The 55,961-nt window shown below is 71.6% G+C and carries 51 protein-coding genes, 1 pseudogene and 1 CRISPR repeat array (1 of these 53 running past the window's edge); of the genes and pseudogenes, 22 read left to right on the top strand and 30 right to left on the bottom strand.

The genetic code is table 11. From position 1 onward, the window contains the following. The first annotated feature begins 48 nt into the window (after window positions 1–48). The 3 genes from xseA (at window position 49) to GTY67_RS22950 (ending at window position 2,433) form a co-directional block, all read left to right on the top strand. Window positions 49–1,260 (top strand): exodeoxyribonuclease VII large subunit, encoded by a 1,212-nt coding sequence (gene xseA / locus GTY67_RS22960; protein WP_093692917.1) that lies wholly within the window; start codon window positions 49–51, stop codon window positions 1,258–1,260. A 59-nt stretch (window positions 1,261–1,319) separates the two neighbouring features. Beyond that, window positions 1,320–1,583 carry an exodeoxyribonuclease VII small subunit gene (locus GTY67_RS22955; RefSeq protein WP_093692918.1) on the top strand — a complete coding sequence of 88 codons (264 nt, stop codon included), beginning with the start codon at window positions 1,320–1,322 and terminating at the stop codon, window positions 1,581–1,583. 259 nt (window positions 1,584–1,842) lie between these two features. Then, the gene (locus tag GTY67_RS22950; RefSeq protein ID WP_093692919.1) at window positions 1,843–2,433 is read left to right on the top strand and encodes a malonic semialdehyde reductase; all 591 of its coding nucleotides are present in this window, start codon (window positions 1,843–1,845) and stop codon (window positions 2,431–2,433) included. 85 nt (window positions 2,434–2,518) lie between these two features. On the opposite strand, the gene GTY67_RS22945 is transcribed toward GTY67_RS22950, so the two are convergent. Then, a complete protein-coding gene (locus tag GTY67_RS22945) occupies window positions 2,519–3,094 on the bottom strand; it encodes a DUF4245 domain-containing protein (RefSeq protein ID WP_161279829.1) in 576 nt (191 codons plus the stop codon). A 184-nt stretch (window positions 3,095–3,278) separates the two neighbouring features. Between GTY67_RS22945 and glpX the strand changes: the two genes are divergently transcribed. Further along, window positions 3,279–4,310 (top strand): class II fructose-bisphosphatase, encoded by a 1,032-nt coding sequence (gene glpX, locus GTY67_RS22940; RefSeq protein ID WP_030561311.1) that lies wholly within the window; start codon window positions 3,279–3,281, stop codon window positions 4,308–4,310. Between the two features lie 88 nt (window positions 4,311–4,398). Here the strand turns inward: glpX and GTY67_RS22935 are convergent, their stop codons facing one another. Together GTY67_RS22935 and GTY67_RS22930 are read right to left on the bottom strand one after the other, a co-directional pair. Beyond that, window positions 4,399–4,767: a WhiB family transcriptional regulator gene (locus tag GTY67_RS22935; protein ID WP_161279828.1), complete on the bottom strand. Its 369-nt coding sequence runs from the start codon at window positions 4,765–4,767 to the stop codon at window positions 4,399–4,401. Between the two features lie 175 nt (window positions 4,768–4,942). Next, on the bottom strand, window positions 4,943–5,653 hold the full coding sequence (locus GTY67_RS22930; RefSeq protein WP_093692921.1) for a DUF1707 domain-containing protein: 711 nt from the start codon (window positions 5,651–5,653) through the stop codon (window positions 4,943–4,945). 180 nt (window positions 5,654–5,833) lie between these two features. Between GTY67_RS22930 and GTY67_RS22925 the strand changes: the two genes are divergently transcribed. Continuing rightward, the gene (locus GTY67_RS22925; protein ID WP_161279827.1) at window positions 5,834–7,510 is read left to right on the top strand and encodes a fumarate hydratase; all 1,677 of its coding nucleotides are present in this window, start codon (window positions 5,834–5,836) and stop codon (window positions 7,508–7,510) included. 536 nt (window positions 7,511–8,046) lie between these two features. Continuing rightward, complete coding sequence (locus tag GTY67_RS22920) at window positions 8,047–9,351, top strand: M18 family aminopeptidase (protein WP_093692923.1); 1,305 nt, start codon at window positions 8,047–8,049, stop codon at window positions 9,349–9,351. A 48-nt stretch (window positions 9,352–9,399) separates the two neighbouring features. Here GTY67_RS22920 and GTY67_RS22915 read toward each other — a convergent pair whose 3' ends face one another. Beyond that, window positions 9,400–10,959 carry a ricin-type beta-trefoil lectin domain protein gene (locus tag GTY67_RS22915; RefSeq protein ID WP_161279826.1) on the bottom strand — a complete coding sequence of 520 codons (1,560 nt, stop codon included), beginning with the start codon at window positions 10,957–10,959 and terminating at the stop codon, window positions 9,400–9,402. A gap of 107 nt (window positions 10,960–11,066) precedes the next feature. Between GTY67_RS22915 and GTY67_RS22910 the strand changes: the two genes are divergently transcribed. From GTY67_RS22910 to GTY67_RS22900, 3 genes are all read left to right on the top strand, one after another. After that, window positions 11,067–12,482 carry a class II fumarate hydratase gene (locus GTY67_RS22910; protein ID WP_093692925.1) on the top strand — a complete coding sequence of 472 codons (1,416 nt, stop codon included), beginning with the start codon at window positions 11,067–11,069 and terminating at the stop codon, window positions 12,480–12,482. A 116-nt stretch (window positions 12,483–12,598) separates the two neighbouring features. Beyond that, the gene (locus GTY67_RS22905; protein WP_093692926.1) at window positions 12,599–13,285 is read left to right on the top strand and encodes a DUF402 domain-containing protein; all 687 of its coding nucleotides are present in this window, start codon (window positions 12,599–12,601) and stop codon (window positions 13,283–13,285) included. Between the two features lie 367 nt (window positions 13,286–13,652). Then, the gene (locus GTY67_RS22900; RefSeq protein ID WP_161279825.1) at window positions 13,653–15,548 is read left to right on the top strand and encodes a SpoIIE family protein phosphatase; all 1,896 of its coding nucleotides are present in this window, start codon (window positions 13,653–13,655) and stop codon (window positions 15,546–15,548) included. 78 nt (window positions 15,549–15,626) lie between these two features. On the opposite strand, the gene GTY67_RS22895 is transcribed toward GTY67_RS22900, so the two are convergent. Further along, entirely contained in the window at window positions 15,627–17,855 is a 2,229-nt protein-coding gene (locus tag GTY67_RS22895; protein WP_161279824.1) for a transglycosylase domain-containing protein, read from the bottom strand. A 239-nt stretch (window positions 17,856–18,094) separates the two neighbouring features. Here GTY67_RS22895 and GTY67_RS22890 point away from each other — a divergent pair, with 239 nt between their 5' ends. The 5 genes from GTY67_RS22890 to GTY67_RS22870 all read left to right on the top strand — a co-directional run bounded on the left by GTY67_RS22890 (window position 18,095) and on the right by GTY67_RS22870 (window position 23,035). Next, entirely contained in the window at window positions 18,095–19,066 is a 972-nt protein-coding gene (locus GTY67_RS22890; RefSeq protein ID WP_093690882.1) for an SPFH domain-containing protein, read from the top strand. Then, window positions 19,063–19,329 (top strand): hypothetical protein, encoded by a 267-nt coding sequence (locus tag GTY67_RS22885; protein WP_093690880.1) that lies wholly within the window; start codon window positions 19,063–19,065, stop codon window positions 19,327–19,329. Before GTY67_RS22890 ends, GTY67_RS22885 begins: the two co-directional genes overlap by 4 nt. A 99-nt stretch (window positions 19,330–19,428) precedes the next feature. Continuing rightward, window positions 19,429–19,953, top strand: coding sequence for a PadR family transcriptional regulator (locus GTY67_RS22880; RefSeq protein ID WP_093690878.1), 525 nt, complete (start codon window positions 19,429–19,431; stop codon window positions 19,951–19,953). Next, window positions 19,950–20,636, top strand: a complete 687-nt coding sequence (locus tag GTY67_RS22875) for an ABC transporter ATP-binding protein (protein ID WP_161279823.1) — start codon at window positions 19,950–19,952, stop codon at window positions 20,634–20,636. The genes GTY67_RS22880 and GTY67_RS22875 overlap by 4 nt, the downstream gene beginning before the upstream one ends. Next, entirely contained in the window at window positions 20,633–23,035 is a 2,403-nt protein-coding gene (locus tag GTY67_RS22870; RefSeq protein ID WP_161279822.1) for an FtsX-like permease family protein, read from the top strand. Before GTY67_RS22875 ends, GTY67_RS22870 begins: the two co-directional genes overlap by 4 nt. A gap of 48 nt (window positions 23,036–23,083) precedes the next feature. Here GTY67_RS22870 and GTY67_RS22865 read toward each other — a convergent pair whose 3' ends face one another. Further along, complete coding sequence (locus GTY67_RS22865) at window positions 23,084–24,073, bottom strand: hydrogen peroxide-inducible genes activator (RefSeq protein WP_093690872.1); 990 nt, start codon at window positions 24,071–24,073, stop codon at window positions 23,084–23,086. A gap of 132 nt (window positions 24,074–24,205) precedes the next feature. On the opposite strand from GTY67_RS22865, the gene GTY67_RS22860 reads away from it, so the two are divergent. Continuing rightward, a complete protein-coding gene (locus GTY67_RS22860; protein WP_007452441.1) occupies window positions 24,206–24,760 on the top strand; it encodes a peroxiredoxin in 555 nt (184 codons plus the stop codon). A 10-nt stretch (window positions 24,761–24,770) separates the two neighbouring features. Beyond that, a complete protein-coding gene (locus tag GTY67_RS22855) occupies window positions 24,771–25,304 on the top strand; it encodes an alkyl hydroperoxide reductase (protein WP_161279821.1) in 534 nt (177 codons plus the stop codon). Window positions 25,305–25,376: 72 nt separating this feature from the next. Here the strand turns inward: GTY67_RS22855 and GTY67_RS22850 are convergent, their stop codons facing one another. The 4 genes from GTY67_RS22850 to GTY67_RS22835 all read right to left on the bottom strand — a co-directional run bounded on the left by GTY67_RS22850 (window position 25,377) and on the right by GTY67_RS22835 (window position 30,470). Then, complete coding sequence (locus GTY67_RS22850) at window positions 25,377–26,780, bottom strand: AI-2E family transporter (protein WP_161279820.1); 1,404 nt, start codon at window positions 26,778–26,780, stop codon at window positions 25,377–25,379. Window positions 26,781–26,902: 122 nt separating this feature from the next. Then, window positions 26,903–27,625 (bottom strand): transglycosylase SLT domain-containing protein, encoded by a 723-nt coding sequence (locus GTY67_RS22845; RefSeq protein ID WP_093690866.1) that lies wholly within the window; start codon window positions 27,623–27,625, stop codon window positions 26,903–26,905. 392 nt (window positions 27,626–28,017) lie between these two features. Continuing rightward, complete coding sequence (locus tag GTY67_RS22840; RefSeq protein ID WP_030561348.1) at window positions 28,018–29,340, bottom strand: PhoH family protein; 1,323 nt, start codon at window positions 29,338–29,340, stop codon at window positions 28,018–28,020. 368 nt (window positions 29,341–29,708) lie between these two features. Continuing rightward, entirely contained in the window at window positions 29,709–30,470 is a 762-nt protein-coding gene (locus tag GTY67_RS22835; RefSeq protein ID WP_093690864.1) for an isoprenyl transferase, read from the bottom strand. Between the two features lie 219 nt (window positions 30,471–30,689). Between GTY67_RS22835 and mgrA the strand changes: the two genes are divergently transcribed. Continuing rightward, window positions 30,690–31,739, top strand: a complete 1,050-nt coding sequence (mgrA, locus tag GTY67_RS22830; RefSeq protein WP_161279819.1) for an L-glyceraldehyde 3-phosphate reductase — start codon at window positions 30,690–30,692, stop codon at window positions 31,737–31,739. A gap of 570 nt (window positions 31,740–32,309) precedes the next feature. Beyond that, window positions 32,310–33,488 carry a winged helix DNA-binding domain-containing protein gene (locus GTY67_RS22825; protein ID WP_161279818.1) on the top strand — a complete coding sequence of 393 codons (1,179 nt, stop codon included), beginning with the start codon at window positions 32,310–32,312 and terminating at the stop codon, window positions 33,486–33,488. A gap of 148 nt (window positions 33,489–33,636) precedes the next feature. Here GTY67_RS22825 and GTY67_RS22820 read toward each other — a convergent pair whose 3' ends face one another. From GTY67_RS22820 to GTY67_RS22810, 3 genes are all read right to left on the bottom strand, one after another. Then, window positions 33,637–34,080: a hypothetical protein gene (locus GTY67_RS22820; protein WP_161279817.1), complete on the bottom strand. Its 444-nt coding sequence runs from the start codon at window positions 34,078–34,080 to the stop codon at window positions 33,637–33,639. A 139-nt stretch (window positions 34,081–34,219) separates the two neighbouring features. After that, on the bottom strand, window positions 34,220–35,020 hold the full coding sequence (locus GTY67_RS22815) for a class I SAM-dependent methyltransferase (protein ID WP_161279816.1): 801 nt from the start codon (window positions 35,018–35,020) through the stop codon (window positions 34,220–34,222). Window positions 35,021–35,123: 103 nt separating this feature from the next. Continuing rightward, entirely contained in the window at window positions 35,124–35,996 is an 873-nt protein-coding gene (locus GTY67_RS22810) for an A24 family peptidase (protein ID WP_161279815.1), read from the bottom strand. A 114-nt stretch (window positions 35,997–36,110) separates the two neighbouring features. Here GTY67_RS22810 and GTY67_RS22805 point away from each other — a divergent pair, with 114 nt between their 5' ends. Beyond that, entirely contained in the window at window positions 36,111–36,509 is a 399-nt protein-coding gene (locus GTY67_RS22805) for a DUF192 domain-containing protein (protein WP_093690854.1), read from the top strand. Here GTY67_RS22805 and GTY67_RS22800 read toward each other — a convergent pair. The 3 genes from GTY67_RS22800 to GTY67_RS22790 form a co-directional block, all read right to left on the bottom strand. After that, the gene (locus tag GTY67_RS22800) at window positions 36,506–37,705 is read right to left on the bottom strand and encodes a hypothetical protein (RefSeq protein WP_161279814.1); all 1,200 of its coding nucleotides are present in this window, start codon (window positions 37,703–37,705) and stop codon (window positions 36,506–36,508) included. The genes GTY67_RS22805 and GTY67_RS22800 overlap by 4 nt on opposite strands. Window positions 37,706–37,792: 87 nt before the next feature. Next, window positions 37,793–38,200, bottom strand: a complete 408-nt coding sequence (locus tag GTY67_RS22795; protein WP_256062284.1) for a hypothetical protein — start codon at window positions 38,198–38,200, stop codon at window positions 37,793–37,795. A gap of 158 nt (window positions 38,201–38,358) precedes the next feature. Continuing rightward, window positions 38,359–38,952: a hypothetical protein gene (locus tag GTY67_RS22790; protein WP_161279813.1), complete on the bottom strand. Its 594-nt coding sequence runs from the start codon at window positions 38,950–38,952 to the stop codon at window positions 38,359–38,361. A gap of 329 nt (window positions 38,953–39,281) precedes the next feature. Here GTY67_RS22790 and GTY67_RS22785 point away from each other — a divergent pair, with 329 nt between their 5' ends. The 3 genes and pseudogenes from GTY67_RS22785 to GTY67_RS22775 all read left to right on the top strand — a co-directional run bounded on the left by GTY67_RS22785 (window position 39,282) and on the right by GTY67_RS22775 (window position 44,399). Beyond that, a complete protein-coding gene (locus GTY67_RS22785; RefSeq protein WP_161279812.1) occupies window positions 39,282–41,282 on the top strand; it encodes a hypothetical protein in 2,001 nt (666 codons plus the stop codon). Window positions 41,283–41,329: 47 nt separating this feature from the next. After that, the gene (locus GTY67_RS22780; protein ID WP_161279811.1) at window positions 41,330–41,923 is read left to right on the top strand and encodes a hypothetical protein; all 594 of its coding nucleotides are present in this window, start codon (window positions 41,330–41,332) and stop codon (window positions 41,921–41,923) included. Window positions 41,924–42,281: 358 nt separating this feature from the next. Beyond that, window positions 42,282–42,493: direct repeats of the CRISPR family, unit length 29 nt; unit sequence GTGGTCCCCGCGCAGGCGGGGGTGTTCCG. Window positions 42,494–42,745: 252 nt separating this feature from the next. Beyond that, a pseudogene (locus GTY67_RS22775) lies at window positions 42,746–44,399 on the top strand (ATP-binding cassette domain-containing protein). A 72-nt stretch (window positions 44,400–44,471) separates the two neighbouring features. Here the strand turns inward: GTY67_RS22775 and GTY67_RS22770 are convergent. The 14 genes from GTY67_RS22770 to GTY67_RS22705 all read right to left on the bottom strand — a co-directional run. After that, a complete protein-coding gene (locus GTY67_RS22770; protein ID WP_093690846.1) occupies window positions 44,472–45,119 on the bottom strand; it encodes an OmpA family protein in 648 nt (215 codons plus the stop codon). A gap of 8 nt (window positions 45,120–45,127) precedes the next feature. After that, on the bottom strand, window positions 45,128–45,748 hold the full coding sequence (locus GTY67_RS22765) for a hypothetical protein (RefSeq protein WP_093690844.1): 621 nt from the start codon (window positions 45,746–45,748) through the stop codon (window positions 45,128–45,130). Window positions 45,749–45,777: 29 nt separating this feature from the next. Further along, entirely contained in the window at window positions 45,778–46,386 is a 609-nt protein-coding gene (locus GTY67_RS22760) for a pilus assembly protein TadG-related protein (RefSeq protein ID WP_093690842.1), read from the bottom strand. Continuing rightward, a complete protein-coding gene (locus GTY67_RS22755; protein WP_093690840.1) occupies window positions 46,386–46,616 on the bottom strand; it encodes a hypothetical protein in 231 nt (76 codons plus the stop codon). Before GTY67_RS22755 ends, GTY67_RS22760 begins: the two co-directional genes overlap by 1 nt. Before the next feature lie 204 nt (window positions 46,617–46,820). Then, entirely contained in the window at window positions 46,821–47,699 is an 879-nt protein-coding gene (locus tag GTY67_RS22750) for a response regulator transcription factor (RefSeq protein WP_093690838.1), read from the bottom strand. Between the two features lie 44 nt (window positions 47,700–47,743). Beyond that, a complete protein-coding gene (locus GTY67_RS22745; RefSeq protein ID WP_161279810.1) occupies window positions 47,744–49,108 on the bottom strand; it encodes a histidine kinase in 1,365 nt (454 codons plus the stop codon). Between the two features lie 74 nt (window positions 49,109–49,182). Then, window positions 49,183–50,070, bottom strand: a complete 888-nt coding sequence (locus GTY67_RS22740; protein ID WP_093690834.1) for a DUF5936 domain-containing protein — start codon at window positions 50,068–50,070, stop codon at window positions 49,183–49,185. Window positions 50,071–50,093: 23 nt separating this feature from the next. Continuing rightward, window positions 50,094–51,038: a type II secretion system F family protein gene (locus GTY67_RS22735; RefSeq protein ID WP_093690832.1), complete on the bottom strand. Its 945-nt coding sequence runs from the start codon at window positions 51,036–51,038 to the stop codon at window positions 50,094–50,096. Between the two features lie 10 nt (window positions 51,039–51,048). Beyond that, complete coding sequence (locus tag GTY67_RS22730; protein ID WP_093690830.1) at window positions 51,049–52,386, bottom strand: CpaF family protein; 1,338 nt, start codon at window positions 52,384–52,386, stop codon at window positions 51,049–51,051. A 58-nt stretch (window positions 52,387–52,444) separates the two neighbouring features. Next, window positions 52,445–52,834, bottom strand: a complete 390-nt coding sequence (locus GTY67_RS22725) for a TadE/TadG family type IV pilus assembly protein (RefSeq protein ID WP_093690939.1) — start codon at window positions 52,832–52,834, stop codon at window positions 52,445–52,447. A 3-nt stretch (window positions 52,835–52,837) separates the two neighbouring features. Next, window positions 52,838–53,290: a TadE family protein gene (locus tag GTY67_RS22720; protein ID WP_161279809.1), complete on the bottom strand. Its 453-nt coding sequence runs from the start codon at window positions 53,288–53,290 to the stop codon at window positions 52,838–52,840. 3 nt (window positions 53,291–53,293) lie between these two features. After that, entirely contained in the window at window positions 53,294–54,592 is a 1,299-nt protein-coding gene (locus tag GTY67_RS22715; protein ID WP_161279808.1) for an AAA family ATPase, read from the bottom strand. A 7-nt stretch (window positions 54,593–54,599) separates the two neighbouring features. Beyond that, window positions 54,600–55,313: a Flp pilus assembly protein CpaB gene (gene cpaB, locus GTY67_RS22710; protein WP_093690824.1), complete on the bottom strand. Its 714-nt coding sequence runs from the start codon at window positions 55,311–55,313 to the stop codon at window positions 54,600–54,602. Window positions 55,314–55,417: 104 nt separating this feature from the next. Continuing rightward, window positions 55,418–55,961, bottom strand: the 3' portion of a protein-coding gene (locus GTY67_RS22705; RefSeq protein ID WP_343238729.1) for a hypothetical protein. The gene runs 323 nt beyond the window's last position; the window shows 544 of its 867 coding nt (coding positions 324–867); the start codon falls outside the window, past its right edge — the gene reads right to left on this strand; the stop codon is at window positions 55,418–55,420.

Here is a 55,961-nt window from a genome sequence, read left to right as displayed (position 1 = left end):
CTTCCCGGGCCGCCGTCGTTGTCGGTCCGTCCCGATACGCTCGGGCGCATGGCTCTCAACACGTCCGCGGAAGCGCCGCTGCCCGTCGGTGAGGTGTCGCGCCTGATCGGGGGGTGGATCGACCGGCTCGGTGCCATCTGGGTGGAGGGGCAGATCACCCAGCTCTCGCGGCGGCCGGGGGCCGGGGTCGTCTTCCTGACCCTGCGCGACCCGTCCCACGACATCTCGGTGAGCGTGACCTGCTTCCGGCAGGTGTTCGACCGGATCGCCGATGTGGTGAGCGAGGGCGCGCGCGTCGTCGTCCTCGCCAAGCCCGAGTGGTACGCGCCCCGGGGGCAGCTGTCGCTGCGGGCCACCGACATACGGCCGGTCGGCATCGGTGAGCTGCTGGTGCGGCTGGAGCAGCTGAAGAAGTCGCTCGCCGCCGAGGGGCTCTTCGCGCTGGACCGGAAGAAGCCGCTCCCCTTCCTGCCCCAGCTCATCGGGCTGGTCTGCGGGCGGGCCTCCGCCGCCGAGCGCGATGTCCTGGAGAACGCCCGCCGCCGCTGGCCCGCCGTGCGCTTCGAGGTCCGCAACACCGCCGTGCAGGGGGTGAACGCGGTCAGCCAGGTGGTCCAGGCGGTCGAGGAGCTGGACGCGCTGCCCGAGGTGGACGTGATCGTGGTGGCGCGGGGCGGCGGGAGCGTGGAGGACCTGCTGCCGTTCTCCGACGAGCAGCTGATCCGGGCCGTGGCCGCCTGCCGTACGCCGGTGGTCTCCGCGATCGGCCATGAGCCGGACTCCCCGCTGCTGGACCTGGTGGCCGACCTGCGCGCGTCCACGCCCACGGACGCGGCCAAGAAGGTCGTACCGGACGTGGGCGAGGAGCTGGACCGAGTCCAGCAGCTCCGGGACCGGGCGCTGCGGACCGTACGGGGCATCCTGGACCGCGAGGAGCGGGGGCTCGCGCACGCGCTGGGCCGGCCCGCCATGGAGCGGCCCCAGCGGCTGGTGGACGAGCGGGCGGCGGAGGTGGACGCGCTCGTCGGGCGGAGCCGCCGGGTGCTGGGCCATCTGCTGGACCGGGCCGATTCGGAGCTGGCCCATACCCGGGCCCGGGTCGTCTCGCTGTCTCCCGCCGCCACGCTGGAGCGGGGGTACGCGGTGCTCCAGCGGCCCGACGGCCATGTGGTGCGCTCCCCCGACGAGGCCGGGGCGCCCGGAGAGCCGCTGCGGGCGCGGGTGTCGGAGGGCGAGTTCACGGTGCGGGTGGACGGGTGAGCCGCAGTGAAGGGGCGGGGCGCGTTGGACCGGAAGACGACGGACCTAGGGTGGATCACATGACGGATGACGGTACGGCGGCGGCCGCGGGTGCCGCGACGAGCACGCTCGGGTACGAGCAGGCGCGGGACGAGCTGATCGAGGTCGTACGCCGGCTGGAGGCGGGCGGCACGACGCTGGAGGAGTCGCTGGCTCTGTGGGAGCGGGGCGAGGAGCTGGCGAAGATCTGCCGCCACTGGCTGGAGGGCGCCCGGGCCCGCCTGGACGCGGCGCTCGCCCGGCCCCAGGACGAGCCCCTCGGAGGCCCGGCCTCCGACGGCTGACCCCACCCGGAGGGGCAGAAGGCCCGGGGGCCCGAAGACCGCAGGGTCCGGACGACCGGAAGGCTGCCCCCCGGAGGACCCGAAGTCCGGGGGACCCGAAGACCGCGGGGGGCCGGAGACCGCAGGGACCGGAGACCGCAAGACCCTCTGAGCTGTGGAGTGGATCACTCCCCTCCAGTTTTAGTTGAAAGTTAACCTACCTCTCCGTTACGGTCGATGCATCACTTCCCCCACGCCCTTTCGGAAGGTTTGACCCCAGATGTCCCTCGTTCTTGACCCCGCCGCCCAGGACCTCCTCTTCCGCGAGGCCCGCACCGCCAACACCTTCACCGACGAGCCGGTGACCGACGAGCAGGTCCAGGCGATCTACGACCTGGTCAAGTTCGGCCCGACCGCCTTCAACCAGTCGCCGCTGCGCGTCGTCCTGGTCCGCTCCGCCGAGGGCCGCGAGCGCCTGGTGCAGCACATGGCCGAGGGCAACCGCCCGAAGACCGCCACCGCCCCGCTGGTCGCGATCCTCGCCGCCGACAACGAGTTCCACGAGGAGCTCCCGACCCTGCTGCCGCACTTCCCGCAGGCCAAGGACATGTTCTTCTCGGAGCGCCCGGCCCGTGAGTCGGCCGCCGGCCTCAACGCCGCGCTCCAGGCCGCGTACTTCATCATCGGCGTCCGCGCCGCCGGCCTGGCCGCCGGACCGATGACCGGATACGACGCCGCCGGCATCCAGAAGGAGTTCCTGGACGACGACCACACCCCGCTGATGGTCGTCAACATCGGCAAGCCTGGCGAGGACGCCTGGTTCCCGCGCAGCCCGCGCCTCTCCTACGACGAGGTCATCAAGACCGTCTGAGCGGCCACGCGCCTACGTGAAGGGGCCCCGGAACACCAACTGTTCCGGGGCCCCTTCACGTACGTACAGGCGGAGAGGGCCGGCCTCAGGAAGCCGGGGCGGAAGCAGAGGCGGACGGGGCCGCTCCCCCGACCGGCTCCGTCTTCAGCGCCTCCGCCATCTCGACCAGCCGCTCCCTGGGCGCCGAGCCCGTCACCACCGTGGTGTGCCCCTTCTCCGGCAGGACGAGCGCGTCGTACTTCTCGCCCTCCCAGACCTGCCACTCCCGGCCCGCCACCTTCGCGGTGGTCCCGGTGTCCTTGGCCTTCTGGCTGACCTGGGGGACGTACGTGCGCGCGGCGGCGGTGGACTGCTCCACCGCGACGTACTTGCCGTCCGGGTCGAGGAAGCCGATGTGCCAGGCCTTGCCGCCGGTGGCGTCGTACGAGACCGAGGTCGGCTTCCACTTCTCGGGCAGGCCCTCCGGCGCGGCGACCGGGTAGGGGGCGGCGACCCGCACCGTCGCCAGTTCCACGGAGAAGTCGACGGCCTTGACCGGGTCGAGGTTCTCGTCATGCGGAACGAAGATGTAGATGACGCCCGCACAGGCGGCGGTCACCAAGGTCGACAGGAACATGTTCCTGGCCGTCTGCTTGCCTCGCTTGCTTGCCACGGCATCCATGGTGGCACGCGGCCCGGCGCGCCCGGCCGCAGGGTGGGGCCGGACGTCGGCGCTGACGGTGGGTGGCGGCGGGAACACGGACCGGGGCGCTCATGCGTGACCCGCACTGCTCATTTTATCGACCTACCGATAGAGTCACAGCACCCTCATATCCGGTCGTCGCCGTACAGAAAGGTGCGCTCCGATGTCCGAGCATCATCTGCCGTCCCAATTGGAGGTCTCCCCGGAGGCCCCCGACCGCAACCTGGCCCTGGAGTTGGTCCGGGTCACCGAGGCCGCCGCGATGGCCGCCGGGCGCTGGGTGGGCCGCGGCGACAAGATCGGCGCCGACGGCGCCGCCGTGAAGGCCATGCGCACCCTCGTCTCGACCGTCTCGATGAACGGCGTCGTCGTCATCGGGGAGGGCGAGAAGGACGAAGCCCCCATGCTGTTCAACGGCGAGCGGGTCGGCGACGGCACCGGCGCCGAGGTCGACATCGCGGTCGACCCGATCGACGGCACCACGCTCAACGCCAAGGGCATGCCGAACGCGATCGCCGTGCTGGCGGCCGCCGACCGCGGGGCGATGTTCGACCCGTCGGCGGTCTTCTACATGGACAAGCTGGTCACGGGGCCCGAGGCGGCGGACTTCGTCGACATCAACGCGCCCGTGGCGGTGAACATCCGGCGCGTCGCGCGGGCGAAGAACTCCACGCCCGAGGACGTCACCGTCGTCATCCTCGACCGCCCCCGCCACGAGGGCATCGTCAAGGAGATCCGGGAGACGGGCGCCCGGATCAAGTTCATCTCCGACGGCGACGTGGCGGGCTCCATCATGGCCGCCCGTGAGGGCACCGGCGTCGACCTGCTGATGGGCATCGGCGGCACCCCCGAGGGCATCATCTCGGCGTGCGCCATAAAGTGCCTCGGCGGTGTCATCCAGGGCAAGCTCTGGCCCAAGGACGAGGCGGAGCGGCAGAAGGCGCTGGACGCGGGCCACGACCTGGACCGGGTGCTGTCGACCGACGACCTGGTCAGCGGCGACAACGTGTTCTTCGTGGCGACGGGGATCACCGACGGTGAGCTGATGCGCGGTGTGCGGTACCGCGCGGAGACGGCGACCACCGAGTCGATCGTGATGCGGTCCAAGTCCGGCACGATCCGGACGATCTCCTCGACCCACCGGCTGTCGAAGCTGCGCGCCTACAGCGCCATCGACTTCGACCGCGCGAAGTAACGGAGCCGCAGACAGAAGTAGCGGAGCGACAGACGGAAGGAGGGGGCGCGGGGGCCACGGTCCCCGCGCCCCCTCCCCCGTATGCGGCTCAGCCGGCCGCGGCTATGCGCTCCGCCGGTGCGGCGGCGGCCAGTTCGATGTCGCGCCGGCGACGGCGGGCCAGCGCGACACGGCGTTCGGCGGCGGTGAGCCCGCCCCACACCCCGTACGGCTCGGGCTGCATCAGCGCGTGCTCCCGGCACGCCACCATCACCGGGCAGCGGGCGCAGACGCGCTTGGCGGCCTCTTCACGGGCCAGTCGGGCGGCGGTCGGCTCCTTCGACGGGGCGAAGAACAGCCCGGCTTCGTCCCGGCGGCACACCGCCTCCGAGTGCCAGGGGCCCGCCTCGTCCTCCCGGACGGGGGTCCGCTGGGCAGGAACGTCGGCGACCTGAGGCTGATGCGGCGGTTGCAGCACGGTCTACTCCTGACGACGGCTACGGCTTCGCGAGCGAGAGACGATGCAGCAGTCCATACCCGCTGCGTGTACGCCTATGCACTGAGTGGCACCGGCGCACGGCGCGCGACAAGGGCTCCGAGAGGTGTTCTGGCTGATTCCCGAACGTGCGTCCGCCGAGCGGTTCGAGCCGTTCTCAGTGCCCCAGGTGCTTGCGCAGCCGCCGCTGGAGGTCCGCGACGAACTTGCCCCGCTTGGGCTTCGCCTCCACGCTGCCGAGGACCGCATAGCCGTTGACGACCACGACCGGCGCCTCCGGGTCGACCGACTCCAGCGTGCGGATGTCGAAGCTGCCGAGGACGCCCGTCCCGCTGCCGCGCAGCGTGATGTTCTCCGGCACCCGGATCTCGACGCTGCCGAAGATGGACGTGGCGCTGATGACCGTGAGTCGTTGGCCGAAAAGCGCCTCCGTCAGATCGATCTCCACGCTGCCGAAGAGCGAGAAGGCGTTCGTCCGGGGGCCGACGCGCCAACGGCCCTTGCGGGTGGCGCTGCTGAAGACCGCGACGAGGTTGTCCGCCGGGCCGTCGGGGGACTCGGGGCCGTAGGCGTACGGCTGCTGCGGCGCCGGGCGCGGGGCGGCGCCGGAGGAGGCGGCGGGGAGATCGCGGACCAGCGGCTGGAGTTCGCCGACGGTCTTGGCCCGGTAGACGAGATCGACCCGCTCCGCGTGCTCGTCCGCCGTCAGGCGCCCCTCGGCCATCGCCTCGCGCAGGATGTCCGCGATCCGGTCGCGGTCGGCGTCGGAGGCCCGGATCGAGTCGCCGGGCGCGGCCTCGGCGGGCGGCACCGGGGCGGGCGGGACGGCCGGCCGGGCGGGCTGCTGGGGCTGCTTCTCTAGGTCCACCGGCCCAGCGTACCCAAACGCGATAGATCGCGACTACCCCTCCGGGCGGCACGCCCGCCTCTTCGGGAAGCCCCGGCGGCCTCCAGGTGAGCCTTACCTCACAGGATCGGCCGGGAAGCGGCGTTCTACCCTGGTTGACGCGCTGCCCAAGGGAGGCCAGCCGCTGTCGCCGAGTGAGGAATGGCCGTAATGCCAGAGTTTGCGTACTCCGATCTGCTCCCCCTGGGAGAGGACACCACGCCGTACCGTCTGGTGACCGCCGAGGGTGTATCCACCTTCGAGGCCGACGGCCGTACGTTCCTCAAGGTCGCCCCGGAGGCGCTGCGCACGCTGGCCGCCGAGGCGATGCACGACATCTCGCACTATCTGCGCCCGGCCCACCTGGCGCAGCTGCGGCGGATCGTGGACGACCCGGAGGCCTCCTCCAACGACAAGTTCGTGGCGCTGGACCTCCTGAAGAACGCCAACATCGCCGCCGCGGGCGTCCTGCCGATGTGCCAGGACACCGGCACCGCGATCGTCATGGGCAAGCGCGGGCAGAACGTGCTGACCGAGGGCGGTGACGAGGAGGCCCTCTCGCACGGCATCTACGACGCGTACACCAAGCTCAACCTGCGCTACTCGCAGATGGCCCCGCTGACCATGTGGGACGAGAAGAACACCGGCTCCAACCTCCCGGCCCAGATCGAGCTGTACGCCACCGACGGCGGCGCGTACAAGTTCCTCTTCATGGCCAAGGGCGGCGGCTCGGCCAACAAGTCGTTCCTCTACCAGGAGACGAAGGCCGTCCTCAACGAGGCCTCCATGATGAAGTTCCTGGAGGAGAAGATCCGCTCGCTGGGCACCGCGGCCTGCCCGCCGTACCACCTGGCGATCGTGGTCGGCGGCACCTCGGCGGAGTTCGCGCTGAAGACCGCCAAGTACGCCTCCGCGCACTACCTGGACGAGCTGCCCGCCGAGGGCTCCCCCACCGGGCACGGCTTCCGGGACAAGGAGCTGGAGGAGAAGGTCTTCGAGCTGACCCAGAAGATCGGGATCGGCGCCCAGTTCGGTGGCAAATACTTCTGCCACGACGTGCGCGTGGTGCGCCTGCCCCGGCACGGCGCCTCGCTGCCCGTCGCCATCGCCGTCTCCTGCTCGGCCGACCGCCAGGCCACCGCGAAGATCACCGCCGAGGGCGTCTTCCTGGAGCAGCTGGAGAAGGACCCGGCCCGCTTCCTCCCGGACACCACGGACGAGCACCTCGACGAGGCCGGGGACGTCGTGAAGATCGACCTCAACCGGCCGATGGAGGACGTGCTGGCCGAGCTGACCAAGTACCCGGTCAAGACCCGGCTCTCGCTGACCGGCCCGCTGGTCGTGGCGCGCGACATCGCGCACGCCAAGATCAAGGAGCGGCTGGACGCGGGCGAGGAGATGCCGCAGTACCTGAAGGACCACCCGGTGTACTACGCGGGCCCGGCGAAGACGCCCGAGGGGTACGCCTCCGGCTCCTTCGGCCCTACGACGGCCGGCCGGATGGACTCGTACGTGGAGCAGTTCCAGGCGGCGGGCGGCTCGAAGGTGATGCTCGCCAAGGGCAACCGCAGCAAACAGGTCACCGACGCCTGCGGTGCGCACGGCGGGTTCTACCTCGGGTCGATCGGTGGCCCGGCGGCCCGCCTCGCGCAGGACTGCATCAAGAAGGTCGAGGTCGTCGAGTACGAGGAGCTCGGCATGGAGGCGGTCTGGCGGATCGAGGTCGAGGACTTCCCCGCGTTCATCGTGGTCGACGACAAGGGCAACGACTTCTTCACCGAGCCCGCCCCTGCGCCGACGTTCACCAGCATTCCGGTCCGGGGTCCCGGCCTGGGCTGACCGGCACCCGGCAGACGGTGGGGAGGGGGCGTCCGAACGGGCGCCCCCTCCGCCGCGTTCGGACCGCGTTCGGGCGGTGTTCCCGGCGCGTTCAGGCGGAAACACCACCCCTCGTACGTCGATATCAAGCCAATCTCGCGACAGCGGACACCTCCTGCCCGAACGGGCCCGGAACAGACCCGACGGGCGCCGTCGCACACCTGCCGACCGCCGCGAGGGTCATGCGCGCGTCACGGCCCGGGCCCTGTCAGCTCGCCCGAACGGACACCGCGCGAACAGGCGTTAGGGAACGCGCCCCGCCCGGACCCTGGAAGCCCCGGCCCCGGCGGCGGGCGGATGGCCGGTCCCGCACCGCCGCTTTCCCGCAGCCCGCCGCCCTGCGGGCTTGCGCCGCGCGGGGGCGGCCGCGAAGGGTTGTCGAACGTTCCTGACAATCTCCACCGGCCTGACACCGGCCTGATCCGCCGGGCACCCCACGGCGCCCTGCGGCCCTTCGCCGCGCAGCCACTGCCGAACTCCGGAAAGGCGGACGCCGAATGACTCCGGCCCCCCACCGCAGCCACACCGACGACCTGCTCGCCTTCATCGCCGCCAGCCCCTCGCCGTACCACGTGGTCGCGAGCGCCGCCCAGCGCCTGGAGAAGGCCGGATTCCGTGAGCTGCTCGGCACGGACGACTGGACGGGGGCGACCGGCGGCTGTTTCGTCAGCCGGGCCGGTGCGCTGATCGCCTGGTACGTACCCGAGGGCGCGCCCGCGCACACCCCGTTCCGGATCGTCGGCACCCACACCGACTCGCCGAACCTGCGGATCAAGCCCGCGCCCGACACCGGCTCCTCGGGGTGGCGGCAGATCGGGGTGGAGATCTACGGCGGGGTCCCGCTCAACACCTGGCTGGACCGGGACCTCGGCATCTCCGGCCGGCTCGCGCTGCGCGGCGGCCCGGACGGCACCCCGCGCAGCACCCTCGTACAGATCGACGAACCGCTCCTGCGCGTACCGCAGTTGGCCATCCACCTGGACCGCACGGTCAACGACGGGGTGGCGCTGGACCGGCAGCGCCACATCGCCCCGATCTGGGCGCTCGGCGACCCGCGCGAGGGCGAGCTGCTGCGGCTGGTCGCGGCGGCGGCCGGGGAGGACCCGGCGGACGTGCTGGGCTGGGACCTGATGCTGCACGACATCCAGCAGCCCGGATACCTGGGCGCCGAGCGGGAGTTCGTCGTGGCGTCCCGGCTGGACAACCAGGTCTCGGTGCACGCCGGGGTGACGGCCCTGGTGGACGCCGCCACCGGGGTCACCGAGCCGTCGTTCGTCCCGGTGCTGGCCGCCTTCGACCACGAGGAGGTCGGCAGCGGTTCCGAGACGGGGGCGCAGAGCCCGCTGCTGGAGCGGGTCCTCTCGCGCTCGGTCGCGGCCCGGGGCGGCAGCGACGAGGACTGGTCGCGGGCGCTGTCGGGGGCGTTCTGCGTCTCCGCCGACATGGCCCACGCGGTGCACCCCAACTACGCGGAGCGCCACGACCCCGACCACCGCCCGCTGCCCAACGGCGGCCCGACGGTCAAGGTGAACGTCAACCAGCGGTACGCCACCGACTCGACCGGCATCGCCCTGTTCACGGCCGCCTGCGAGCGGGCGGGCGCGCCCTGGCAGCCGTTCGTCTCCAACAACGCGATGCCCTGCGGCACGTCGATCGGCCCCCTCACGGCGGCCCGCCTCGGCGTCACCACGGTGGACGTGGGGGTGCCGGGCCTCTCGATGCACTCGGCGCGCGAGCTGTGCGGGGTGGCGGACCCGGCGTATCTGGCGGCCATCCTGGGCGCGGTGATGACGGGCAGCTGACGGCGGACGGTGGGTGGCGGAGGACCCGCCACCCACCTCGGGGTCCTCCTACACGAAGCGCTGCTTCGCGCTGCCGTCGCACGTCTGGAGCTTCAGCGGGTCCTTGGCCCCCGCCAGCGTCAGACAGAGCCCGGTCGCGGCCGCCGGGCGGATGGTGCCCGCCTGGCGGACGAACTTCTGGTTGGCCGCGCCCGCGCAGTCCCACACGATGAGCGTGGCGCCCGGGTTGTACTTGGCGCCCGACACGTCCAGGCACCGGTCGTGGCTGAGCGCGGTGCGCAGGGTCTGCGTACCGGTGTCGTACCACCAGTTCTGGTTGCGGCCGCCGTGGCAGTCCCAGCCGCCGATCGCGGTGCCGTTACGGGTCACCGAGGCGGGGACGTCCACACAGGTGCCGGTGGCCTCGTTCTTCACCGGGGTGAACAGGTCGTCCCAGGCCGCCCGTTGGAGGACCGGGTTCCCCGTGCTGGCCGGGTCGGCGCAGCTGGCCTCGCGGAGCCCGGAGTCGTACATCTGGGTCAGGCAGGAGGCGAAGGCCCGGTGGCCGGCCGCGTTGGGGTGGAAGGACTGGCGTACGGAGTTCTCGTCGGGCAGTCCGGGCTTGCTCAGGTCGATGTAGAGCCCGCGCGCCCAGGCGGCCTCGCTGCACACCTCGTGGCCGTGGAAGAGGCGGGAGTTGTCGAGGTAGGCGGCTCCGGTGGCGGCGGCCGCCTTGCGCATGCCGACCTGGAAGGCAGGCACGGCGGTGTTGCGGCCCCAGACGGTGTCGGAGTCGTAGCCGAGCCCGCCGCAGATCAGCTTGCCGGGGAACTTCGGGTTGTCGTAGAAGTCCGGGCCGATCGGGCTCGGGTAGCCCATCAGGACGAGCTTGTAGTCGCTGTCGGCGTACCCGGCGTCGGTCATCACGGTGCGCAGGTCGCGGACGGTCGCCTCGACCTTGGGGACCAGGGCGTCGACGCGGGCCTGCCAGCCGCCCGCGTACTTGGGCTCGCACGGGCCCTGGAGGGTGATGTAGCGGACCACGCAGTCGGTCATGACCGGGCCGAACTGGAGGTCGTCGTTGGCCCCGGCGACCAGGACGACCATCTTGATCCGGGTGTTGCGGGCCTTGATGGCGAGGCTGTCGCTCTGCACCAGCTCGTCGGCGTACTGCTTGTTTCCGCCGATTTTGATGTTCCCGGTATAGGCGCCGGAGCAGGAGACGTTGTACGTGACGTCCGCCGCGATGCCCGTGCGGTGGATGGCGGCCTCCGGGGAGCGGTGGCACCAGTTGTCCGGCCCGTTGGTGCCGGGGTCGTAGGTGCCGACGCCCTCGCCGGAGATCTCGCTGTCGCCCAGTGAGATCAGCCCGGTCTTGCGTTCGGCGAGCGGCCGTTCGGCGGGGCTGCCGTACAGCCGGGTGGCCTCGGCCGCCCGGATCGTTTCCAGCGCGGGCGGGAGAGGAGTCGATGCGATAGTGCTGGTGCCGGTACCCGACTCGGCCGCGCCGGCCGGTCCGGCGACCGCCATCGTGGTGGCGGCCACCGCGAGCGCGGCGGTGACAGCGGCCGTACAGCGGAGCCGGCGAAGGCTGCGGAGCCCTCGAAGTCTGAGCCTGGTGCGCCTCATTGCGCCTCCCGGGTGAGTGGTTACCCCGGGTATTTACTGGCCGGTAGGCGTCTTGGGAATACATAGAACAAGACACGTGCTCATCTTTTGCAGGAGGTTTAAACACGATGACCGACACGTCGGCAGATACGTCCGGCTCTGACCGGTTCCGGACCGAACACGACTCGATGGGTGAGGTGAAGGTCCCCGCCGATGCCAAGTGGCGGGCGCAGACCCAGCGGGCGGTGGAGAACTTCCCCATCTCCGGGCAGCGCCTGGAGCGGGCGCACATCGAGGCGCTGGCCCGGATCAAGGGCGCGGCCGCCAAGGTCAACGCCGAGCTGGAGGTGGTGGATCCGGACATCGCGGACGCGATCCAGGAGGCCGCCGCCGAGGTCGCGTCGGGCCGCTGGGACGAGCACTTCCCGGTCGACGTGTTCCAGACGGGGTCCGGCACCTCCTCCAACATGAACACCAACGAGGTCATCGCCACCCTCGCCACCGAGCGCCTGGGCCGCGAGGTCCACCCCAACGACCATGTGAACGCCTCGCAGTCGTCCAACGACGTCTTCCCCTCCTCCATCCACATCGCGGCGACCGCCGCCGTCACCGCCGACCTGATCCCCGCCCTGGACCACCTGGCGGAATCCCTGGGGCGGAAATCGGCCGAGTTCGCGGAGGTCGTGAAGTCGGGCCGTACGCATCTGATGGACGCCACCCCGGTCACCCTCGGCCAGGAGTTCGGCGGCTACGCGGCGCAGATCCGCTACGGCGTGGAGCGGCTGCAAGCCTCCCTCCCCCGGCTCGCCGAACTGCCCCTGGGCGGTACGGCGGTGGGCACCGGCATCAACACGCCGCCCGGCTTCTCCGCCGCCGTGATCGCCGAGGTCGCCGCGGCCACCGGGCTGCCACTGACCGAGGCCCGCGACCACTTCGAGGCGCAGGGGGCCCGGGACGGGCTGGTGGAGACCTCGGGCCAGCTCCGTACGATCGCGGTCTCGCTCACGAAGATCTCCAACGACCTGCGGTGGATGGCCTCCGGCCCGCGCACCGGCCTCGCCGAGATCGCCCTCCCCGACCTCCAGCCCGGCTCCTCGATCATGCCCGGCAAGGTCAACCCGGTCATCCCGGAGGCGGTCCTGATGGTCGCCGCCCAGGTGACGGGGAACGACGCCACGGTCGCCACGGCGGGCGCGGCCGGCAACTTCGAGCTGAACGTGATGCTCCCGGTCATCGCGAAGAACCTGCTGGAGTCCGTACGGCTGCTGGCCAACGCCTCCCGCCTGCTGGCCGACCGCACGGTGGACGGCATCACCGCCAACGTGGAGCGGGCCCGCGCCTACGCGGAGTCCTCCCCCTCGGTGGTCACCCCGCTCAACAAGTACATCGGGTACGAGGAGGCGGCGAAGGTCGCCAAGCAGTCCCTCAAGGACGGCACCACGATCCGCGAGACCGTCCTGGCCTCGGGGTACGTGGAGCGCGGCGACCTGACCGTGGAACAGCTGGACGAGGCGCTGGACGTGTTGCGGATGACACGGCCGTGACGTGTGGGTCACCCGGGGCCCGTGGGGGCGCCCGGGTGACCCTCGCGGGCCCGCCCGGGCACACCGGGTGACCCGAGTCGCAGCGGGCGGGCCCGGACGATCCGTAAGATCCATCCATGACAGGTACGGGAGAGTGCGCACGCTGGGCGCCGGGGGACCAGATCCTCTGGCGCTACCGCGACAACGGCCGGGCCCACCGGGCGCCCGGGGCCCCGCCCGTGCACATCTGCCGCCCGGTGACCGTCGTCCAGGACACCGACGACCTGCTCGCCGTCTGGATGGCGCCCGGCACCGAATGCGTACGCCCGGTCCTGGCGAACGGCACGCAGGTGCACGCCGAACCGCTCGCCACCCGCTACACCGCACCGCGCACCACGGCCCGCTCCACCTGGTTCGGAACCGGGGTGCTGAAGCTGGCCCGGCCCGGGGACCCGTGGTCGGTCTGGCTGTTCTGGGACCGGGGCTGGCTCTTCCGGAACTGGTACGTGAACCTGGAGGAGCCGCACCTCCGGTGGTCCGGGGGGGTGGATTCCGAGGATCACTTTCTCGACATCTCCGTGCACCCGGACCGCAGCTGGAAGTGGCTGGACGAGGACGAGTTCGCCCAGGCGCAGCACGTCGGCCTGATGGACCCTGCGACGGCCGCGGGGGTCCGGGAGGCGGGCCGGGCGGCCGTCGAGGTGATCTCGGCGTGGGGGTCGCCGTTCCGGGACGGCTGGGAGCACTGGCGGCCCGATCCGCGCTGGCAGGTTCCGCCGCTGCCGGATGACTGGGACCGCACCCCTGCCCATATGCCGTCATGAGACCCTGGACGCACCCCCCGGGGGCCCGGTCGGCAGGCCCGGCTCCCTGAGGGACACACCGGATCTGACCACAAGTCATCGCACCGGTCGTGCGGCACGGCGGGCCACGGACCCGGACGGACCGCCCGGTCGCAGGACCACCACGAGGGGGTGGAGACGTGTTCGCTGCCCGCTGCCGCCTCGCCGTGAGCAGACCGGCGCCCGTGCGGAACGTCGTCCTCCGGCCATCTCGCGGACGTTCGGTTTCGGCCCCGCGTGCGGGGGCATCCGCAGACAGCCGTTGTCCTCATCGCGGTCGCCGGGGCACAGTGGCGCCCCACGAGGCGACTGCCTCATACAACCGGCCCGGACGGACGGAATCCCACGCGTGACGGAGCACCCCACCTCCCACGAAGGCCGGCAGCCTCTCGCGGCGCGGCAGCAGGAGCGCACCCGGCCCCGGCAGCAGGACGCCGCGGCCGCGGGCGCCGCGGCCGCGATCCCGTCGCCGGCCGCCGCGCCGAACCCCGGACCCGCCGCCGTCGCCGAGGCGCAGGCCGCCACCCGCCGCGAGGGCGACCGGCTGCGCTTCGTCGGGGCCGCGACCCGGCGCATCGCCCGCGGCATAGACCTGGACGAGATCGTGCTGGGCCTGTGCCGGGCGAGCGTGCCGACGTTCTCCGACGCGATCCTGGTCTATCTGCGCGACCCGCTGCCGGTCGGCGACGAGCGGCCGGTGAGCCCGTTCGTGCTGCGGCTGCGCCGCTCCGACCGGCTCCGCCACACCGACGAGGAGGGCGGCGAGGCGGGCCCGGAGACGGAGCGGCTGCGGCCGCTGCTGAGCGACCCGACGGCCGACCTGATGCCCGCCGCCGAGCTGTGCGAGGTGCGGGCGGGCGGTGCGCTGGCCGAGGTGCTGCGCGGGGTGCGGCCGGTCTTCGGCGACTCGGCGGCGGCCCGCGCCGCGCTGCCCGAGCTGCTGGGGACCGGGCGTCCGGTCCCCACCGGCCACCGCGCGATCCTGGCCCCGCTGCGCGGCCGGCGCCGGGTGATCGGCGCGGCCGTCTTCGTACGGTCCACCGAGCGGCCCCCGTTCGAGGCCAGCGACCTGCTGGTCGCCGCCCAGCTGGCGACGCACACCGCGCTCGGCATCGACAAGGCCGTGCTGTACGGGCGCGAGGCCTACATCGCCGACGAGTTGCAGCGCACGATGCTCCCCGACTCGCTCCCCCAGCCCACCGGCGTACGCCTCGCCTCCCGCTATCTCCCGGCCGCCGAGACGGCCCGGGTCGGCGGCGACTGGTACGACGCGATCCCGCTGCCCGGCAGCCGGGTCGCCCTGGTCGTCGGGGATGTGATGGGCCACTCCATGACCTCCGCCGCGATCATGGGCCAGCTCCGCACGACGGCCCAGATCCTGGCCCAGCTCGATCTGCCGCCGCAGGAGGTGCTGCACCACCTGGACGAGCAGGCGCAGCGGCTCGGCAGCGACCGCATGGCGACCTGCCTGTACGCGGTGTACGACCCGGTCGCGCACCGGATCACCATCGCCAACGCCGGACACCCGCCGCCCGTGCTGCTCCACCTGGGTGGCCGGGCCGAGGTGCTGCGGGTGCCGCCGGGCGCCCCGATCGGGGTGGGCGGGGTCGACTTCGAGGCCGTGGAGCTGGACGCCCCGGCCGGTGCCACGCTGCTGCTGTACACCGACGGCCTGGTCGAGTCCCGGCTGCGGGACGTGTGGACGGGCATCGAACAGCTGCGGGAGCGCCTCGCGGCGACCGCCCAGCTCACCGGCCCGGACCACGCGCCGCCGCTGGAGGCCCTCTGCGACGACGTCCTCGACATGCTGGGCCCGGGCGACCGGGACGACGACATCGCGCTGCTCGCCGCCCGCTTCGACGGGATCGCGCCGAGCGACGTGGCGTACTGGTATCTGGAGCCGGAGGACGCGGCCCCGGGCCGGGCCCGCAGGCTGGCCCGGCGGGCGCTGAGCCGGTGGGACCTGGAGGAGATGTCCGACGAGGTGGAGCTGCTCATCAGCGAGGTCGTCACCAACGCCGTGCGCTATGCGGAGCGGCCGGTGACGCTGCGGCTGCTGCGGACGGACATCCTGCGCTGCGAGGTCGGCGACGACTCCCCGCAGCTGCCCCGGCAGCGCCGGGCGCGGGACACGGACGAGGGCGGCCGCGGGCTGTTCCTGGTGAACCGGCTGGCCCGGCGGTGGGGTGCGACGCGGCTGTCGACGGGCAAGGTCGTCTGGTTCGAGATGGCGACGCGCGGCTGACCTGACGTACGCGGGAGGGGGGGCGGTGCCGCCATCGGCACCGCCCCCCTCCGTCATACGCGGGTCATACGCGGGTGGTCACTCCCCGAGGAGTCCGCCACCGCCGGGCCGTTCGCCCGGCTGCCCGTCGCTCTCCCCCGGCTGGGGCGGCAGCTCGGGGGTGGTGGGCGGGGTCGTGGGCGGCGTGATGGTCGGCGGGGCCGAGGGGGTCGTCGGGGTCTCGCTGGGCGTCTCGCTCGGGGTCTTGGACGGCGTCTCGGACGGGGTGGGCTTCTCCGACGGGGTCGGCTCCTCCGACGGCGTCTTTGAGGGGGTCGGCGGGGGCGGGACCTCGCCGCGCTCCACGTCCTGGAGGTCGAACCTGGCGTCCGAGCCGCCGCCGAGGGCGCCGAGGGTGTAGTCCGCCCAGATGCGGGCCGGGAAACCACCGCCGTTGGCCCGGCCGGAGTTGGCCGTACCGGTGAGGGAGACCTGCCGTCCGCCCTTGGGCGACTCGCCGAAGAGGGCCACGACCGTGGTCAGCTCCGGGGTGTACCCGGCGAACCAGGCCGACTTGTTCTCCTCCGAGGTGCCCGTCTTGCCCGCCGCCTGGTAGGCGGAGGTGCTGGCCGCGCTGCCGGAGCCGGACTTGACGACGCCGGTGAGCGCGGAGGTCACGGTGTCGGCCGACGCGCGGCTGATCGCCTGCTCCTTCTTGGCCGCCTCCGGCTTCACCGTACGGTCGCGGTGCTCGGCGGACTGGAGGATGTGCGGGGTGACCTTGCGGCCGTGGTTGTCCAGGGTCGCGTAGACCCCCGCCATGTCCCAGGTGGAGGCGTTCATGGTGCCGAGGGTGACGGCGGGGCGCTCGGGGAAGTTCTTGTCCGGTACGCCGAGGGCGAGCGCGGTCCGCTTGGCGGCGGCGGGCGTCACGTCCACGATCATCTGCGCGAAGACGGAGTTGACCGAGCTGTTCATCGCCTTCTGGACGGAGATCGGGCCGTAGCTCCGGTTGTCCTCGTTCTGCGGGCTGAACGGGGTGTCGCTGCCGACGACGGGCCGCTTGCTGGTGCCGTCGTAGACGGTGTTGAGCCCGATCAGATTGCCGTCCTGGGTCTTCGACTCGTTCTCCAGGGCGGCGGCGAGCACCAGCGGCTTGAACGTGGAGGCGGGCTGGTAGTCCTGGCGGGTGGCGTTGTTGACGTAGTGCTTGACGTAGTCCTCGCCGCCGTACATCGCGACGACCTTGCCGGTCTTCGGGTCGACGGAGGTCGCGCCGGCCTGGACGGTGGCGTCGACCTTGTTGCCCTCCCGGTCCAGCTGCGACTCCAGCTCCTTGCCCACCGACTTCTCCAGCTGCTGCTGGCGCTTCTTGTCGATGGTGAGGGTGAACGTCCAGCCGCCGGCCTCACGGTCCTCGGCGGAGATGCCCTGCTTGTCGAGTTCCTTGTTGACCGCCTCGACGAGGTAGCCGGTCTGGCCCTCCATGCCCTTGGCGGGCTTGGGCTTCTGCGGCACGGGGAACTCCTGCTTCGCCCGCTCGGCCTCGGAGAGCCAGCCCATCTCGACCATGTTCTTCAGCGTGTAGGCCCAGCGGTCCTTGACCAGGCGCTTGCCGGTGGGAGTGGCGGTGGCCCAGTCGTACTGGCTGGGGGCCTGGAGGAGCGAGGCGAGGTAGGCGCCCTGGGAGACGTTCAGGTCCTTGGCGTCGACGCCGTAGTACGCCTGGGCGGCCGCCTGGATGCCGCTGGCGCCGCGTCCGTAGTAGGCGGTGTTGATGTACCCGGCGAGGATCTGCCCCTTGGACTGCTTCTGGTCCACCTTCAGCGAGATCACCAGCTCCTGGAGCTTGCGGCTGATGGTGGGGTCCTGCGTCAGGTAGTAGTTCTTCACGTACTGCTGGGTGATGGTCGAACCACCCTGCTTGCCCTTGCCGCTGAGCGTGTTGATCAGACCGCGGGTCGTGCCCTTGAGGTCGATGCCGTCGTCCTCGTAGAAGGTCTTGTTCTCCGCGGCGACGAAGGTGTGCTGGACCTCCTTGGGCACCTGGGCCAGGTCGACGATCTGCCGGTTGACATCGCTGTTGGACCGGGCCAGGAGCGTGCCGTCGCTGTACTGGTAGACGTTGCTCTGCCGCTCGGCCAGGGCGTTGGGCGCGGGCACGTCGACGTACAGGTAGAGCGCGCCGAAGGCGCCCATGCCCAGCAGGATGATCCCGAAGAACGTCCCCAGCAGCTTCTTCCACGTGAAGAGTCTGCGTATGCCGCCGCTCTTCGCAGCCCGGCGCGACTCCCGCACCCGAGCTCGTCGCGCATCCGCTCGACCCATTGCTCTGTTGCTCCCGCTTCTCTGTTCGACCGGCTCGCTCGGTTCACCCAATCCGTTCAGACCTGCCAGCTAACACCGTCGGCAGAGACGAAAGGCAAGCGATCCCGTCTTTTCCGGACGTGACAATCAGCACCCGTTCCCTAGGGAACCGACTCCCGGGGGGTGCACAAGGTTGCGAGAACCGTTAATGTGAAATCACATTGATAGCGCGGCAGCAGCCGCACGGAACGGGGGACCCCATGCCCGGACAGCACGACGGCCACCACCCGGACGCCCCGGCGGCCGAACTCGACATCGACGCCCCCGACATGCCCGCACCGCAGGTCACCGAGGTCACCGCGCATTCGATCCCGGGCGGCCTGGGGCTGCTGCTGACGGTGCTCGGGGTGTTCGCGGGGGTCGGCCTCGCCATCGTCGGCGGCGTGATCGGGGCGGGCGGCAACAACGCGGTCGGCGTCCCGCTCCTCATCCTCGGGGTGCTCCTGGTGATCACCTCGTTCTTCTGCATGAGCGGTGTGAAGATGGTCGCTCCGGGCGAGGCCCGGGTGATCCAGCTCTTCGGCCGGTACGTCGGCACCATCCGCGCCGACGGGCTGCGCTGGATCAACCCGCTGACCTCCAGCCGCAAGATCTCCACCCGGGTCCGCAACCACGAGACCGCCGTCCTCAAGGTCAACGACGCCTACGGCAACCCGATCGAACTGGCCGCGATCGTCGTCTGGAAGGTCGAGGACACCGCCCAGGCCCTCTTCGAGGTCGACGACTTCCTGGAGTTCGTCGCCACCCAGACGGAGGCGGCCGTGCGGCACATCGCCATCGAGTACCCGTACGACGCCCACGAGGAGGACGGCCTCTCGCTGCGCGGCAACGCGGAGGAGATCACCGAGAAGCTGGCCGTGGAGCTGACCGCCCGGGTGAAGGCGGCGGGCGTCCTGATCATCGAGTCCCGCTTCAGCCATCTCGCGTACGCCCCCGAGATCGCCTCCGCCATGCTCCAGCGCCAGCAGGCCGGCGCGGTCGTCGCGGCCCGCCAGCAGATCGTGGAGGGCGCGGTGGGCATGGTCGAGATGGCCCTGACCCGGATCGCCGAGCAGGACATCGTGGAGCTGGACTCCGAGCGGAAGGCGGCCATGGTCAGCAATCTGATGGTGGTGCTGTGCGGTGACCGCGCGGCCCAGCCGGTCCTCAACACGGGCAGCCTCTACCAGTGACCGACCAGACCCCGCCCCGGCGGACGCCGGCCTCCCGGCCGCAGCAGCGCAAGCAGATGCTGCTGCGGCTGGACCCCGCGGTGCACGACGCGCTGGCCCGCTGGGCCTCCGACGAGCTGCGCAGCGCCAACGCGCAGATCGAGTTCCTGCTGCGCCGGGCGCTGAAGGAGGCGGGGCGGCTACCGGGGTCGGCGGCGCCGATCGCCCGCCGGGGAAGGCCGCCGAACCGGCCGCCCGATGAGCCGTCCGGGCCCGACGCGTAGGGAGCCGGCCCGGTCCCGACGTAGGGAGACCTCCACACCCAGGGGCACCTTTCGGACGCGTATACACACCAGGTATACACCCCGTGTAGAGTGCTTGCCATGTCTATCGGTCACACCCTCCTAGGGCTCCTGGAATCCGGCCCCCGCCACGGCTACGACCTGAAGCGGACCTTCGACGAGAAGTTCGGCCAGGACCGCCCGCTCCACTACGGCCAGGTCTACTCGACGATGTCCCGCCTCCTGAAGAACGGGCTCGTCGAGGTCGACGGCATCGAGAGCGAAGGGGGACCCGAGCGCAAGCGGTACGCCATCACGGACGCCGGGATCACCGATGTCTCGCGCTGGCTCATGCAGCCCGAGAAGCCGGAGCCGTACCTCCAGTCGACGCTCTACACCAAGGTCGTCCTGGCGCTCCTGACCGACCGCAGCGCCTCGGGTCTGCTGGACTCCCAGCGCTCGGAGCACCTGCGGATGATGCGCGTCCTCACCGATCGCAAGCGCAAGGGCGACCTCGCCGACCAGCTGATCTGCGACCACGCCCTGTTCCATCTGGAAGCCGATCTGCGCTGGCTGGAACTGACCGCCGCCCGCCTCGACCAGCTCGCCGAGGTGGTGGCCCCGTGATCCCCGAAGGCTCCCTGCTCGCCGCGCACGATCTGCGCAAGACCTACGGCTCCACGCCCGCCCTGGACGGTGCCTCGTTCTCCGTGCACCCGGGCGAGGTCGTCGCCGTGATGGGCCCCTCCGGCTCCGGCAAGTCGACCCTGCTGCACTGTCTGGCCGGGATCGTCACCCCGGACTCCGGCACCATCACCTACGCCGGCCGCGAGCTCTCCGCGATGTCGGACGCCGAGCGCAGCGCCCTGCGCCGCAGCGACTTCGGGTTCGTCTTCCAGTTCGGCCAGCTCGTGCCGGAGCTGACCTGTGTGGAGAACGTGGCCCTGCCGCTGCGGCTGAACGGGGTGAGGCGCAAGGCCGCCGAGCGCACCGCCCGGGAGTGGATGGAGCGCCTGGAGGTCGACGGCCTCGGCGCCAAGCGCCCCGGCGAGGTCTCCGGCGGCCAGGGCCAGCGGGTCGCCGTGGCCCGCGCCCTGGCGGCCTCCCCGAAGGTGATCTTCGCCGACGAGCCGACCGGCGCCCTGGACTCCCTGAACGGCGAGCGGGTGATGGAGCTGTTCACCGAGGCCGCCCGCTCCTCCAACGTGGCGGTGGTCCTGGTGACCCACGAGGCCCGGGTCGCCGCCTACTCCGACCGTGATGTCACCGTGCGCGACGGCCGGGCGCGCGACCTGGAGCACGCCGTATGACGCTGCTCGGCTCCCGTGAGTCCCCCGCCGCCGAACAGGACCGCCCGAAGCCGCCCCCACGCGGTGCGGCCACCCTCCGGGACCTCGGCCTCGGCATCCGGTTCGCCGCCGCCGGGGGCCGCGAGGGCTGGATCCGTACGCTGCTGACGGCAGTCGGCGTCGGCCTCGGGGTCGCGTTGCTGCTGCTCGCCTCCTCCGTACCGCACATGCTGGACGAACGCTCCGCGCGCGACCAGGCCCGCAAGGAGGCGCCCGCCTCCGGCGCGTCCGACGGGCGGGCCGCGAAGTCGGACTCCTCGGTGGTGCGGATCAACACGACCACCGAGTACCACGACCGGACGGTCGAGGGTTACCTGATGCGCGCCGACGGTTCGGCGCCCGTCCTGCCGCCCGGTGTCGAACGCTTCCCCGCGGCGGACGAGATGGTGGTCTCCCCCGCCCTGAAGGAGCTGCTCGCCGACCCCGGCAACGAGCTGCTGCGCGAGCGGCTGCCGTACGGGATCACCGGCACGATCGGTGACGCCGGGCTGCGCTCGCCCAACGAACTCCTCTACTACGCGGGCAGCGAGACCCTGACCCCCGCCGCGGGCGGCCACCGGATCGCCGGGTACGGGGACCCCCGCGAGGCCGATCCGCTGCCGCCGCTGCTGGTCGTGCTGACCGTCATGGTCTGTGTCGTGCTGCTGGTGCCGGTCGCGATCTTCATCGCCACCGCCGTGCGGTTCGGCGGCGACCGGCGCGACCGCAGGCTCGCCGCGCTCCGCCTGGTCGGCGCCGACATCCGTACCACCCGGCGGATCGCCGCCGGGGAGGCGCTGTTCGGCGCGGTCCTCGGGCTGCTGATCGGGCTGGTCCTCTTCCTCGTGGGGCGGCGGTTCGCCGGTGCGGTGGAGATCTGGGACGTCAGCGCGTTCCCGGCGGACCTGGTGCCCGATCCGCTGCTCGCCGCGCTGATCACCGTCGCGGTGCCGCTGACCGCCGTGCTCGTCACGCTGGTCGCGATGCGTTCCGTGGTGATCGAACCGCTCGGTGTCGTACGCCGGGGCCGCGACCGGGGCCGCCGGCTCTGGTGGCGGCTGCTGGTGCCGGTCGCGGGTCTTGCGGTGCTCGGATCCACGGGCCGGATCAGCGCGTACGAGTACGCGCCCCTGAACCCGTACTTCATCGCGACCGGTGCCGTGCTCGTGCTGGTCGGGCTCGCCCTGCTGCTGCCCTGGCTGGTCGAGGCGTGCGTGAACCGGCTGCGCGGCGGCCCGGTCCCCTGGCAGCTGGCCACCCGCAGGCTCCAGTTGAGCAGCGGGGCCGCGGCCCGCGCGGTCAGCGGGGTCACCGTGGCGGTGGCGGGGGCGGTCGCCCTCCAGATGCTGTTCGCCTCGATGAACGCCGACTTCAACCGGATGACCGGCCAGGACCCCACGCGGGCCCAGTTCGCCGCGTATTCCGAGAACGTCACGGGTGAGGCGGCCACCTCCGCCATCGAACAGTTCCGGGCCACCAAGGGCGTGGAGGTGGTCATCGGCTCGGTGGAGGCGTACGCGTCCAAGCCGGGTGTCTACGCCGAGGACGACATCCCGCCCACCACCTCGCTGACCGTCGGCACCTGTGCCACCCTGCGCGAGCTGGCCCGGATCGGCGCCTGCCGGGACGGCGACACGTTCGTCGTCCACCCGGAGAACGACAAGGACATGTCCGCCTGGGTCGACCGGACCGCTCGGAAGGGCGAGGTGGTGGAGGTCGGGTCCGGGACGGGGAAGCCGCTGCGGTGGACGCTGCCCGCCGACTCCCCGACCGTGACGGGGCGCACCGACCCGATGGGCACCCCGCACTGGGGGATCATGGCCACCACCGGGGCGGTCGACGCGGGCAAGCTGCCCGGGGCGACGATCACCGCCCAGATCCGGGTCGACCGGAGCCTGCCGGACGTCGCCGAGTACGTACGGAACACGGCGGCCCGGATCGATCCCGGCATGCGCTTCGCCACCCTCGACTCGGTGGAGCGCGACCGGCAGTACGCCAGCATCCAGACCGGCCTCCAGGTCGGGGCGAGTGTGGTGCTGCTGCTGATCGCCGCCTCGATGCTGGTCTCCCAGCTGGAGCAGTTGCGCGAGCGCAGGCGGCTGCTGTCGGTGCTGGTCGCCTTCGGCACCCGGCGTACGACGCTGGGCTGGTCGGTCCTGTGGCAGACCGCCGTCCCCGTGGTCCTGGGCCTCGCGGTGGCGGTCGCGGGCGGGCTGGGGCTCGGCGCGGTGCTCGCCTGGATGGTCGGGACGAGCGTCTCCGACTGGTGGCTGTTCCTGCCGCTGACGGGGGCCGGGGCAGGGCTGATCCTGCTGGTGACGGCGTTGTCGATGCCGTCGCTGTGGCGGCTGATGCGGCCGGACGGGCTGCGGACGGAGTAGGGGTACGGGGGTGGGGCCGGGCGGAAGTCCGGCCCCACCCCCGTCCGTTCACCCCTCGGAGGGGGCCACCACCCGGACCGGGAGCGGCTGCATCGCCCCGCGCAGCGCGGCGCCGAACTCCTCGAACTCGCCGCCCCGCGCCGACCCGGCCCGCATCGCCAGCGCCACCCGCCGGGTGGGGGCGGGGTGGGCGAAGTACCCGGTGGCCAGGGCGTCGTTGCGGGCGGTCTCCACCGTCACGGCGGTGCGCGGCAGCAGCGTCACCCCGAGCCCGCCCGCGACCAGTTGGACGAGGGTGGAGAGCCCGGCGGCGGTCGTGGTGACCGGCGCCCCTTCCGTACGCCCGGCCTCCCGGCAGATGTCCAGGGCCTGGTCGCGCAGGCAGTGGCCCTCGTCGAGGAGGAGCAGCGGCAGTTCCCGCAGCGCGTCGCGCGGGATGTCGGCGCGGCCGCCGAGCCAGTGGTCCTGCTCCATGACCAGCACGAAGTCCTCGTCGAAGAGCGGGATCTCGCTGACCCCGGGGACCCCGAGCGGCACGGCGAGGAGGAGCAGGTCCAGGCGTCCGGCGGCGAGCCCCTCCAGCAGGGAGGAGGTCTGCTCCTCGTGGACCTGGAGGTCGAGGTCGGGGTAGCGGTCGTGGACCAGCCGGAGGACGGTGGGCAGCAGATACGGGGCGACGGTCGGGATCACGCCGAGCCGGAGCACCCCGGTGAACGGCGCGCGGGCGGCCTCGGCCTCCTCCATCAGCGCCGCGACGGCCTCCAGCACGACACCGGCCCGCACCGCGAGCCGCTCCCCGGCGGGCGAGAGCAGCACCTTGCGCGTCGTACGCTCGATGAGCTGGACACCCAGTGCCTCCTCCAGGGTGGAGACGGCTCCGGAGAGTGCCGGCTGACTCATCCCGATTGCTGCCGCCGCGTCCCGGAAGTGCAGATGTTCCGCCACCGCCGCGAAGGCCCGCAGCTGGGAGAGACTGGGCTGCTTGGCGGCCGACTTACCGGACTGCTTCGGGCGTATGCCCTGTTTTCCCTGCGCCACTGATAGGCACCTCCGATCATCACGACCGAGTGTAGCTATTTCCCTGATCAATGCACTCTGTGCCAAGGTGGATCTCGTCCAACCCTCAGGAAATCTCCCGAAAAGGGATTTCCTATGCTGCAAGGAGAGCGCGTGCTCACTGTCGGTGACAAGTTCCCCGAGTTCGACCTGACCGCTTGTGTTTCGCTGGAGAGCGGCAAGGAGTTCGAGCAGATCAACCACAAGACCTACGAGGGCAAGTGGAAGATCGTCTTCGCGTGGCCGAAGGACTTCACCTTCGTCTGCCCCACGGAGATCGCCGCCTTCGGCAAGCTGAACGAGGAGTTCGCCGACCGCGACGCCCAGGTCCTCGGCTTCTCCGGTGACTCCGAGTTCGTGCACCACGCCTGGCGCAAGGACCACCCGGACCTGACCGACCTGCCCTTCCCGATGCTGGCCGACTCGAAGCACGAGCTCATGCGTGACCTCGGCATCGAGGGCGAGGACGGCTTCGCGCAGCGCGCCGTCTTCATCGTCGACCAGAACAACGAGATCCAGTTCACGATGGTGACCGCCGGTTCCGTGGGCCGTAACCCCAAGGAGGTCCTGCGGGTCCTCGACGCCCTGCAGACCGACGAGCTGTGCCCGTGCAACTGGACCAAGGGCGAGAACACCCTCGACCCGGTCGCGCTCCTCTCGGGCGAGTGAGCTGATACCCATGGCTCTCGACGAACTCAAGTCCGCCGTACCGGACTTCGCCAAGGACCTGAAGCTGAACCTCGGCTCGGTCATCGGCAACAGCGACCTCCCGCAGCAGCAGCTGTGGGGCACCGTGCTGGCCTGCGCGATCGCCTCGCGCTCGCCGCGGGTGCTGCGTGAGCTGGAGCCCGAGGCGAAGGCCAACCTGTCGCCCGAGGCGTACGCCGCGGCGAAGTCGGCGGCCGCCATCATGGCGATGAACAACGTCTTCTACCGGACCCGGCACCTGCTGTCGGACCCGGAGTACGGCACGCTCCGCGCGGGCCTGCGGATGAACGTCATCGGCAACCCGGGCGTGGGGAAGGTCGACTTCGAGCTGTGGTCGCTCGCCGTCTCCGCCATCAACGGCTGCGGCCAGTGCCTGGACTCCCACGAGCAGGTGCTCCGCAAGGCCGGCGTGGACCGCGAGACCATCCAGGAGGCCGTCAAGGTCGCCTCGGTGATCCAGGCGGTCGGTGTGACCCTCGACGCCGAGGCCGTACTCGCCGAGTAGTCACCCGCACCTGATACGAGGAAGAGCCCCGAGGACGACCGACCGTCCCCGGGGCTCTTTCCGTATGTACGCCTACTTCTCCGGCGGTTCGCTCCCGGGCGGCTCCGTGGGCTCGGCCGGGGCGACGGGCTCCGGGTCCGGTCCGTCGTCCGCGGCCGGCTGCGGTGCGGCGGGCGGTGGTGTCGGGGCGACGCCCAGCGCGGTGGCCCCGTGCTGTCCGCCGACCGGGGCGGGGGTCGCGTACGACCGCAGATAGCCGACCACCGTGTTGACGACGGCGACCAGCGGTACGGCGACCACCGCACCGCCGATGCCCGCGACCAGGCCGCCCGTGGCGACCGCGAGTACCACGGCCAGCGGGTGGACCCGCACCGCCCGGCCCAGGATGAACGGCTGGAGGATGTGGCCCTCGATCTGCTGCACCGCCAGCACCACCACCAGCACCATCAGCGCGGTGAACACGCCCTCGGTGACCAGCGCGACGACCACCGCCAGCGCCCCGGAGAGCACGGCACCCAGCAGCGGGATGAAGGCGAACAGGAAGATGAACACGGCCAGCGGCACCGCGAGCGGCACATTGAGGAAGTAGAGGCCCAGGCCGATGAAGATGGCGTCGATCAGGGCGACGAGCACCGTGCCGCGTACGTAGGCGGTCAGCGTGCGCCAGGCGCGCGGCCCGGCCCCGGCGACCCCGGGGCGGGCGGCGGCGGGCACGAGCTTCAGAGACCACTCCCAGATGCGCCTGCCGTCGTAGAGCAGGAAGAGCGTGGAGAACATCGCCAGCAGCAGGCCGGTGAGGAACTCCACCATGAAGGTGACGCCCTGGAGTCCGGCGGAGGTGATCTCCTCCGTGTTGGTGCCGATGGTGTCGTTGAGGTTCTTGGCGATGTCGTTGATCTGCGACTCGGTGACGTGGAAGGGGCTGTCCAGCAGCCAGCGCTTCAACTCGTCGATGCCGTCGCGGACCCGGTCGGAGAGCGTGTCGAGGTTCTCCATCACCTGCCACACCACGAACCAGCCGACCAGGCCGATGACGACGAACCCGAGCACCGCCGTCACGGCGGTGGCGAGCCCGTGCGGCAGCCCGTACCGCTTGAGCCGTACGACGGTCGGCTGGAGCATCGCCGTGATGAGCAGGGCGGCGGAGAAGGCCAGGACGACGAGCTGTACGGCGGTGATGATCTGCATCAGCACCCAGAGGGTCCCCGCGAGGACGAGCAGCCGCCACCCCGCCTCGGCCGCGACCCGCATCCCCCACGGGATCGCCGCGACCGGATCGGGCTTGGCGGCGACGGAGGGGGCGTACGTGGGCGGCGCGGGCACCTGACCGGGCTCGTCGGGGGCGGTGGCGGAGGTCCCGGTCGCCCCGAGGGGCTCGTCGTCCTCCACAGCGCGTGCCCGGCGCTCTTCCAGGCGTGCGCCCAGCTCCGTCAGTTCGGACCCGAAGCGGTCCAGCCAGCCCGGTAGTTTCGACATGTCTCTTTCCCTTCCCCCAACTTCGCTCCCCAGCGCTGCCCGGGATCGCCGGATGCGACCGTACACGCGCGAAGCCCCCCACCGCGCTCGCGGTGGGGGGCTTCGCAGGAGCGTTTCGGCTCCTAGTACCAGTTGTTGGCCTGCCAGAAGGACCAGGCGCCGCACGGGGAGCCGTAGCGGCTGTCCATGTAGCTGAGGCCCCACTTGATCTGGGTGGCCGGGTTGGTCTGCCAGTCGGCGCCGGCGGAAGCCATCTTGTGGCCCGGGAGGGCCTGCATCAGGCCGTACGCCCCGGAGGACGGGTTGGTCGCGCGGTAGTTCCAGGTCGACTCGTGGTTCACGATGTTGCTGAAGCACTGGAACTGGTCCGCGGGGACCATCTGGCGGGCCATCGCCTGCACCTGGGCCACGGTGTACGAGCCCTGCGCGGAGAACGAGGAGGCGTCGCGGACGGAGGACCGGCTGGCACGCTCGGCGGCTTCCTTCTCCTTCTTCGCCTTCTCCGCGGCCCGGCGCTCGGCTTCGGCCTTCGCCTCGGCCTCCGCCTTCTTGGACTTGGCGTCCTTGGCGGCCTGGAGGCGGGCGGACTCCTCGGCGGACTTCTTCGCGGCGGCGTCGGCGGCGGATGCCTGGGCATCGGCCTGCTGCGTCAGCGAAGCGGTCTGGACCTGGGCCTGCTGGCCCGCGGGAATGTCTGCGAGCAGCGTGGTGTCGGCTGCGGCAGCCTCGAAGTTGTTGTCGTCGGCGGCAGGTGCGCCGCCCGCAGCAACGCCTACGACGGCGCCAACGGTGGTGACCGCGGTGGCAGATGCCACGGCGAACCCCCGGACCGAGATCCGGCTCACATGGTGTCCTTCCAGCATCGTCCGCTTAGGTGACCTCGCGGGCGCGTTCGTGCCCCTGGCACTGGCCTCCCTACTGCGTGGGTCACGGGAGGCACGGGCCCGTTGGGCGACCCCTGTTGAGGAGGTCGCCGCGTGGTGCTCGCGGGCGGCATACGGGCGGTCTTGTGTGGAGTTGTGTGGTGCGTGGCACCTCTGGAGGTGCCCAAGTGCCGTATGCGGGGCCTGACGGAAGCAAGACTCTGCCGGACGGGGACGCCACAGGGCAATTCTGTGTTGCGTGGGAAAGGTCACACCCCGTTTGGGCCATCGGTTTCGCGGAAATGACGGCGCAACACGATGCCGCCCGGCTAAGCTCCTTGGCTCACCCGGGCGGCATCAACAGGACATGCAGGTCAGATGTGCCCTTCCTCCAGCATTTCGGTCACCAGTGCGGCGATCTGCGAACGCTCCGAACGCGTGAGCGTCACATGGGCGAAGAGCGGATGACCCTTCAGCTTCTCGACCACGGCGACGACTCCGTCGTACCGGCCGACCCGGAGGTTGTCCCGCTGGGCCACGTCATGGGTGAGCACCACCCGTGAATTCGCCCCGATCCGGGACAACACGGTCAGCAGCACGTTCCGTTCGAGCGACTGCGCCTCGTCCACGATCACGAACGCGTCGTGGAGCGAGCGGCCCCGGATGTGGGTGAGCGGCAGGACCTCCAGCATCCCGCGCCCCAGCACCTCCTCGATGACCTCGCGCCCGGCGACCGCCGAGAGCGTGTCGAAGACCGCCTGCGCCCAGGGGCTCATCTTCTCGGCCTCGCTGCCGGGGAGATAGCCGAGCTCCTGGCCGCCCACCGCGTACAGCGGACGGAAGACCATCACCTTCTTGTGCTGCTGGCGCTCCAGCACCGCCTCCAGCCCCGCGCACAGGGCGAGCGCCGACTTGCCGGTGCCGGCCCGGCCGCCCAGCGAGACGATGCCGACGTCCGGGTCGAGGAGCAGGTCGAGGGCGATCCGCTGCTCGGCGCTGCGGCCGTGGATCCCGAAGGCCTCCCGGTCGCCCCGCACGAGCCGCACATTGCCCTCGGCCGTCACCCGGCCCAGCGCCTTGCCGCGCTCGGACTGGAGGACCAGGCCGGTGTGGACGGGCAGCTCGGCGGCCTCGGGGACGTACAGCGTCTCCTCGGTGAAGAGCAGGTCGACCTGCTCCCCCGAGAGGGACAGCTCGGTCATCCCGGTCCAGCCGGAGTCGGTGATGGCCAGCTCGGCGCGGTACTCCTCGGCCAGCAGGCCGACCGAGGAGGCCTTGATCCGCAGGGGCAGGTCCTTGGAGACGACCGTGACGTCGTACCCCTCCGCCTGGAGGTTGCGGGCGACCGCGAGAATCCGGGAGTCGTTGTCCCCCAGCCGGTAGCCGGCGGGCAGGACGCCGGGGTCGGAGTGGTTGAGTTCGACGCGGAGCGTCCCGCCCAGATCCCCGAGGGGGATCGGGGCGTCCAGCCGGCCGTACCGGATCCGGAAGTCGTCCAGCAGGCGCAGGGCCTGCCGGGCGAAGTATCCGAGCTCCGGATGGTGCCGTTTGGCCTCCAGCTCCGTGACCACGACGATCGGCAGCACGACTTCGTGCTCGTCGAAGCGGGCCATGGCTCCGGGATCGGCCAGCAGGACGCTGGTGTCGAGAACGTATGTGCGCCTGTCGGGCATGCGGCGCTTGCTACTGGTCACCACGGAAGGACGTACCCCCTCGGACGAGGTCGGGGAGTGCGACGAACGGTCGCGGAGCTTCCCGAAGGGAGAGGACGGACCGGGATCGGGCCCTTGTGCTCGGGCCGGACCACGGCCTCCGCGTCGGCCGCAGGCTGACTGCGTCTACGGTCCTTCGTGTGCAAAGGGCCTCCCGGGCGAGCGGACTGGGTGCCGCTCACTTGGATGCGACATCCGCCTGGTTGGTGACCGGATGTCGACCTGTCAGGGGTATTCCCTGTTCGGCCCGAAGCCATGCCGCTGCATATGACACGGTGTGGAGAAGTCCCGGTGGACGCGCGATGACTCACCTATATAGAGGAGTCATCGGCCGGTGCGGGCGGAGGGCCTGTTCAGGCCCCGTAGCGCCGGTGGCGGGCGGCGTAGTCGCGCAGCGCCCGCAGGAAGTCGACCTTGCGGAAGGCCGGCCAGAAGACCTCGCAGAAGTAGTACTCCGAATGGGCGCTCTGCCAGAGCATGAAGCCCGAGAGACGCTGCTCGCCGCTGGTCCGGATCACCAGGTCGGGGTCGGGCTGGCCCCGGGTGTAGAGGTGCTCGGAGATCAGGTCGGTGGAGACGATCTCGGCCAGTTCCTCGAAGGTCGTGCCGCGCTCCGAGTGGTCCAGGAGCAGCGAGCGCACGGCGTCCGCGATCTCCTGGCGGCCGCCGTAGCCCACGGCGACATTGACGATTATCCCCTCGACATGGGACGTCGACTGCTCGGCCTCCTTGAGCACCAGCTGCGTCTCGGCGGGCAGCAGGTCGAGGGTGCCCACGTGGTGGACGCGCCAGCGGCCGTCGGCGGCGAGATTGCGTACGGTGTTCTCGATGATCCGCAGGAGCGGTTTCAGCTCGTGCTCGGGCCGGTCGAAGTTGTCCGTGGAGAGCATCCACAGGGTGACGACCTCGACATCGGTCTCGCTGCACCAGCCGAGCAGCTCGGAGATCTTGTCCGCGCCCGCCTGGTGGCCCTGCACCGCCGAGCCGCCGGACGCCTTCGCCCACCGGCGGTTCCCGTCGAGGATGACCCCGATGTGCTTCGGCACCTGGTCGTGGTCCAGGCGGCCTTCCACCCGGCGCGCGTAGAGCCTGTACACCAGGTCGCGGAAGTTCACTGAGTTCACCCTCTCGGTTCCGTACGGGCCCGGGGCCCGCCCTCCCCGTCGCCGGGGGTCCGGGGTCCACCCCCGCGGGGGGAGCGCTGCGCGGTCCGCACGGACCCGCGCGGGCATGAGCCGCGCCGCACATCGGCATTCCCCGAAGCCGCCACATTACTGCGACCGGGTCACGGGGGCCCAACCCGGTCTGTCACAACTCCGTGATAAGGAGGGAAAGTGACTGATTACCTCTCCCCCGACCTCTCCTACCGCGCTGCCGACACGCGCTACGACTCCATGGAGTACCGCCGCACCGGGCGCAGCGGCCTCAAGCTGCCCGCCCTGTCGCTGGGCCTGTGGCACAACTTCGGCGACGACCGGACGCTGGACTCCCAGCGGGCGATCCTGCGCCGTGCCTTCGATCTCGGGGTGACGCACTTCGACCTGGCCAACAACTACGGGCCGCCGCCCGGCTCGGCCGAGCTGAACTTCGGCAAGCTGTTCGCCCAGGACTTCGCCCCGTACCGGGACGAGCTGGTCATCTCCACCAAGGCCGGATATCTCATGCACCCCGGCCCGTACGGCGAGTGGGGCTCCCGCAAGTATCTGCTGTCCTCGCTCGACGCCTCGCTGAAGCGGATGGGCCTGGAGTACGTCGACATCTTCTACTCGCACCGCTTCGACCCGCACACCCCGCTGGAGGAGACGATGGGCGCCCTGGCGTCCGCCGTGCGGCAGGGCAAGGCGCTGTACGCGGGCGTCTCCTCGTACAACGCGGAGCAGACGGCACAGGCGGCCGGGCTGCTGCGGGAGATGGGCGTCCCGGCCCTGATCCACCAGCCGTCCTACTCCATGATCAACCGCTGGATCGAGGACGACGGCCTCCTCGACACCCTGGAGGCGGCCGGAATGGGCTGCATCTCCTTCGTACCGCTCGCCCAGGGCCTGCTCACGAACAAGTACCTGAAGGGCATCCCGGAGGGCTCGCGCGCCACCCAGGGCAAGTCGCTGGACCCGGGGCTGCTCTCGGACGAGGTCCTGCGCCGGCTGCGCGGCCTGAACGACATCGCGCAGGGGCGCGGCCAGTCGCTCGCCCAGCTGGCCATCGCGTGGGTGCTGCGCGACAGCCGGATGACGTCGGCGCTGATCGGCGCGTCGAGTGTGAAGCAGCTGGAGGAGAACGTGGCGGCGCTGGCCGGACCGGCGCTGACGGCCGCGGAGCTGAAGGAGATCGACGCCTTCGCCGTGGACACCGAGGGCACCAATATCTGGGCGGGACGCGGCTGACGTTCGGTCACAAGGGCTGCGCGACGGTCCTGGAGGGGCCCGGTCCCGGAAGCGCTTGCGTGGCGGTCCCGGAGGTGAGTGCGTGACGGTCCTGGATGGGCTTCGCGGCGGTCCCGGAGGCGCTTGCGTGACGGGTCCCGGGTGGGCTTCGCGGCGGTCCCGGAGGGGTTTGCGTGAGGTCCTCGATGGGCTCCGCGGCGGCCTCGCGACGGGGCAGGCGGCGGTCGCGACGGCCTCGGCGGGGCGGGGACCGTACCGGCCCAGAAAAAACGGGCCGGTCCGTGGGGGGGGGATACGGACCGGCCCGAGGGGGGGGTTTCCACCATAACCCTTCGTAAGTCCCGCCGGGTGCCGCGCCACTCCACAACTACTCTCCGAGTTCGCCGGACTCCGAAACGGGCTCGGCCGGAGTCGGAAACGGGCAGGAAGAGCGCCCTACGGGCCGCGCTCGCGGGCCCGGATTCGCCCCCGGTATCGAGGGGGCGTCACCGGGCGCGGGCTTGACGCCACAGGGCACGGTGCGTGCCGTTGCGGACAGAGGCTGACCTGAAGGCGCTCCAGGTTCGTTCCATGACCCCACGCGCCCGTGCGAACGAGACAGTGACCTGGCCGGAGGCGAACGCCCGGAGGCTGGCCCGCCAGCATCTGTCGGCCCCGGCCTCCGGCCTCTCCCCCGCCGAAGCCGCCGGCGCGATGCTCGGCACACACGCCCAGGTGCTGTCGGCGGCCGAGCTGTCGGTGGGGCTGCGCGGCGAGGGCCTGACGCGCACGGACGTGCGTACGGCGCTGTGGGCCGAGGACCCGGCCCGGCGGACCCTGGTCAAGACGTTCGGGCCGCGCGGCACGGTCCACCTGCTGCCCGCGGCGGAGCTGCCGCTGTGGACCGGCGCGCTCTCCGCCGTACCGACCGGCCCGAATCCGTTCCCCCAGGACACCCGGATGACCCCGGAGCAGGTGGAGGAGGTCGTAGCGGCGATCGGGGCGGCGCTGACCGGGGCGGAGCTGACGGTCGACGAGCTCTCGGACGAGGTCGTCGCCCGGACCGGGCCGTGGGCCGGGGACCTGGTGATGCCCGGCTTCCAGACGATGTGGCCGCGCTGGCGGCAGGTCCTGCACCTGGCGGGACACCGGGGCGCGCTGGCGTACGCCCCGAACCGGGGCCGCCGGGCGGCCTACACCAACCCCGGGTACACCCCGCTGCCCGGCCCAGAGGCGCAGGCGGCCCTGGTGGAGCGGTACCTGTCCGCGTACGGTCCGGCCACCCCGGCCCACTTCGCCCGCTGGCCCGCCGCGCCGAAGCGGTGGGCGGAGGAGCTGTTCGCGTCACTGGCTGCCGCCGGGTCGATCGAGGAGGTGGCGTTCGAGGACGCCGGGCCCGCCTGGGTGGTGGCGGGCGACACGGACTTCCCGGCCGATCCGGTACGGGGAGTGCGCCTGCTCCCCTACTTCGACGCGTTCGCCATCGCCTCCCAGCCCCGCGAGCGGCTCTTCCCCGGTCGGGCGTACGAGCGTGCGCTCGCGGGCGGGCAGGCGGGGAACTACCCGGTGCTGCTGGTGGACGGCACGGTGGCGGGCGTCTGGCACCAGCGCCGCTCGGGGAAGCGGATCGCGGTGACGGTGGAGCCGCTGGAGCCGCTGCCGGCGCGGCGGCTGCGGGCGCTGGAGGACGAGGTGGAGCGGGTGGGGGCGGTCATGGAGGAGCGGGCGGAGCTGACGGTGGGGGTGGTGTCGGTGGGGGCGCATGCGTAGGGGTGGTGGGCGCGGGCGGGGGCCTGCGGAGGGGTGTCCGGCGCGGGGGGGGCTCTGCGGAGGGCGCCGATGCTCGGTGGGGCATCGGTGGGGCGTGGTCAGCGGCGGCTCGGTGGAGTGCACTCGGTGCGGCCCCGGCCGGGCGCGGTCAGTGCGGGTGGAAGCGGACCGCCAGTGTGTCGCCCGCCGCGACCACGAAGTCACCTTCCTCGCACCGGATGACCGCCTCATGGACCTCGCCGCGCCCGTCCCGGCGCTCCAGCGTGCCGACGACCGTCCAGGCCCCCTCGTACGGCACCGGCGGCAGCTGGGTCAGCGGGGCGTGCTGCCACTGGTTCGCCGGTACGCACCAGTCGGGCAGCAGCGGCCAGGTGCCCGGGGTGACGCGTAACGTCCAGTCGGAGGTGCAGGTCAGCAGGACGGACTGGCCCCGGTCGAACACGAACTCCACGGCCTCCGGCTCGCCCGCGCGCCCCTCCGGCCGGTAGAAGACGCCGTGCACGGCGGTGATCCGGGAGCCCGTGAGCCAGTCGGAGTTGCCGCTCCGCGCTCGTCCGGCCGGAGCTCCGTACTCTTCACTCTCCACCGTCATGGCCGCTCCCCGTCCTTCTCGCTGGGCCTGCTCCCGATGAGTAGGACGGCGGCTCGCACGATCGCGTTGCCTGGGAGGCAAGGCTGAACTGGCGTCCGGGGTAAGCAGGTTGACCTTTCCTGGCACGCCCCTAGATACGTCACAGGGGCTTGCGGGCCTCAATCAGGAAGCGTGTGGTGTGGGCGAGGAACGGCCCCTCCTCCTCGATCTTCCGGTGGAGTTCGGCCAGTTGGGGGCGGTACTTCTCGACGGTGAAGCCGGGCACCATCCAGATCACCTTGCGGAGGAAGTAGACGACCGCGCCGATGTCGAAGAACTCGGTGCGCAGCCGCTCGGGCCGCAGGTCGACGACCTCCAGCCCCGCCGCCTCGGCGGCGGCGCGCGCGTCCTCGGGGTGACGGCCTCGGCGCACCTCGGGCGGCTGCGGGCCGAGGAAGAACTCGACGAGCTCGAAGACGCTCGCCGGGCCGACCTGCTGCGAGAAGTACGTACCGCCGGGGGTGAGCACCCGGGCGATCTCCTCCCACCAGGTGGTCACCGGGTGCCGGCTCACCACCAGGTCGAAGGCCGCGTCGCCGAAGGGCAGCGGCGGCTCGTCCGCGTCCGCCACGACGACGGCACCGAGGGGGTGCAGGAGGGCGGTGGCGCGGGCGATGTTCGGCGGCCAGGACTCGGTGGCCACGGTGACCGGCGGGAGCTTGGGCGCGGCGGCCAGCACCTCGCCGCCGCCGGTCTGGATGTCGAGTGCGGCCCGCGCCTCGCCGAGCCGGCCGGCCATGGCGCGGGCGTACCCCCAGGAGGGGCGCTGCTCGGTGGCCCGCCCCTCCAGCCAGGAGAAGTCCCACCCGTCCACGGAGACGGAGGCGGCCTCGGCGACGAGGACCTCGAACCGGTCGCGGGAGGCGGCGGAGGTGAAGGGCACGGGGAACTGTTCGGACATACGGGGATCGTGCCAGGCCAGGGGCGGGTGGCGCGAATGGATTCCGGGGCGGTACGTCCCCATGGGCGTACGGGCTGCCGCTCACGGACCGGACTGCGGGGGCTCAGGCCGCCAGGGCCCCCAGGAGCACCCCGGTCAGCGCCCCGGCGATCATGAACGGGCCGAACGGGATGCCCGTCCTGCGCCCCGCCCGGCGCAGGAGGACGAGCCCGAGTCCGTACGCCGCCCCGAACAGGAACCCGGCGAACCCGCCCAGGAAGAGCACCGCCCAGCCGTACCAGCCGAGGGCGACACCCAGGGCGAGGGCGAGCTTCACATCGCCGAAGCCCATGCCGTTCGGGTTGATGAGGAAGAGCAGAAGGTAGAACCCGCCGAGCACCAGCCCGCCGAGCAGCCCGGAGGTCCAGGACCCGGCGTGCCCGGGGAGCAGGGCCGCCCCGCCGAGGAGGAGCACGGCGGCACCGGCCAAGGGCAGGGTGAGCGGGTCCGGCAGCCGGTGGACGCGGCGGTCGACGGTGGCCAGGAGAACGGCGGGCGGGGCGAGAAGCAGCCAGACGCCGAGCTCGGGCCGGGCCCCCGTGGCGGCGGCGAGCGCGATGCAGACGAGAACGGTGACCAGGGGGGCGAGGGTGTTGGGGGCGTAGGGGGCGGGGGCGGGCCGGTCGTCCCCGTACGGGACCGGCGCGTCGGCCTCCTCCCCGTACGGGACAGAGGCTTCGGCTTGCTCCCCGCGCGGGACCGGGTCGTCGGCCTCGCCCCCGTACCGTACGGACGTCCGCGCGCGAGGCCCGCAGGACCGGCAGCGGGCCGGGCCCAGCCAGCTCGCGCCGAACCGGCCGGTGAACGCGTGGCCGGCGGGGCAGGCCGTGCGCCAGGGGTCCTCTGGTTCCACGGCGAACCGGTACGCGGCGCGCGGGAGCAGCAGTCCGGTGGCTCCGCCCCAGACGGCGGCGGCAACAAGCAGCGCGAGGTCCACACCACGACCCTAATCGGCCGCGCTGACAAGGGGCTTGGGCCCTGGGGCCCACTCCGGCCCGCTCCGGGCCGTTCGGGTCCCGGGGGCGGGCGCCGGGCGCTACGGTCGGTGCCCATGAGGACTTGGCGTGATGGCGAGGGGACGCTGACGGTCGGCGGGGACGCGGGGGCCCGGAAGGTGCCGCTGCGGATAGCGGCCTCGTACCGGGCACGGACCCGGGGGTTGCTCGGGCAGGACGGGATCGAGGGGGCGTTGCTGCTCACTCCGGCCGGGAGCGTGCACACCTTCCGGATGCGGTTCGCCATCGATGTGGCGTACCTGGACCGGAAGTTCACCGTGCTGGCGGTCCGCACCATGAAGCCCGGCCGGCTCGGCCTGCCCCGGCTGCGGTCCCGCCATGTGGTGGAGGCGGAGGCGGGGGCGATGGAGCGGTGGGGGCTGCGGCCGGGCGTGCGGGTGGAGCTGCGGGCGGCGGGCACGTCCTGGGGAAGGCCCGCGCCCGGCACCCCCTAGGGCGGGCCCGCGCCGAGCAGGGTCCAGGCGCCGTAGGCCGCCGACGCGCAGGCCAGTACGGCGATGACGGCTGCCGTGCGTCCCGCGCTCCGCAGCCGTACCAGCGCGGCGGCGGGCGGCAGGAGCAGCGGGAACGCGGGCATCATCAGGCGGGGCCGGGAGCCGAAGTACCCGGCGCCGATCAGCGAGATGACGACGACCGCGATCCCGTAGACGAGGAGGGGCAGCGGCTGCCGCTGCCGTACGCAGAGCACCACCAGCCAGCCGAGCAGCCCGAGCGCCGCGCAGAGCCCGAGGGCGGCGGGCAGCGGCAGCCCGGCGATGAAGGCGGCGAGCGCGCGGCCGCCGTCGATGCTGTTGCCCCACTGCGCCTGGACCTCGAAGTACGCGACCGGGCTGCCTTCGCGGACGGCGACGAACACCACGTACGCCAGCCAGCCCAGCGGTGCGAGCGCCACCCCGGCGATCATGCGGGCGTTGCGGCGGAGTACGGGGCCGAGGCCGTTCCCGGCTCGGTACTCCCGTACGAGGGTGACCGCGGCCGTGATAGCCAGGGCCGCGATGAGGGCGGCCGCCGAGGGCCGGGTGAGCCCTGCCAGCACGCAGAGGGCGCCCGCCACCAGCCAGCGGCCTTTGAGGACCGCGTACACCGCCCAGGCGGCCAGGGCGGTGAAGAGCGTCTCCGTGTACGCCATCGACTGGACGAACGCCGTCGGGTACACGCCCCACAGCGCGGCCAGCACCACCCCCGTACGCCGCCCGTACAGCGCCGCCCCGACGGCGTAGATGCCCCAGGCGGCGAGCAGCCCGGCCGTCCAGGCGACCAGGAGCCCCGCGCTGCCGAGGGTGAGCGGGGCCACCTCGGAGATCCCGCGCTCCAAGGCGGGGAGGAGGGGGAAGAAGGCCAGGTCGGAGTGGGCGGCGCCGTCGGGGAAGGTGACGGTGTAGCCGTAGCCGTTCTCGGCGATGCGCTGGTACCAGACGGAGTCCCAGCGCCCGGCGAGCCGCGCCAGGGGGTCCTTGCCGGAGGCGTGACCCGCCGCCCAGAGGACCAGGAGCCCCAAGGCCCGGACGGCGGCGTAGACCGCGAGCGCGGGCGCGGCGGCCCGGAGCGCGGTGGCCGCCCGGGGGCCGGGGCCCCGGGGGTGGGGGGCCGGGGCGCGGGGCATCCGGGTACGGAGCTGGTGGTCGGACATATTGCCGATTATGTCCTCCGGGGCGGGGTGCCCCGACCTCGGTACCGCAGCGGTCCCGTGCCCGGTGGTGCCGGGCCCGGCGGCCCCTCAGCCGGTCGCCGGGCGGAGGGCCGGGCGGGTGCCGAGGTCGCGGCCGACGAGCGGGGCGACCGTGCGGATCAGCTTCAGCTGGGTGGAGCGCAGGACGCGCACGGTCGCCTCGTCGGACCAGCCGGTCGTCGTGGACCACTCGTAACCGGAACCGACCACGTCGCTGGCGAACGCCACCTCGGTGGCGAGGAGCGCCCGCGCCCAGTCCATCGGCTCCAGCGCCTCCCGGGCGATCAGTGCCGCCCTGATCCGCAGCGAGCGGTAGTGGAGGTCCTCCGTGCCGTCGAAGCCCATGGCCACGGCGAACTCCTCCGTGGAGCGGGCCGGGCCGCACCACTCGATCAGGCCGAGCTGTAGGAGCCGGGACTCCTCGTCGGTCAGCGTCAGTTCCTCCGCCGTCTGCACGTCTGTCGTCACCTTCTGGTCGCCTGCCCGCCCGCGGAAGCCCTGACAGGACACCGGGACGAACCTTGATCGGTTACGACGGCAGACGCTAACTCCCTTCCCCGGCAGGCGTCTTGGGCCCGAGGACCCATGCCCAGGGCACATGCGGCCCGCCCCGCTCACAGGCTGGGCACGGCGCTACCGAACACCCGCCACGGCGAGATCGCGACGGAGTCCACCGCCGTCAACTGCGGGTGCCCGGCGGCGATCTCCTCCCGTACGGCGACGGCGTCCGGCCAGGAATCCAGCGGCGCGGAGCCCTCGATGACGACGCCGTCCCAGTCGGTGCCGGCCGTCGCACCGCTCCGGTCGACGACGAAGCCGATGCAGAGCACGGAGGCCCGGCCGACGGTCCGCCGGATGGCGCTCACCGCGCGTTCCCGCTCCACCGGCGGCAGCTCGCCCACGGAGAACTCGACGGCGACGACACCGGCGCGCGCCCGCCGTATGCGCACCAGAAGATCGGGGCCTTCATCCACCCACAGCCGGAAGCCGACCTCCTGGAGCCTTTGCAGACCGGAAAGGGAGAGAAGCTGCTCCCGCGTCACCGGCGAACGGGCCCCGGACGAGGGGTGGTCCAGGCTGACGAGCACGGTGCGCCCGGTCACGGGATGGGCCGGGCGGAGCCCCTCCGCCTCCAGGTCACCCAGGAGCGTCGCGGCGTCCAGCCGGGTCCAGCCCAGGTGGTACGAGTGGAAGAACCCGGCACTCATCGACGCCCCCGCCCCATCACGTCATGAACCCAATAATTCGCGTGCGCACATGCAAGAGTAGGCGGCCACCGGCACGTCCGAGCGTACCGAGGGGCGGGCACGCGCGGCGTGGGCCCACGGACCCACGGGCGGCCCAAAGAGCGGCACGGGAGGGCGCAACCGGCCTGCTTGGGCCCGACTTTGGGACCGGGGGCCCGCGCGGAGGACGTGATCCCGGCCGTACGCTCACTGCCTGCCGGCAGGCAGTCGGCGCCCGCGCGCCCCACGCGCGTTCCGGGTGCCGGGTCACGGGTTCGGAGAGAGGGTGCACCGTGAACGGTGGCGGGGGCATGGGGGACGGGAGCGCGGGCCACATACCGCCAGGACGCCGGGGTGCAGGGGGCTCCGGCGCCCTGGCAGGCACCGAACCGGGCGGCCGCTTCTTCGCGTTGACCCGCAGCTGGGCGACGGGCGCGCTGGTCTACCTCGGCGCCGGGTTCCTGACGAGCCGGGTCCTGCTCGAACTGCTGGGCAGCGAGGCGCGGTTGGAGTCGTTCGGCTGGCGGCTCTCCCTGCTGCACATCCCCGCGCTCGTCGTCACCCTGCTCACCGTCCTGGCCGCCGCCCGCATGCTGCCCGAGGAGCACCGCGAGTCCCGCCTCTTCTACCTGCTCGCCGCGCTGGCCGTGCCCGTGGCCGGTCTGGCGTACGGCTTCGCCGTCTCGTGGGAGGCGGTCGGGATGGAGGGCCTCCTGATGCCGGTGGCGGCGCTGGCCACGGGCGCGGCGTCGGGGGTGGCCGTCGACCGGCTCCTGGAGGAGCGCGCCTCCCGGCCCGCTCCCCCGCCGACGTACTCGTACAACTGGCGTGACAGCGGCGCCACCGCGATGGAGTACCTGGGGGTCGTGGTCCTCGTCGTGACGCTCATCGGCGCGATGGCGATGGCGGGGGTCGGCGGGCAGATCGGGGAGCGGATCCGCTGTGCGATCACCGCGCTGGCCGGGGGCGGCGGGTCGTGCACCACGGGCGGCGGGGAGCCCGAGGCGCAGCCGAAGACGGACGCCGACTACGAGCCGAAGATGTGCCAGATCTCGTCGCTCTCGGACAAGGCGGGCGGCAAGGTCAAGATCGGCTGGTTCGAGTGGGGCGAGGAGTACGGCTTCCAGCAGAAGGTGTCCCAGGCCAACACCGACGTCAACGGGGACGGGAAGGTCGACGCCAACGACAAGGTCGTCTCCATGACGTTCACCGACGCGGCCTCCGCCGGGGTCACGGCCAGTACGCCGGGGGTGAAGCTGGGGAAGCTCGGCAAGGCGGATGTCGACATCGGCGGCGGCATCAAGATCACCAACGGTGACACCTGGATCTTCGCGAGCGAGGAAGAGGCGCAGAAGATGCGGGACGACATCGAGGAGATGAAGATGTGGGAGACCGCCACCAAGCACGGTGGCGGGTACGGGGGCAACTGGTACTCCGCCATGAAGTGGGCGGAGAAGAAGGAAGACATCGAGCGGAAGATCGGCGACAAGAAGATCTCGTACTCGACGGTCGGCCTCAACGCCTACGCCGACGGCGGCCTCTCCGTGAAGGGCGGTGACGAGGACGAACTCGGCGCCAAGCTGGGCGGCAAGGCCACGTTCTCGCCCGAGGTGACGATCACCAAGGACGACGTGAACGGCAACGAGTCGTACACGTACACCGCCAAGCTGGAACTGGAAGGCAAGCTCAGCGGGAACACGGGCCCGCTCAAGGGCACGCTGAGCGCCAAGCAGAACCGCACCGGCGCCATCACCGTCACCCGCGACCAGAGGACCGGGAAGATCGTCCGCATCGACATGACGCAGACGGTGGAGACCGGCTCGCCCTCCGGCAAGGTCGAAGTGGGCGGCGACAACGGCGAGTCGGGCGCGGACAAGCGCGGCGGCAAGGGCAGCGTGTCGGACCCCTCGGGCGAGAGCGGCATCGACGTGGTGACCAACTCGATCGTCTTCGGCAAGGAGGCGGACGCGGCCACCGAGGCCAAGCGGGCCGTCGCCGAACAGTGGCTGGACGGCTCCGGCAACAACACCGCCCCGTTCGAGTACCTCTTCGGCGACCGGGGCATGGAGACGCGCCCCTCGGGCAACGACCCCTTCGAGAACCTGATGTTCGAGGACGGGCTGTCCAGCACGATGCGCTACCTCGGGGAGAGCGACGCGCAGGAGTTCGGCTTCGAGATCTCGCTCGGCATGAGCCTCGGGTTCTCGCTCTCCGACGAGCAGAAGAAGGAGACGCTGACGGACGCGCGGTTCCTGGGGGCGCCGCGGGGTGACGGCCGCACGTATCTTCCGTACAGCTACTGCGCGAACTGATGCTGACGTGGCCGCCGTTCGCACGGTGGACCTGAGAGGCGATGACGATGACGAGAAGGCCCCACACGGGCAGGCGGGCCGCGACGGCCGCCCTGGGACTGTCCCTCCTCCTGGCGCTGGCCGGCTGCGGCGAGGACACCGACGGCAAGGCCTCAATCCCGGAGGGCTGGTCCACGCTGGACACGGAGAGCCTGAGCGTCGGCTACCCGAAGGACCAGGGGTACGCGGAGCAGCCGGCGGCCGAGCGGAGCAGGAGCAACGCGGCGGTCGCCCTGAAGGTGGAGGACGGCGTCCGCACCGGCATGGTCTCCGTCCAGCTGAACTTCGCCACAGGCGTGAGCGACGCGGCCGGGGCGGCGGCCGCGGCAGGCGCCGGAATCGGCCTGGGCACCACCCGCAAGGCCACGGAGGACGTCCGCCTGGCAGGCCCGTCGACCGCCCGCGACGCCCGCCGCATCGACTACGACTTCACGGCCGACGGCAAGGAGGACACCCCGAACAAGGGCACCCCGATGACGGGCGTCCTGGTGGCGGGCGTGGACTCGGGGGGCGTGCCGTTCGTGGTGCGGCTGAACGCGGTGAGGGACGCGGTGGACGCGGAGGACCTTGATGCGTTCGTGGGGTCGATCACGGTGAAGTAGGGGGTGGGCGGGGGCCGTTCGGAAGGTTCAGGGGACGCGGGGGCGCTTGTACGCCACTGCCGCCCGCGACCTGTCCGCCGGGCCGCGCCCGGACGAACGGACAGTCACGACCGCCTGCACCTGCTTCGCACCCCACTCCACCCGTTCCATCCGCGTGGCCCACTGCACCTGCCCAGATATTGCCACGGCGTGCGGTGTTCCTTGTGGCGGCGGCCGCAGGGAACACCGCACGGCCCGACCCAGACTTCTGAGCGCTTTGCCCATCGAGCATTCCTGCCCCTGCGACAATGGGAGGGTGGCGGGAGCGGCGAAAGGTCAAGGGCCGGCAAAGCCCTTCTAACGCCGCAGGTCAGGAAGAGTGGTCCCCGCGCAGGCGGGGGTGTTCCGTTTTTCCAACCACGGGTTGGCCCGGGGCCCGGGTGGTCCCCGCGCAGGCGGGGGTGTTCCGCAAGAAGCCCAGCGCATCCTTCAGCAGCTTCGGTGGTCCCCGCGCAGGCGGGGGTGTTCCGCACGCCACCAGCGTCACAGCCGGCCCGATCGCGTGGTCCCCGCGCAGGCGGGGGTGTTCCGTCCGGGGCGCCGGTGGCGCTGCTGTGGCGGCGGGGCCGTTACGAGGCGGTCAGCCCGGCGACGGGCAGCCGGAACCGGGGCGACGAGGACAACGCGGCGGACTTCGCGGAACGGGCGGTGATGTTCTACCGGCCGCTGCCGGAGAAGCCGATGCGCACGGCCCGGCTGCTGCTGTTCGGTCTGCGGGGCGCCCGGGCCGACCTGCGCAACCTCCTCATCAGCGGTCTGGTGACGGTCGGGCTGGGTGCCCTGGTGCCGATCGCGACCGGGCAGATCCTCGGTACGTTCGTGCCCCGGGCGCAGACGGATCTGATCGCGCAGGTGTGCCTGGTCCTGATGATCACGAGCGTCGTCGGGGCGACGTTCATGCTGTTGCAGAGCCTGTCGCTGCTGCGGATGGAGGGCCGGATCGAGAGCACGCTGCAACCGGCCGTCCGGGACCGGCTGCTGCGGCTGCCGACGAGGTTCTTCACCGAGCGTTCCACGGGCGAACTGGCCGGCGCCGCCATGGGGATCAGCGCGATTCGGCGGGTCCTGGCCGGGGTGGGCCCGGTGGCCGTGCAGGCGGGGACGGTCGGCGCGGTGAATCTCGGGCTGCTGCTGTTCCACAGCGTGCCGCTGGCGCTGGCGGCGATCGGCATGCTCGTCGTCATCGCGGCCGTGTTCCTGGCGCTCGGGCTGTGGCAACTGCGGTGGCAGCGGCGGCTGGTGAAGCTGAACAACCAACTCGGCAACCAGGCGTTCCAGACCCTGCGGGGGCTGCCGAAGCTGCGGGTCGCCGCCGCCGAGAGCTTCGCTTACGCGGCCTGGGCGCGGGAGTTCGCGCGCTCGCGGGAGATGCACCAGCGGGCCGGGCGGATCAGGAACATCACGACGGTCCTCGACTCGGTCCATCTGCCGCTCTGTTCGCTCATCATGTTCGTGCTGCTGGCCGGTCCGGCGCGCGGGACGATGTCGGCCGGGGCGTTCCTGACCTTCAGCACGTCGGTGACGATGCTGCTGGCGTCGGTCACCCAGCTGACCGGCGCCCTGGTGTCGGCGGCCGCCGCGCTGCCGATGTACGAGCAGGTCAGGCCGGTGCTGGAGGAGATGCCCGAGGTGAAGGGGGCGAGCGCCCGGCCGGGGGTGCTGTCGGGTCCGATCGAGGCCAGGAAGCTCTCCTTCCGGTACGCCGATGACGGCCCGCCGGTCCTCGACGAGGTGTCGCTGGAGATCCGGCCGGGCGAGTTCGTGGCGGTCGTGGGCCCGAGCGGCTGCGGGAAGTCGACACTGCTGCGGCTGCTGATCGGCTTCGACCGGCCGGAGTCCGGCAATGTGCTGTACGACGGCCAGGACCTGGCCGCCCTCGACCGGTCGGCTGTACGGCGTCAGTGCGGGGTGGTGCTCCAGAACGCCCAGCCGCTGACCGGGTCGATCCTGGACTGCATCTGCGGCACGGAGCCGTTCACGCACGAGGAGGCGTGGGAGGCGGTCGAGATGGCGGGGCTCGCCGAGGACATCCGGCGGATGCCGATGGGCCTGCACACGATGATCGCCGGGGGCGGGGCGATCTCTGGCGGTCAGCGGCAGCGGCAGCGGCAGCGGCAGCGGCAGCGGCAGCGGCAGCGGCTGATGATCGCGGCAGCGGCTGATGATCGCGGCGGCGCTGATCCGGCGGCCGCGGATCCTGTTCTTCGACGAGGCGACGAGTGCGCTGGACAACGAGACCCAGCGGACGGTGATCGGGAGCACCCAGCGCCTGGAAGCCACCCGCCTGGTGATCGCGCACCGGCTGTCCACGGTGATGGACGCGGACCGGGTGATCGTGATGGCGGACGGCCGGGTCGTGGAACAGGGGCGCCCCGAGGACCTGTTGGCGATCCCGGGAGGCTACCTCCACGAGCTGGTGCGGCGGCAGCCGGCGTGATGGCCGGAGGGGCCGGCACCGCGATCACGTCGCGGTGCCGGCCCCTTGGCCGTGCGGGTTTCCCGGCTGGGGTCAGGAACCCTCGCCGCGCGGGAAGGAGACCTCCACGCGGCGGTTCTTCTTCCGGCCCTCTTCGTTGCTGTTGCTGGCGATCGGGTACTGCTCGCCGTAGCCCCGGATCTCGTATGTGATCGTGGGGCCGAGCAGCTTGGAGAGCACCCCGTGCACGGCGTCGGCGCGCTGCTTGGAGAGGACGTCGCCGTGGGCGGAGGAGCCGAGGTTGTCGGTGAAGCCGAAGACGCGGACCTTGGTGGCCTTCTGCTTCTTGATCTCGTCGGCGATGGCGGCGATACGGGCGTTGGCGGCCGCGCCCAGCTTCGCGCTGTCCTTGCCGAAGAGGACTTCGGCCTGGAGCGCGAACTTGATGTCGGCGTTGCTGTCCTCGCGGCGTTCTTCGCCGCCGAGGTCTTCGACGACCTGGACGATGTCGAGGACCCGGCCGGGGGCGAGTGTGCCGCCCTCCGGCATCTTGAGGTCGGGGTCGGCGGGGTCGACGGCGACGGGCGGCTCGGCACTCGCCTGCGTGCCGGGGGGAACGCTCGGTCCGTCGTCGGCCGACGACGGTGCCACACCGCACAACGTGACTCCGGCGAACAGCAGGACGACCGCGGCGGCCTGTCCTGCGTTCCGCCTCGCTCCGGAACGTCGGGTGATCTTCATGTCCGCACTCACCCAGAAATCTTCAGCGAGGTGGTGGCGAAGGTCGGGAGGTTGAAGTCGACCTCGGTGGTGGACTGCGGCGGGGCCGGGAACTGCATGAAGATCGGGGCGGTCTTGCCCGGGGCGAGCGAGGTGATCGCCGTGGTGCACAGGCACCGGGAGTCCGTGTCCCGGAGAACGTAGTAGCGCTTCTTGCCCACCTTGTCGACGAGCGTGGCCCCGGCGACCGAGTTGGGGTTCTTGTTGACGATGTTGACCTCGGCACCGGACCAGGCCGAGGTGGTCCGCGCCTGGTCCCCCTCGTTGGTGATCGCCCCCTGGACCGTGAGGAATCCGCCGGTGTCCCGCTTGACCTCGTTGATGACCAGGACGAGGCCGCCTTGGCCTTGCGTCTCCGCGAGCTTCACGTTCGGGTCCACGTTCTCGCCCGCCGCGGTGTCCTCCTGCTGCGGCTCGCCCTTGTCCTCCGTCTCCGAAGGGCTGGCCGGGGCGGACGGGGCGGTGGATCCCGTGCCCTGGGGCGCATCGCCTCCGTCGTCGCCGCAGCCGGTGAGGGCGAGGGCCAGGGCAGCCGTCGCCGTCACGGCCGTCATCGCCCTTCTGGTCGTCGTGGTCCGCCGAATGCTCATGGTCCGATTCCTCTACTCGTCGTTCGCTGTCACTGGTCGACCAACCGCACATCGAAGAGAATCTTGCTCACTGTGGACCATGGCGGCGGGCTGCCCGGCGCTATTTCCACCACTCGGCCGTTCGAGCAGGTGAAAATGAACAGGTCCTGGACACCGTCGCTGTTGAAGTCCACGGCCTTCCAGTCGGGGCAGCGGAACTCGATCAGGGCGGTGGCCTTGGCCTTGGCGAACGTGTTCTTCGTACCGGGGATGACCGACGAGTCGACCGGCTTGCGTCCCTCGACCTCGACGGTGATCCGGTCGCGCAGATAGCCGTACACCGGGTAGCAGGCGCGCTTGTCGGCACGGTTGGCGGAAGCCAGCCGCTCCGCCTCGGCGCACGGCGGTGCGAACGGGGAGCCGAGGAACAGCTCCAGCGTGTTGCCCGGGAGCGAGGCGATGAAGCCCGGCCCCATCTCGGTGCGGGCGCGTTGCGCGGCGGCCAGGGCGGCCGCGTCGGCGGCTCCCTGGGACCCGTTGCGCAAAGCGGATGCCTTGCCGACAGCGAAGAAGGCGAACGCGAGGAAGAGCAGGCCCGCCACCATCACTACGTAGATGGGGAAGGCCTGCCCTGCGTCGCCGCGTTGGCGCGTACGCATCAGCCAGAGGTGATGGACGTCACCAGACCGTCGATACGGCTCGAGATGTTCCCGCCGATCCCGGACGCCGCGATGGCACCGATGATCGCCACGACCACCAGCACGATGCCCAGGTACTCGAACGCCGTCTGCCCCCGGTCCTTGTCCGCGTAACGCTTCTGGATGGCGCTGACCGCCGTGTTGGCCCAGCCGTTGACGCGGACGCCGGTCTTCAGGGTGAAGTTCGACATGGTGTTCCCCTCCTGGTTCGGCCGACCGCCTGCCGGCCGACTCGGGCGTTTCTGCGGTGCCGTCCCCGGTACCGGCTTCCTCCTGGCCGGTGCCGGGGGCGACGTGAGAAACATAGGAGGGAACCCCCGTACGGCCAGAGGGTCCGTGGGCCCATTCCCGGGCCCAAAAGCTGTTCTGGGCCCCCTCGTTCGGCCTCCGGGCGGTCATGGATGCCGTCCGGGGTCGCGGGGTGCCGTGCCGAGCCAGCGGGCTATCGCCTCGCTGCGGCTGGTGCTGTGGAGCTTGGTGAAGATGCGGTTGATGTGGTTCTTGACGGTCTTCTCGCTGATGAAGCAGGTGGCGGCGATCTGCTGATTACTCATTCCGGACGCAATCAGCTCCATGACCTCCACCTCCCTCGAACTCAGCCCGTACTGCTGCCTGTTGGGGGGAGAGACCGACCCCCCGGTTACAGAAGACTGTCCCACAAGAGGTTGCAGTTGCGAAAGGCTTTCGGAATGTTCGCGCTGTCGTGAGGGCGTGTGGACGGGCGCCGTCGTGAGTGCCGCGCCCAGGCCGTCGGGCAGGGGGCCGGCGTTCGGGACCGTGCCGTGGCGCATGTGGGCGAGCAGGGCGTCGGCGGCCGTGGCGGTGAAGTTGGCGCGGCCGTTCCTCGTGTCCCGTACCGCCTGCACCAGCTGGTCCGCCGTGAACTCGCCGTGCACCAGGTAGCCGCCCGCACCCAGGCGCAGGGCCTCGTGGACGATCTCGCTCTCACGGCTGTACGTGAGCATGAGTACGGGGGCGATGCCCACCAGGTGCGGCAGCGCCGAGATGCCGTCCACGCCCGGCATGCGGACGTCCAGCAGGACCACGTCCGGGCGGTGGTGCAGCGTCTTCTCGTACGCCTCCCGGCCGTCCGCCGCCTCCGCGACGACCTGGATGTCGGCCCGGCCCGAGAGCAGGACGCCCAGGCCCGCCCGGACCACGGGGTTGTCGTCGGCCACCACCACCCGGAGCCGGGCCGTGGCGGGGGCGGGGGGCAGCGTGGGGGGACCGGTCGCGGGGTGCGGGGTGGCTGGTTCGACGATGTCGTCCGGCATGGTGCGACCTCCTCTTCGGGTCGGGGATCACGAGATGACCGAGGTCACGGGGATGACAGGTGGGGGACGCGTGGCGGGTCCGGGGCCGGTTCGGGCGCGAACGGTGGTGGTGGCGGAGGGGGCAGCGCGGCGAGCGGAAGCTCCACCCGTACCTCCGTCCCCCGCTCCGCCTTGCCCCGGCCGATCCGGATCCGGGCCCCGATCGACGCCGCCCGCTCCACCATGCCGACCAGGCCGAAGTGGCCCGCCAGGCGCAGGCTCTCCAGGGTGGTGCCGGCGGGGAGGCCGCGGCCGTCGTCGTACACGCTCACCCTCAGCACATCGCCCTTCACCCCGGCCAGGACGACCAGGTACGTGGGGCCCGCGTGGCGGTGCGCGTTCTCCAGGGCCTCCGAGGCGACGGTGAGGAGCTGGCGCGCCACCGCCTGGGGGATGGGCGGGACGGGGGTGTCCTCGGCGAGGCGGCGGAACGTGGCCGTGACCGGGTGGCGGGCGGTGAAGTCCGCCGCCTGGGCCGCCAGTTCCGTCACGATGTCCACGCCGCCCTCCAGGCCCTGTTCGCGCCGCAGGTCGGTGAGCAGCTCCCGCGACTCGGCGGCGGCCCGGCGCGCGGCGCGGGCGACCAGCTCCGCCTGGTGCCGTACCGTCGGCGGGTCCATCCGGTCGGCCGAGCGGGCCAGGCCGTCGGCGGCCAGGGCCAGGCCGTGCAGGGTCTTGGCGACCGAGTCGTGCATCTCCCGTGCCAGGCGGGTGCGTTCGGCCTCCACCGCCTCGTTCACCGCCAGCCGCGCCCGGGTCTCGGTGAGCGCCTGCGTGGCCTCCCCGAAGCGGAGGAGCAGGTTGCGCAGGGTCACCCCGACCGCTCCGGCGATCACGCAGAAGCCGGGCAGGAGGAGCCCCGTCGCCCCGCCCGCCTCCAGCTTCGGGACGCTCGCGTACACGCCGAAGACGATCACCACCTGGAGCGCCGCGAAGACCGCCGCCCCGCGCCAGCCGTGGATGAGGCCCGCCAGCAGCGGGGTGCAGACGGTGACGTACGCGAGGGTCGACTCGGGGGTCGCCGTGATCAGCAGGAGCGAGCCGAAGAACACGTCGACGGCGAGCAGCCAGGGGTGGCGCAGGAGGACGGGGCCGAAGCGTTCCCAGTCGCGGAACAGGACGTACGAGCCCATGAAGGTGACCAGGACCGCCGAGCCGATGAACCAGGTGGGCAGGCCGGGGGCGGTGTGGCTGATGGCGTACGGGGTCGCTATCGCGATCATCGCCAGCCGGAAGCCGAAGACCTGACGGCACATGGCTTGGAGGGCGTTGACCTGGATGGCGAAGGCCGGGCGGGCCGGGGTGCCGCTGTGGGCCCGGGTCAGGTCGGCGGTCAGGCCCGGCTGGGCACCGCTCAGTTGGTATGCCATGTTCCTGTCACCTCCGTCCCGTTCTCCGTAAGACTCCGCTGACCCCGTCGTCCCCATCCCTCCGGCCGTTCATGTCAGCCGCCCGTCACGAACGAGAAGTCGACGTTCGCCCCGTACACGAACCCGACCGTGAGGAGGACGAGCGTGCCGGGCAGCAGGAACGTCGTCACCGCGAACGTCGCCTTCGGGACCGCCTTGGCGGCCTTGCGGCGGGCGTTCTGGGCGTCGGTGCGGCGCATGTCGTTGGCGATCTGGATGAGCGTCTCGACGATGGGCGCGCCCAGCTCCTCGCCCTGCTGGAGCGTGGTGACGAACATCGCGACCTGCTCCGAGTCGTTGCGCCTGCGCAGCTCCTCGAAGGCCTGGCGGCGGCTGACGCCCATGTCCATCTGGCGCAGGGTGATGCGGAGTTCGTCGGACCAGGGGCCCTCGTACTTCTCCGCCACCCGGTCCAGCGCCTGCCGGAAGCCGAGTCCGGCGGAGACGACGACGGCGAGGACGTCGAGGAAGTCCGGGAGGGTGCGTTCGATGTGCTCGCGGCGGACCCGGACCGCCGACCAGATGCCCGCCTCGACCCAGAACAGGCCGAACGCGATCATGAGGAGAGCCAGGAACAACTGGCCCTGGAGGAGCATGGAGAAGGCGCCGAGGAGGCCCAGTGCTCCGTAGACCGCGCGGCGGGCGGCGTAACGGTCGATGGTGAGGCCGCCCGGGTTTCCGGCCAGGTCGATCTGGCGGCGCTTCTTGTTGACCGCCTTCGGGCCCATCATCCGCAGCACCATCGGGGCCCAGCGGATGCCGAGCCGGTCGATGCCGGAGCCCACCGCGCCGGTGCGCGAGGAGCCGGATTCCAGGGCGATGGCGAGGTCGCCGGGGAGCTTGGCGTCGGCCCGGTACATCCGGATGCCGTGGATGGCCCCGTAGACGGCGAGGCCGACGACCAGGGCGAGCAGCAGGTCCATGTCCGTCCCTTTCCTTCCTGGCGTCAGACGTCGATACGGGAGAGGCGGCGGATGACCACGAACCCGACCGCGTACAGGGCGATGGCCACGACCACCGCGGCCTGGCCGATGAACGCGCCGGTCATACGGTCGAGGGCACCGGGCATGACCGCGTTCATCAGGAGCATCGCGCCGATCCCGAACGCCGGTACGGCGTAGGCGGTGACGGTGACCTGGGAGAGCTGGGTCTTGACCTCGCGGCGGGTCTCCTTGCGCTCCTCCAGGGTCTCGGTGAGGTTGCGCAGCGAGCTGACGACCGTACCGCCCGCCCGGTTGGAGAGGACCAAGGTGGTTACCAGCACGACGAGTTCGCGGGACGGGAGCCGGTCCGTCAGCTCGCTCAGCGCCTCGTCCAGGGATTCGCCCACCGCCAACCGCCTCGCCACGCGCGCCAGTTCCTCGCCCGCCGGGTCCTCCAGCTCCTCCGCCGCCATGGAGAGCGCGGTGCGCAGGGCCAATCCCGCCTGGGTGGCGTTGGCCAGGATGCGGGAGAGTTCGGGGAGTTGGTTGATGAACCGCTCGGTGCGCTTCGTACGCTGCCAGTTGAGGAAGGCGTTGGTGCCCCAGAGGCCGATCAGCGCGGCGACCGGGCCGAAGAAGGCGGCGAGCATGGACGAGGCGATCATCCACAGCCCGGCCATCGCGAGGAGCGCGTAGACGAAGAACTCGCCGGGGGTGAGCTCCATGCCGGTCGCCGCGAGTTTCAGCTCCAGCTTCCGGCCGAGCGCGGTGGCCCGCAGCCGGCGGTCCAGGCCCTTGAACCGGCGGTGCCGGCCCGTCTCGGGGATTTGGCCGACATGGGAGAGCCGCTCCACGAGCGCGTCGCGGTCGGCCTTGCCGCCGGAGTAGGCGTACAGGCCCATCACGCCGAGCACACAGGCGATCAGGGTGACGCCGACGGTGAGCAGGGGGAGGTTGACGTTGTCCATGGCTCGGTACCTAGTTGGCCTCTCGGGTGGCGAGCTGTTCGGCGTGGACCGCGATGCCGAACGCCTGCGGGACGGGCTGGCTCGCCATGTACAGACGGTCGGCGATCTTGCGGGGCAGCGGCAGGTACTGGAACCGGCCGTAGATCCGGCCGTCCGACGCCATCGGCTGTGCGTTGAACCGGGCCACCGTGACGATCCGGTACGGGTCGCGGCCGTGCGAGTCCAGGACCGCGATCTCGGTGATCTTCCTGGTGCCGTCGGCGTGCCGGGTCAGCTGGACGATCACGTCGACGGCGCTGTTGATCTGGTCGTGCAGCGCCTCGAAGGGGATCTCCACCTCGGACATCGAGGCGAGGGTCTGGAGACGCATCAGCGCGTCCTCGGCGTTGTTGGCGTGGACGGTGGCGAGCGATCCGTCGTGGCCGGTGGACATCGCCTGGAGCATGTCGAGGGACTCGCCGCCGCGGACCTCACCGACGACGATGCGGTCGGGGCGCATACGCAGGGAGTTGCGGACCAGGTCGCGGATGGTGATCTGGCCCTTGCCCTCGACGTTGGCCGGCCGGGACTCCAGCCGGATCACATGGTTCTGCTGGAGCTGGAGTTCGGCGGAGTCCTCGATGGTCACGATGCGCTCGGTGTTCGGGATCAGCCCGGAGAGGGCGTTGAGCAGCGTCGTCTTCCCGGTGCCGGTCGCGCCCGAGACGATGATGTTGAGCTTGGCCTGGACGAGTCCGGCCAGCAGGACCAGCATCTGCTCGTCCAGCGAGCCGAAGCCGATCATCTCCTGGAGGGTGAAGGAGCGGGGGAAGCGGCGGATGGTGAGCGTGGCGCCGGTCAGCGAGAGCGGCGGGATGATCACGTTGACACGTTCGCCGCTGGGCAGCCGGGCGTCGACCATCGGATTCGACTCGTCCACACGGCGGTTGACGGTCGACACGATGCGTTCGATGGTCTGCATCAGCTGCTCGTGCGAGCCGAAGCGCAGGGGCAGCTGTTCGACCTTGCCGCTGCGCTCCACGAAGATCTGGTCGGGGCCGTTCACCATGATCTCGGTGATCGACGCGTCCTCCAGGAGCGGTTCCAGGATGCCGAGGCCGAGCGCCTCGTCCACGACGCGCCGGATCAGCTGCGAGCGCTCCACGGTGGAGAGGACCGGGCCCTCGCGGCTGATGATGTGGCCGAGTACGCGCTCGAGACGGGCCCGCCGGTCGGCGGCGGCCAGCGAGGACATCTCCGCGAGGTCGATCTCCTCCAGCAGCTTGGCCCGGTAGGTGGCCACCATGTGGCCGTCCTCCCGTCCTCCGCCCTGCTCGTCCGGGGCGGTCATGCGTGCCCGCAGGCTCATCGGCGTAACTCTCCTCGGTGTCGCGGGTGGTGCGGGGTTCCGGTCGGCCTGGGGGCGGCTATTCGCGCGGCATCGTGGCGCTCCGCTTCGCCCACCAGCCGTCCAGCCCTGGCACGACGGAGGGGACCTTGACCTGGACCGTGGCGGTGATGTCCCGGCCGCCGCCCTGGCTGTAGCGGAAGCCGCCGTCGCCCAGCCAGTCGCTCACCGCGTTGCGGGCCGTCGACCGGGGGTCGCCGTGGGCGTCGTAGCTGGCGGCCGTACGGGCTCCGGCGCGTGCGGCCGTGCCCGCCTGGTTGGCGGCGTACGCGGCGAGGCCGAGCTGGAGGGCACCCATGGCGACGAGGAGCAGGAGGGGGAGGAAGCCGAGGTACTCGATGGCGACCTGGCCGCGGTCCCGGCGCGCCTGCCGGGTGTTCGACGATGCGCTGTACGGGATGGTCGTCATCACTCAGTCCTCCAGCGCCGATCCGGCTTCGCCCTTGATGGGGATGTCGAGGTTGAACAGGCTGGGCACCAGCACCGGGACCTTGAGCCGTACGGTCGCCTCGTAAAGGCCCCCGCCCCGGCCGCAGGTGACCTGGGCGTTCTTGGACCAGGCGTCGGGCAGGTCCTTCATCGCGCCCGCCCGGCAGGCCGCCTCGGCCCCGTACTCCGCTCCGCTCCCCTTGCGCGCGCCCACGTCCGCCGCGTTGCCCGCGAGGCTGAACGTGTAGCCGATCAGCGCGCACTCCCAGAGCACGAGCATGATCAGGATGATGAAGGGCGTCATGCCCAGGAACTCGACCGAGGTCTGCCCGCGGTCATCCCTCCTCGGGCGCCGGGGACTCCTGGGGCCGGGGCGCTCCCGGAGGCTCCTGAGCCCCCGTATGCCTGTGCGGGCCGTCCTCGTCGTGGTCGTCATCGCTCAACGTGTCCCCTCGGCGTCTGCGGGGCCGCCGCGCCGGCGGCGCGGGCGTCCGATGGAGCCCCGGTCGTTCTTGAAGGTGCCGCTGTTCCTCTTGGCCAGGGCGCTGCCCTTCTTGGGCGTCGCGCTCGGTTTGACGATGCCCAGTTCTCCGGCCAGACCCCACAGGGCCTGCTTGACGGTGCTCTTGGCGTCCAGTTCGTGCAGGCGGCCGGAGTCGACGGCGGCCTGGAGCTCCTTGAAGTTGGCGGGGACCGCGACGGCGGCGACCCGGGTGCCGGTGATCTTCTGGATCAGGGGCGGCTGGATCTCGGTGTTGCGGGTGAAGCGGTTGACGAGGGTGACGGTCTCCTCGGCCTTGCGGATCTGGAGCCGTTCCCACATCCGTACGATGCGTTTCGCGCCGCGCACCGCGACCACGTCCGGGGTGGTCACCAGCAGGGCCGTGTCCGCCATCTCGATGGCCGCCGCGTTGGCCCCGTTCATCTGGCCGCCGCAGTCGATGACGACGATCTCGTACCGGGAGCGCAGGGCGCTGACGATCTGGCGGGCCGAGCGGTCGCTGACCTCCTCGCCGCGTTCGCCCTCGCCGGGAGCGAGCAACAGGGCCAGGCCCGTGGAGTGGGAGAAGACGGCGTCGGCGAGGACCCGGGGCGAGATGTCGGTGATCAGGGCGAGGTCGACGAGGGAGCGCCGGAACTGTACGTCGAGGAAGGAGGCGATGTCGCCGGTCTGGAGGTCCATGTCGACCAGGGCGACGGTGTGGCCGGACGCCTGGGCGGCCAGGGCGAGCTGGATGGCGGTGACGGTGGCGCCGACGCCGCCCTTGGCACCGGTGACCGTGACGACCGTGCCGCCGGGGCCGGTGAAGACGTCGTTCGCGGAGGAGAGGTGGCGGCGGACGCCGGTGGACCACTGGGCGGCGGCCTGGACCCGGTTGGCGAGCTCCTCGTACCCCACCGGCAGGGTGACCAGGCCGCGGGCGCCGGAGTCCATCGCGTCGGCGAAGAGGTGGGGACTGGCGTCCGTGGTGATCATGACGACCCCGACGGACGGGAACCGCAGGGACACCTCCCGGATCAGCTCCAGGGCCGGGACCGGGCCGATCCGCTCGTGCACCAGCACCACTTCGGGCAGCTCGTCGAGGGCCTCGCCCGCGAGGCGGGCCAGGGTGTCGATCAGCTGGGTCGAGTCGGTGACCGGTCCGGCCGGTTCGGCGTCGGGCAGCTGGCTGAGCAGGGTGGTGAGGGAGCGGGCCGCGTCGGGGTCGCCGACGGCCGGGAGGATTCTGGTGGTCATCCGATCCTCACTTGTCCTTGTCCAGCGTGTAGGTGCGGTCGCCCGGGCGGATGGTGCCGTCGCTGCCCGGGGCGACGAGCGCGAGCCGTACGTGGTCCGCGAAGGACTCGGCGTAGGCGATGCGCTGGGTGTCCAGCGTGTTGAGGGCGAAGGTGATCGGCACGGCTTCGGTGACCTGGCTGCGCCGGTCGTCGGCCGAGGGATTGAGGGCGGTGAGCTTGCCGACCTCCAGCACCTTGGCGTTGGAGACGATGACCTTGGACTGGGCGGGGGCGCCGTTCTCCCGCTGCTCGCCGGCGAACGTGGCGTAGATGTTGACCGTGGCGCCCGGTGTGATCTTGCCCGCGACGCCGGTGGCGGCGTCGATCATGATGGCGATCTCCTGCTCACCGGCGCGGAGTTCGGGTTTGCGCACCATCATGTCCGACTGGAGCAGCGAGCCTTCGCGGAGCTGGGTGACGGCGATCTTCGACTCGACCTCCCGCAGGTCGGTCACGGCGTTCGCCGAGAGCCAGCGCTTGGGCATCGTGATCTTCTCGAACTGACCGCTGTTCAGGGCCGTATAGGGGGCCACATCGGTCTTCAGCTGGTAGGCGGTCACCTCGGGGCCCACCTTGGAGTTCACATCGCTGATCACCGAGAGCACGCCGGCGAAGGCACCGAAGGCACACAGGACCGACAGGAGCAGGAGTATCACGCCGCGGCGCTGGCGGGAGTTCATGGGCCGGACAACCTCGTTCGAATCGGATGCGTGGGGCAGCGGACAGAGAGGGATGTGCGGTGAGGCGGTACGGGCCGGGGTCCGGGCGCCTGGGCCGGACGGGCCTAGGGACCGGAACGTTCGCCGGCTTCCAACTGGAGGACACCTGTGGGCGGCCGGCGGTTCTCGGGAGCGGCGAGCGGTGCGGAACAGAAGGCGCAGCGGTCACCGATGAGCTCCATCTCGCACCAGTGGCACTTCTCCCGGCGGACGGAGGAGACCAGTTGGTACAGGACGGAGAGGTCCGGGAGGTGGGCGGCGAACTCCACCAGCTTTCCCGTGCCCCACCAGCGCGGGGAGTCGGCGGGCAGGCCCGTGTCGTGGACGGCCTGGACCTTCCAGGCGGGCGCGAGGGTCTCCTGCACCCAGTCCGAATGCAACTGCCCTTTGGCGACGAGAAGTTGCGTACGGAATTCGGGTCCGGTCAGGGGTTCGGCGGCCGGGCCCACCTTGATGAGCTGCGGCTCGGGCCCGGCGAGTACGGCGAACTGGGAGCCGGGGAGCCAGGACTTGGCGTGGCTCTTGAGGCTGACCGGGACCCGGTCCAGCTTGGCGACCGAGTTGAGCAGGGCGCCCGCGTAGATGTAGTGCGAGAGCAGCCGGGCGGCG

The sequence above is a fragment of the Streptomyces sp. SID8374 genome (assembly GCF_009865135.1).
In the GTDB taxonomy this organism is placed as follows: domain Bacteria; phylum Actinomycetota; class Actinomycetes; order Streptomycetales; family Streptomycetaceae; genus Streptomyces.
The sequence above is the reverse complement of the archived record's forward strand: the minus strand, read 5'-3'. Positions and strand labels throughout refer to the sequence as shown.

What these genes read in the sequence shown, in the direction of transcription:
- xseA (WP_093692917.1), top strand. Translation starts at nt 49, where the DNA reads ATGGCTCTCAACACGTCCGCGGAAGCGCCGCTGCCCGTCGGTGAGGTG.
- GTY67_RS22955 (WP_093692918.1), top strand. Translation starts at nt 1,320, where the DNA reads ATGACGGATGACGGTACGGCGGCGGCCGCGGGTGCCGCGACGAGCACG.
- GTY67_RS22950 (WP_093692919.1), top strand. Translation starts at nt 1,843, where the DNA reads ATGTCCCTCGTTCTTGACCCCGCCGCCCAGGACCTCCTCTTCCGCGAG.
- GTY67_RS22945 (WP_161279829.1), bottom strand. Translation starts at nt 3,094, where the DNA reads ATGGATGCCGTGGCAAGCAAGCGAGGCAAGCAGACGGCCAGGAACATG.
- glpX (WP_030561311.1), top strand. Translation starts at nt 3,279, where the DNA reads ATGTCCGAGCATCATCTGCCGTCCCAATTGGAGGTCTCCCCGGAGGCC.
- GTY67_RS22925 (WP_161279827.1), top strand. Translation starts at nt 5,834, where the DNA reads ATGGCCGTAATGCCAGAGTTTGCGTACTCCGATCTGCTCCCCCTGGGA.
- GTY67_RS22920 (WP_093692923.1), top strand. Translation starts at nt 8,047, where the DNA reads ATGACTCCGGCCCCCCACCGCAGCCACACCGACGACCTGCTCGCCTTC.
- GTY67_RS22915 (WP_161279826.1), bottom strand. Translation starts at nt 10,959, where the DNA reads ATGAGGCGCACCAGGCTCAGACTTCGAGGGCTCCGCAGCCTTCGCCGG.
- GTY67_RS22910 (WP_093692925.1), top strand. Translation starts at nt 11,067, where the DNA reads ATGACCGACACGTCGGCAGATACGTCCGGCTCTGACCGGTTCCGGACC.
- GTY67_RS22905 (WP_093692926.1), top strand. Translation starts at nt 12,599, where the DNA reads ATGACAGGTACGGGAGAGTGCGCACGCTGGGCGCCGGGGGACCAGATC.
- GTY67_RS22895 (WP_161279824.1), bottom strand. Translation starts at nt 17,855, where the DNA reads ATGGGTCGAGCGGATGCGCGACGAGCTCGGGTGCGGGAGTCGCGCCGG.
- GTY67_RS22890 (WP_093690882.1), top strand. Translation starts at nt 18,095, where the DNA reads ATGCCCGGACAGCACGACGGCCACCACCCGGACGCCCCGGCGGCCGAA.
- GTY67_RS22880 (WP_093690878.1), top strand. Translation starts at nt 19,429, where the DNA reads ATGTCTATCGGTCACACCCTCCTAGGGCTCCTGGAATCCGGCCCCCGC.
- GTY67_RS22870 (WP_161279822.1), top strand. Translation starts at nt 20,633, where the DNA reads ATGACGCTGCTCGGCTCCCGTGAGTCCCCCGCCGCCGAACAGGACCGC.
- GTY67_RS22855 (WP_161279821.1), top strand. Translation starts at nt 24,771, where the DNA reads ATGGCTCTCGACGAACTCAAGTCCGCCGTACCGGACTTCGCCAAGGAC.
- GTY67_RS22850 (WP_161279820.1), bottom strand. Translation starts at nt 26,780, where the DNA reads ATGTCGAAACTACCGGGCTGGCTGGACCGCTTCGGGTCCGAACTGACG.
- GTY67_RS22825 (WP_161279818.1), top strand. Translation starts at nt 32,310, where the DNA reads ATGACCCCACGCGCCCGTGCGAACGAGACAGTGACCTGGCCGGAGGCG.
- GTY67_RS22820 (WP_161279817.1), bottom strand. Translation starts at nt 34,080, where the DNA reads ATGACGGTGGAGAGTGAAGAGTACGGAGCTCCGGCCGGACGAGCGCGG.
- GTY67_RS22815 (WP_161279816.1), bottom strand. Translation starts at nt 35,020, where the DNA reads ATGTCCGAACAGTTCCCCGTGCCCTTCACCTCCGCCGCCTCCCGCGAC.
- GTY67_RS22805 (WP_093690854.1), top strand. Translation starts at nt 36,111, where the DNA reads ATGAGGACTTGGCGTGATGGCGAGGGGACGCTGACGGTCGGCGGGGAC.
- GTY67_RS22800 (WP_161279814.1), bottom strand. Translation starts at nt 37,705, where the DNA reads ATGTCCGACCACCAGCTCCGTACCCGGATGCCCCGCGCCCCGGCCCCC.
- GTY67_RS22790 (WP_161279813.1), bottom strand. Translation starts at nt 38,952, where the DNA reads ATGAGTGCCGGGTTCTTCCACTCGTACCACCTGGGCTGGACCCGGCTG.
- GTY67_RS22785 (WP_161279812.1), top strand. Translation starts at nt 39,282, where the DNA reads ATGGGGGACGGGAGCGCGGGCCACATACCGCCAGGACGCCGGGGTGCA.
- GTY67_RS22780 (WP_161279811.1), top strand. Translation starts at nt 41,330, where the DNA reads ATGACGAGAAGGCCCCACACGGGCAGGCGGGCCGCGACGGCCGCCCTG.
- GTY67_RS22770 (WP_093690846.1), bottom strand. Translation starts at nt 45,119, where the DNA reads ATGAAGATCACCCGACGTTCCGGAGCGAGGCGGAACGCAGGACAGGCC.
- GTY67_RS22765 (WP_093690844.1), bottom strand. Translation starts at nt 45,748, where the DNA reads ATGAGCATTCGGCGGACCACGACGACCAGAAGGGCGATGACGGCCGTG.
- GTY67_RS22760 (WP_093690842.1), bottom strand. Translation starts at nt 46,386, where the DNA reads ATGCGTACGCGCCAACGCGGCGACGCAGGGCAGGCCTTCCCCATCTAC.
- GTY67_RS22755 (WP_093690840.1), bottom strand. Translation starts at nt 46,616, where the DNA reads ATGTCGAACTTCACCCTGAAGACCGGCGTCCGCGTCAACGGCTGGGCC.
- GTY67_RS22750 (WP_093690838.1), bottom strand. Translation starts at nt 47,699, where the DNA reads ATGCCGGACGACATCGTCGAACCAGCCACCCCGCACCCCGCGACCGGT.
- GTY67_RS22745 (WP_161279810.1), bottom strand. Translation starts at nt 49,108, where the DNA reads ATGGCATACCAACTGAGCGGTGCCCAGCCGGGCCTGACCGCCGACCTG.
- GTY67_RS22740 (WP_093690834.1), bottom strand. Translation starts at nt 50,070, where the DNA reads ATGGACCTGCTGCTCGCCCTGGTCGTCGGCCTCGCCGTCTACGGGGCC.
- GTY67_RS22735 (WP_093690832.1), bottom strand. Translation starts at nt 51,038, where the DNA reads ATGGACAACGTCAACCTCCCCCTGCTCACCGTCGGCGTCACCCTGATC.
- GTY67_RS22730 (WP_093690830.1), bottom strand. Translation starts at nt 52,386, where the DNA reads ATGAGCCTGCGGGCACGCATGACCGCCCCGGACGAGCAGGGCGGAGGA.
- GTY67_RS22725 (WP_093690939.1), bottom strand. Translation starts at nt 52,834, where the DNA reads ATGACGACCATCCCGTACAGCGCATCGTCGAACACCCGGCAGGCGCGC.
- GTY67_RS22720 (WP_161279809.1), bottom strand. Translation starts at nt 53,290, where the DNA reads ATGACGACCACGACGAGGACGGCCCGCACAGGCATACGGGGGCTCAGG.
- GTY67_RS22715 (WP_161279808.1), bottom strand. Translation starts at nt 54,592, where the DNA reads ATGACCACCAGAATCCTCCCGGCCGTCGGCGACCCCGACGCGGCCCGC.
- cpaB (WP_093690824.1), bottom strand. Translation starts at nt 55,313, where the DNA reads ATGAACTCCCGCCAGCGCCGCGGCGTGATACTCCTGCTCCTGTCGGTC.